Genomic DNA, 56888 nt, shown 5'->3' on the forward strand with positions numbered 1-56888 from the left:
GCCCTCGGCTCACCCGCTACAACGGCAAGCCGGTGGACCCGCAGCAATACCTGCCGGCACGCTGATCGTCGATTCGCCATCTGGGCGGATCCCCGGCCCGGCGCAGCGCGCCGGGCGTTCGCCAACGGTGCGGCCCATGGGCCGCAAACACCGCCGGCTCACCCGCTACAACGGCAAGCCGGTGGACCCGCAGCAGTACCTGTCGGCGCGTTGAGGCCGTGGGATCGGGTGGCGCCGGGCAATGCTCGGCGTTCCCGACCTGTAGCGTCGAGCCATGCTCGACTCGCTGTACGCTGGCTGCCGTGGGTGGCCATTTGCGACCTTGAGTGGCACATCTCAAGCTTCCCGGCGAGCCAGGGAAGCGGCATGCTTCAACGGCCCCCCAATCCGGTGCCGCATGTCTCGCCCAACAGCCCTTTTCGTGCTGCTCATCGTCGCGCCATTGGTGGCCGCCGCCAGCAGCGATCCACGTGACGTGGTCACCCGCCTCTACGACGCCATCCAGGCACCGACGTCGAACGAAACGACCGTTTCCCCGCTGCTGGGTGAGGCCCTCCGCTCAGCCATCGCTGGGCAGCGTGCATATGAACAGGCCTGCACCGCACTGGCGGCGCCTGATGAAAAGCCGCACATGCTGGACCAGAGCCCGTATCTGCTGGCGCCGGATCGACCGGAAACGATATCCGTGGGAATGCCCGGATCGAGCGGTGACGCCACTTGGATCCATGTCGACATGGCCGTGGGCGACTATCGCTGGACCGACCAGGTCCTGCTGCAGCGGCAGGGCCGGGACTGGAAGGTCATGGATATACGCTGGGGGCAGGGCGGCAACCTGATTGGCCGGCTCAAGGCGTTCTCGGCATTCCGCTGCACACCTTCGGGCAGCTAGCCGGGAGCCACCCGGCGACTCGACCTCAGCCTTCCAGAATGAAGGCGGCGGCGACCTTGCGGCCTTCGCCGGCCAGGATATTGAAGGTGCGCGCGGCGGCTGGATTGTTCATCACTTCCAGGCCGATGCCGCGTGACAGGCAGGCGGCCATCACTACCGCCGGCGGGAAGACCTGACGGTCACCCGTGCCGAGCACGATCAGCGCCGGATTCAGCGCCAGGATCGGCTCCAGGTCAGCCAGCTGCAGCGCAGTGGCGCTCACCACCGGCCATTGCGTGACCAGCTGGTCCGGGGTCAGGAAGAAACTGCTGCCCAGCGCCTGGTCATTCACCTTGGCCGAGCGGCCATCGGCGGCACGGAGGCTATAGGCGTAATCCGGCGGTTCGTGGTTCAGCTGCATGGCAGTAGGGCGATCAGCCGCGCGGCAGCACGATCTGGCGCTGTTCCTTGCTCGGGCGGTACAGCACGGCGACGTGACCGATGCGCTGCACCAGCGCGCTTTCGGTGGCTTCGACGATCTCGCCGATCATCACGTCACGGGCGTCGCGGTCTTCGGCAGCGACCTTCACCTTGACCAGCTCGTGGCGCTCCAGCACTTCGTTCAGCTCAGCGATGAAGGCCGGGGTCACACCCTTGCCGCCGGTCTGCAGCAGGGCCTTCAGGTCGTGGGCTTGGCCGCGCAGGAAACGGGTCTGGGAGGCGGTCAGGGCGATGGACATGCAGGAAAACACGGTTGAATGGGGCGATCAGGGTATCATGAGGACCCCATCAGCCCCTATTTTCAATGGCTACCCGCAGCAAAAGCAGCCAGCGCTGGCTCAAGGAACACTTCTCCGACCCCTTCGTGAAGAAGGCCCAGGCCGAAGGCATGCGCTCGCGCGCCGCCTACAAGCTCGAAGAGCTGCTGGAACGTGACCGGTTGCTGAAGCCGCACATGGTGGTGGTCGACCTCGGTGCCGCCCCGGGCGGCTGGTCTCAGCAGGTGCGGAGACAGATCGGCGACACCGGTCGCGTGCTGGCGCTGGACATCCTGGACATGCCGCCGCTGGCCGGCGTGGAGTTCCTTCATGGTGACTTCAGGGAAGAAGCCGTCCTATCGCAGTTTGAAGCCATGCTCGGGGATCAGCCGGTAGACCTTGTGCTGTCGGACATGGCCCCCAATAAGAGTGGTGTAGGCGCGGTCGACCAGCCGCGGATGATGCACCTGGCGGAGCTGGCCCTGGATTTTGCCGACAACCACCTGAAGACCGGTGGGGCGTTCCTGATCAAGCTGTTCCAGGGTGAAGGCTTTGACGACTACGTGCGCGACATGCGCCGCCGGTACGACAAGGTCTCCATCCGCAAGCCGGAAGCGTCGCGCAAGCGCTCTCCCGAGGTGTATGCCTTGGGTCAGGGAAAACGCGCCCACATGAAGTAAGCTCGCAACGTACGCAAGTTCGACCCCAACGCAACGCCAGCACTGAGAGGAACACCGGAGCCAATGAGGATGAACGACTTGACCAAGAACCTCCTGCTATGGGTGGTCGTCGCCGTCGTGCTGATGGTGGTCTTCCAGAGCTTCTCGCCGAAGTCCTCCGGGGCCGGCGCGCAGGGCGCGTCGTACTCGCAGTTCCTGGACCAGGTGGACAGCGGCAACGTGCAGAAGGTCGCCTTTGGCGGCGACATGCGCGGCGGCACCAGCCAGCTGACCTACACCACCCGCGGTGGGCAGTCGTCCACCATCACCGCGCCGTTCGATCGTGACCTGATCAACGTGCTGCGTACCAAGAACGTGGAGATCGTGCAGGAGGAGCCGTCCAGCGGCATTTCCCTCGGCGCGATCCTGATGAATTTCCTGCCGGTCATCCTGATCATCGGCTTCTGGTTGTTCATCATGCGCCAGATGCAGGGCGGTGGCGGCGGTGCCAAGGGCGCGATGTCCTTCGGCAAGTCGCGCGCCAAGCTGCAGGGCGAAGACCAGATCAAGGTCACCTTCGCCGACGTCGCCGGCTGCGACGAGGCCAAGGAAGAAGTGGGCGAACTGGTCGACTTCCTGCGCGACCCGTCCAAGTTCACCAAGCTGGGCGGCAAGATTCCGCGCGGCGTGCTGATGGTGGGCCCGCCGGGTACCGGCAAGACGCTTCTGGCCAAGGCCATCGCCGGCGAAGCCAAGGTGCCGTTCTTCTCGATCTCCGGTTCGGACTTCGTGGAAATGTTCGTCGGCGTCGGCGCCAGCCGCGTGCGTGACATGTTCGAGCAGGCCAAGAAGCACGCGCCGTGCATCATCTTCATCGACGAAATCGACGCCGTCGGCCGCCACCGTGGCGCCGGCCTGGGCGGCGGTCACGACGAGCGCGAGCAGACCCTGAACCAGCTGCTGGTCGAGATGGACGGTTTCGAGGGTGGCGAAGGCGTGATCGTGATCGCCGCGACCAACCGTCCGGACGTGCTGGACCCGGCGCTGCTGCGCCCGGGCCGTTTCGACCGCCAGGTCGTGGTCGGCCTGCCGGACGTGAAGGGCCGCGAGCACATCCTCAAGGTCCACATGCGCAAGCTGCCGCTGGCTGACGACGTCGAGCCGATGGTGATCGCGCGTGGTACCCCGGGCTTCTCCGGTGCGGACCTGGCCAACCTCTGCAACGAGGCGGCCCTGTTCGCCGCGCGCGGCAACGAGAAGGAAGTCCGCATGGACCACTTCGACCGTGCACGCGACAAGATCCTGATGGGTGCCGAGCGCCGCTCGATGGCCATGAGCGAGGACGAGAAGACCCTGACCGCGTACCACGAGGCCGGCCACGCCATCGTCGGCCGCCTGGTGCCCGAGCACGACCCGGTCTACAAGGTCACCATCATTCCGCGCGGCCGCGCGCTGGGTGTGACCATGTACCTGCCGGAAGGCGACAAGTACTCGATGAACCGCGTGGCGATCCAGTCGCAGCTGTGCTCGCTGTACGGCGGCCGCGTCGCTGAAGAGCTGATCTTCGGCGAGGACAAGGTCACCACCGGCGCCTCCAACGACATCGAGCGTGCCACCAAGATGGCCCGCAACATGGTCACCAAGTGGGGCCTGTCCGAGCAGCTCGGCCCGATCGCCTATGGCGAAGAGGACGACGAGGTGTTCCTGGGCCGTTCGGTCACCCAGCACAAGAGCGTGTCCAACGACACGGCGCGCCGGATCGACGAGGAAGTGCGCAACATCCTCGACAAGGCCTACGCCCGCACGACCCAGCTGCTGACCGAGAACATCGACAAGCTGCACGCGATGTCGCAGCTGCTGCTGCAGTACGAGACCATCGACGCGCCGCAGATCGACGCGATCATGGAAGGCCGCGATCCGCCGCCGCCGGCGGGCTGGAGCAAGTCGAACAAGGATGGCGGCAACGACAAGGGCGGCGACGCCCGTCCGCTGCCGCCGATCGCAGGCCCGGCCGAATCGCACTGACGGCCCGCTGCAGGTGACACCAGACGAGGCCGGGGCAACCCGGCTTCGTCGTTTCCGGGCCACTGGCCCATCCCGAAGAACCGATCTGACGCTGGAGCCCGCATGTCCGCCCCGAAACCCGAACCGATTTCCCACACTGCCGAAATGGTGATCGCCACCGTGGTCGGCGTGGGCGTGGGCCTGGGGGCCGACAACCTGCTGCTGGGCTGCGTGGTGGGTATCGGGGTCGGCATCGTGCTGAGCATCGCCAAGACCCTGTACGTGGACCGCAAGCGCCGCCGCCGTTGAGGGGGTGTCGGCAGGGCTGCGCCCTGCACCCGTGGTAGTGCCGGCCGCTGGCCGGCAACCTCAACAGCAACAGCAACAGCGGGCTTTCCGTAGGATGGCGGGGCGGTGTCGGAGTGCGGGGGCGCTGCAAGTACGTCCCTGTAAGCTTGGCAGCCGCATCCATGCGGCTGACACCCCGCCCTCCGACACCGCCCCACCTCTGACAGATTCCTGCTGCTGTTGGTAGGTGTCGACCTTGGTCGACACGGTAGATCCACGCCATGCGTGGATGCATTTCGATTCCAATTTGAAATATTCGATTCCGATGGAGATTCATCCACGCATGGCGTGGATCTACTGCAGATCGCGGAGATCTGTCGAAGGCGGGGTGGGTCCGGTTGCGGGGGCGTGAGCCGCATGGATGCGGCGACCGAGCCTACATGGACGTATTTACGGCGTCCCCCGCAACTGGACCCACCCCGCCATCCCACAGGAAACCCGCTGTTGCTGTTGCTCTGGCCTCTGCGGGTGCAGGGCGCCGCCCTGCCGAACTAAACTACCCGCCGTTGTCCCTGCAGGATTGCCCATGTTCGATACCTCGCCCCAGCTCGATTGCGCCGGCCGCATCCTGCGCCTCGACCGTGCCCGGGTCATGGGCATCGTCAACGTCACCCCGGACTCGTTCTCCGATGGCGGCGCGCACGACACCACCGAGGCTGCGGTCGCCCATGGCCTGAAGCTGGTCGAGGAGGGCGCGGACCTGCTGGACATCGGCGGCGAATCGACCCGGCCGGGCGCTGCGCCGGTATCGGTGGAGGAGGAACTGCGCCGGGTGATTCCGGTGATCGAGCAGCTGGCCGCACGCACCCGGGTGCCGATCAGCATCGACACCTTCAAGCCGGAAGTGATGCGCGCGGCCGTGGCGGCTGGCGCTGGCATGATCAATGACATCTACGGACTGCGTCAGGAAGGGGCGCTGGACGCCGCCGCTGCAACCGGCGTGCCGGTGGTGCTGATGCACATGCAGGGCGAGCCAGGCCACATGCAGGCCGATCCACATTACGACGACGTGGTCGCCGAGGTGCACGGCTTCCTGGTCCAGCGCCTGTTCGCTGCCGAGATGGCGGGCTTTGCGAAGAAGAACCTGTTGATCGATCTCGGTTTCGGTTTCGGCAAAACCACCGCCCACAACATGACCCTGCTGGCACGCTCCGAGCGGTTCCTGGAGCTGGGCGTGCCGATGCTGGCTGGCCTGTCGCGCAAGCGCAGCCTGGGCGAACTGACCGGTCGCGACACGCCGTCCGAGCGCGTGGCCGCCTCGGTGGCCGCGCACCTGATCGCGGTGCAGCGTGGCGCACGCATCGTGCGCGTGCATGACGTGGCCGCCACCGTTGATGCATTGAAGATCTGGCAGGCAGTCGAGGCCGTGCCAACGCCGCGCGCCGACGCCACGCCGACGATCCGCTGGCCGGACGAAGACTGATGGGCATCGACCGGCGGCCACTGGCGATCGCCGTGATGGGGCCGACCGCCAGTGGCAAGACCGCCACCGCGATCGCCCTGGCGAAGCAGCTGGATGGCGAGATCGTCAGCGTCGATTCGGCGCTGGTGTACCGCTACCTGGATATCGGTTCGGCCAAGCCGGATGCGGCCGAGCGGGCGCAGGCGCCGCACCATCTGCTGGACCTGCGCGATCCGTGGCAGACCTATTCGGCGGCCGAGTTCGCCGCCGATGCCGGCCGCGTCGTGGCCGACATCGTGGCACGCGGCAAAACGCCGATCCTGGCAGGTGGCACGGGGCTGTACTTCCGGGCCCTGCTGCAGGGCCTGTCGCCGATGCCGGAGGCCGACCCGGTGATGCGCGAAGCACTCAGCACCGAGGCGGCCGAGCGGGGCTGGGCGGCACTGCACGCAGAACTGGCCAAGGTCGATCCAGCCGCAGCCGCACGTATCCATGCCACCGACCCGCAACGCATCCAGCGGGCGCTGGAGGTCTATCGCCTCACCGGCACGCCGATCAGTGAATGGCAGCGCCGGCCGGGCGTCGCGCCATTGCCGGTGCGCACCCTCAAGCTGATCCTCGCCCCGCGTGACCGCGCGGTACTGCACCAGCGCATCGAGGCGCGCTTCGACGCCATGCTGGCGCAGGGCTTCCTGGACGAGGTGCGGGCACTGCGTGCAATGCCGGAAATGGCCGCCGTGACGGCGCCGCTGGACCTGCCGGCGGTGCGCGCGGTTGGCTATCGCCAGGCCTGGGAATACCTGGACGGGGAGGGTGATGCCGCCCGTTTCCGTGACAAGGCAATCTTCGCCACCCGGCAGCTGGCCAAGCGCCAGCTGACCTGGCTGCGCGGCGAGCTTGATGCGCGCTGGTTCGACCCCCATGTCGATGGGGAGCGCCTGGCCGGCGCGGTGTCGACCTTCGTCGCACGCTGAACCCCCGCCAGCCGTGTAACATCATCGGTCGGCGGGCGGCTCGGGGGCCGTGGCAACCGTCGGCAACCCAATAAGAACAATAATCAGGAGTGTGCAATGTCCAAGGGGCAATCGCTGCAGGATCCTTTCTTGAACGCACTGCGGCGCGAACGCGTGCCGGTTTCGGTGTACCTGGTCAACGGCATCAAGCTGCAGGGCACGATCGAGTCGTTCGACCAGTTCGTGGTCCTGCTGCGCAACACGGTCAGTCAGATGGTCTACAAGCACGCCATTTCCACGGTCGTTCCGGCACGCAACGTGAAGGTCGGTCCGGGCGGTGGTTACGTGCAGTCGGGTGAAGGTGGTCAGGCAGGTGATGAAGCAGACGAGTAATACCGGAGCGGTGAATGTTTGACCGCTCGAAAAAGGGCGAACACGCCCTGTTGATCCAGCCCCATTTCGGCAAGCTGGAAGACGATGTGCTGGAAGAATTCGGTGATCTGGCCCGCTCGGCTGGGGCCAGCATCGCCGCGACGATCACTGCGCGCCTGGACCGACCGAATCCGTCGACCCTGATCGGCAGCGGCAAGCTGGACGAGATCAAGGCTGCGGCCGACGCCAGCGGTGCCGACCTGATCCTGGTCAACCATGCGTTGAGCCCGGGCCAGGAGCGCAACCTGGAACGGTTCCTGGAGCGCCGGGTGATCGACCGTACCGGCCTGATCCTGGATATTTTCGCCCAGCGTGCGCACAGCCACGAGGGCAAGCTGCAGGTCGAGCTGGCGCAGCTGCGTCACCTGGCCACGCGGCTGGTGCGCGGCTGGACCCACCTGGAGCGCCAGCGCGGCGGTTCGATCGGCCTGCGCGGCCCGGGTGAAACCCAGCTGGAAACCGACCGCCGCCTGTTGCAGAAGCGCGTGGAGCAGCTGCAGAAACGCCTGGAAAAGGTCGAAGTGCAGCGCACCCAGATGCGCCGTGCGCGTGTGCGCAGCGAGCTGCCGCGCGTGGCCCTGGTGGGCTACACCAACGCAGGCAAGTCGACCCTGTTCAACGCCATGACCGGCGCCGAGGCTTATGCCGCCGACCAGCTGTTCGCGACGCTGGACCCAACCGTGCGCCGCATTGCGGTGCCGGGGGGCAACGTGGTGCTGGCCGACACCGTCGGTTTCGTACGCGACCTGCCACATGACCTGGTTGCGGCGTTCCGCTCGACCCTGTCCGAGGCGCGCGAGGCCGATTTCCTGCTGCACGTGGTCGACGCTGCCGATCCGCACCGCGAAGAGCGCATCGCCCAGGTCGACGAGGTGCTGACCGCGGTCGGTGCCGGCGACCTGCCGCAGCTGCTGGTGTTCAACAAGATCGACCGCATCGACGGTGCCGACGTCCGCCACGACGGCCAGGACGGTATCCCGGATGAGTCGCGTCGCGAGCGGGTGTGGATCTCCGCGCGTGACGGGCAGGGCCTGGAGCTGTTGCAGGCGGTACTGGGCAAGCGCCTGGGCCTGCAGCATGTCACCGGCGAACTGCGCCTGCCGCCGGATGCCGGCCGCCTGCGCGCGCGCCTGCACCAGCTGGAAGTGATCCGCAGCGAGCAGGCCGATGAAGACGGCTGGCTGCTGCAGGTCGACCTGCCGATCGCCGAAGCCGAAAAGCTGGCTGCCAGTGCCGACGGCGCGCCGATCCGGGCGCTGCTGCCGGAGAAGCTGCCGGAGTGGTGAGGTAGCGGCCAATCCCCGGTAGTGCCGGTCGCTGGCCGGCAGCGACCGTGCTGGAGGGGCGCGACATCCGCCTGTCATCTGCGGTACAACGTGCAGGTTCTTCACCCCACCGTCATGCCGATGTCCATTCCCACCGACGCCGACCTCAACGCCCAGTCCGCCGCGCTCGGGCAGCGCCTGCAGCAGGCTTCGCTGCAGCTGGTGACCGCTGAAAGCTGCAGTGGCGGCTGGATTGCCAAATGCATGACCGACATCGCCGGTTCCTCGGCGTTTTTCGACTGCGGCATGGTGGTCTACAGCTACGAAGCCAAGCAGCGCCTGCTGGGCGTGCGCGCGCAGACCCTGGAGCAGTTCGGCGCGGTCAGCCGCGAAACCGTGCTGGAAATGGTGTCCGGTGCGCTGGTCAATTCGGGTGCCGGCATCGCCGTCGCAGTGACGGGCATCGCCGGTCCCGGCGGTGGCAGCCCGGACAAACCGGTCGGCAGCGTCTGGATTGGCTGGAAGCGCCGGGGCGGCTATGCCCGCGCCGAGCTGTTCCAGTTCGATGGCGACCGCGAAGCCATCCGCCGGCAAACCGTGGCGGCGGCATTGCGCGGTATCGACGCCCAGCTGTGACATGCTGCTCCGGTAATCGTCCGGAGCACGCATGATGTGGGAAACGCTGGGCACGGTCCGTGACCTGGGCCGACTGCAGGAAATCGCCGTCGTCCTGATCCGCTATGGCTTCGGCGACGTGGTGCGGCGCATCGGCCTGGCCAGCACATTGGAGCGGGCAGGGCGCCTTCTGCACTGGAACGAGGAGCGGCAGGAACTGCTGCGGATGACCGCACCGGTGCGCGTGCGCAGCGCGATGCAGGATCTCGGTCCCACTTTCGTCAAGCTCGGGCAGGTGCTGGCGACGCGCGTTGACCTGCTGCCGCCGGAATGGATCGCTGAGCTGTCCGAACTGCAGAACGCGGTACCTGCGCTGCCGTATGCGGACATCCGTGAGCAGCTCGAGGCCGACCTTGGCGCACCGCCTGCAGAGGTGTTCGCGTTCCTCGATGAAACCCCGATGGCTGCCGCCTCGCTGGCGCAGGCCCATCGCGCGCGCCTGCATGATGGTCGCGAGGTGGTGCTGAAGGTGCGGCGCCCCGGCATCCGCGATGTGGTCGAGGCCGACCTGCGTCTGCTGGCCCGCCTGGCCGAGATCGTTGAAGCGCGACTGCCGGACCTGCGTCGTTACCGCCCGGCCGAGGTCGTGCAGCAGTTCACCGTGTCGCTGCGCCGCGAGCTGGATTTCGCTGCCGAATGCCGCAATGCCGAGCGCATCGCGCGCAACTTCAGCGGCCGTGACGACATACTGATTCCGAAGGTGCACTGGCAGTGGACCTGCGAGAGCCTGAACGTGCAGGACTTCGTCGACGGCATTCCTGGCCGAGACCTGGCCGGCGTCGATGCGGCGGGCCTGGACCGGCGCGAGCTGGCATGGCGTGGCGCCGGCATCGTGCTGAAGATGGTGCTGGAGGACGGCAGCTTCCACGCCGACCCGCACCCCGGCAACATCATCTACCTGCGTGACGGCCGCATCGGCGTGATCGATTTCGGCATGGTCGGCGCCTTGTCGGAAGTGCGGCGTTTCCAGGTGGCTCAGCTGCTGCACGGGCTGGTCGAGCAGGACCCGCAGGGCGTGGCCGACGTGCTGCTGGACTGGGCCGGCGGTGTTGAGGTGGACGAGAACCGGCTGCAGCACGACATCAGCCAGTTCGTAGATCAATACCGTGGCGTGCCGCTGAAGGACCTGCGCATCGGCCTGATGCTGGGCGACATCACCCAGCTGCTGCGCAGCTACAGCCTGACCCTGCCGGCTGACCTGGCGCTGATGATCAAGGCGTTCCTGACCCTGGAAGGCATGGGCCGGCAGCTGGACCCGGATTTCGACATGGCCAGTGCCGCGCGCCCGTTCCTGGAGCGGGTGGTGCTGCAGCGCTATGCGCCCAAGGCGCTGCTCAAGCGCGGCCGCCGCAGCCTGCTGGGCCTGGTCGACTTCGCCGGTGAGCTTCCCCGCGACCTGCGCAAGCTGGTGCAGGCGGCGCGCCGGGGACGCCTGCAGTTGAAGGTGGAAACCACGGCGCTGCAGGGCTTCGGCGAACAGGGGAACCGCGCAGCGAACCGGTTGGTGATGGGCATCGTCACTGCTGCGCTGATCATCGGTTCCTCGATCGTGATGCACAGCGTCGGCGGCGTCTCCAGCCGCTGGCTGCTGGCGTTGGGCGTGTGCGGCTTCATCGGCGCCGGCTTCTGCGGCGTGTGGATCCTGTTCTCGATATGGAGAAGCGGTAAACACACGTGAGTGTGTTTACCGCAGCGGTTCCCAACGGGAACCGCGGAATCGCTGCGCGATTCCTGTAGAGCCGACCGCTGGTCGGCTGCCTTTGCTCCTGGTGCCGGGCCATACCCGGCGACGCTTGCCGAGCATGCCTCGGCCCAACAGGCCCGCATCACTCCATGTCGTTTGCGGCACTTGCAGTCCCGGATATTAGTAGTAATACTACTAACCATGGACCTGACCGACACCCAGCAGGCGATCCTGCAGTTGATCGCCGAGCGTATCGAGAGCGAAGGCGCGCCGCCCTCGCAGACTGAAATCGCACGTGCGTTCGGCTTCAAGGGCGTGCGCGCGGCCCAGTACCACCTGGAAGCCCTGGAGCAGGCCGGTGCGATCCGTCGCATCCCGGGCCAGGCCCGCGGCATCCGCCTGGTGCAGGCGCCGCCGGTCGAGAAGCTGGTTGAGCCGGGCCTGCCCGACAGTGTGCTGCGCCTGCCGGTGCTGGGCCGGGTTGCGGCCGGCCTGCCGATCGGCGCCGACATCGGCTCGGACGATTTCGTGGTGCTGGACCGGGTGTTCTTCTCGCCAGCGCCGGACTACCTGCTGAAGGTGCAGGGCGATTCGATGATCGACGAGGGCATCTTCGACGGTGACCTGATCGGCGTGCATCGCACCCGCGACGCCCATTCCGGGCAGATCGTGGTGGCCCGCATCGATGACGAGATCACGGTCAAGCTGCTGAAGATCGCCAAGGATCGCATCCGCCTGCTGCCGCGCAATCCCGATTACAAGCCGATCGAGGTACTGCCGGATCAGGACTTCGCGATCGAGGGCCTCTATTGCGGCCTGCTGCGGCCCAACCGTTGACCCGTTCCATGGCGCATTACCCCGCGGTCTTTTGTGGCGATTCTCTGGTTCCACTGAGGTTGGTACGGATGTCCGATAATTCTTTTCAGACCGCCGGGCAGAATCTCAGCCTGTGCGATACGTCCGACTTAAAGTGAACCCATGGCAAAGAAGACCCCCAAAGACAGCACCTCCAACGACACGACCTCTGCAAGGACCAATCCGATGGACGAGAACAAGAAGCGCGCCCTCGCTGCAGCTCTGGGCCAGATCGAAAAGCAGTTCGGCAAGGGCTCGGTGATGCGCATGGGCGACCGCGTGGTCGAACCCGTCGAAGCCATCCCGACCGGTTCGCTGATGCTCGACATCGCGCTGGGCATTGGTGGTCTGCCGAAGGGCCGTGTCGTTGAGATCTACGGGCCGGAATCCTCCGGCAAGACCACCTTGACCCTGCAGGCCATCGCCGAATGCCAGAAGATGGGCGGTACCGCGGCCTTCATCGACGCCGAGCACGCGCTGGACCCGATCTACGCCGCCAAGCTGGGCGTGAACGTGGACGACCTGCTGCTGTCGCAGCCGGATACCGGTGAGCAGGCGCTGGAAATCGCCGACATGCTGGTCCGTTCGGGTTCGGTCGACATCCTGGTGATCGACTCGGTTGCCGCGCTGACCCCGAAGGCCGAAATCGAAGGCGAGATGGGCGACCAGCTGCCAGGCCTTCAGGCCCGCCTGATGAGCCAGGCGCTGCGCAAGCTGACCGGCAACATCAAGCGCTCCAACACCCTGGTGATCTTCATCAACCAGCTGCGCATGAAGATCGGCGTGATGATGCCGGGCCAGAGCCCGGAAACCACCACGGGTGGCAACGCGCTGAAGTTCTACGCCTCGGTCCGCCTGGACATCCGCCGTATCGGCGCGATCAAGAAGGGTGACGAGATCATCGGTAACCAGACCAAGATCAAGGTCGTCAAGAACAAGCTGGCACCTCCGTTCAAGCAGGTCATCACCGAGATCCTGTATGGCGAAGGCATCAGCCGTGAAGGCGAGCTGATCGACATGGGTGTGGATGCCAAGCTGGTCGAGAAGGCTGGCGCCTGGTACAGCTACGGTGAAGAACGCATTGGCCAGGGCAAGGACAACGCCCGCGGCTACCTGCGCGACAACCCGACTGTCGCCGCCAAGCTCGAGGCCGAGCTGCGCGAGAAATTCCAGCCGGCCGAAGCGGCCCGCGAGGAAGGCGACGACGAAGGCGAAGACGAATAAGGCTTGCTGTGGGGCAGGGTGGCGCCGTCAGTGACGTTGCCCTGTCCCGCAGGTTCGAATCGCCCAGGGATGGGCTGGGCGCCACGGATGGCGCCACCCTTGGAGTACCCATGTCCGACGCCGAAGACATTCCGACCGGCCGCAAGCGCCGGCCGCGTGAGCAGACCCCCGTGCAACGGGCACTGGGCCTGCTGGTCCGCCGCGAGCACTCGCGCAAGGAACTCACCCGCAAGCTGACCGCCCGTGGCATCGAAGACGAAGCCGCGCAGGCCGCTGTCGCCAAGTTGACCGAGGCCGGCTGGCAGGACGACACCCGTTTTGCCGAGAACCTGGTGAGGATGCGCGCCAACACCGGTTATGGGCCGATCCATGTCCGCGCCGAGCTGGGGACCCACGGCCTGGACAGTGCCGCGATTGCCGCAGCGATGGACAGCTACGAAGGCGACTGGCAGGAAAACGCCCGTGATCTGGTCCGCCGACGCTTTGGCGAGGCCGGCCCGCAGGACCTGACACAGCGGCGCAAGGCTGCCGATCTGCTGGCCCGGCGGGGCTTCGACGGCGACAGCATCCGCCGCGCGACCCGCTACGACCCGGATGACTGAGACTGGCGGCGCCGGGCCTGATACCCTTTAGGTTTTCGGCGGTCCCTCGCGACCCTGGCCAACGCGGCCGGTGGTCCGGGTCCGCCGGCCCGCAGACTGCCAGCCCCCAATGAACGCATCCGCCAAATTCACGACTTCCCAGATCCGCAGCGACTTCCTTGAATTCTTCAAGGGCAAAGGCCACACCATCGTGCCGTCGGCGCCGCTGGTGCCGGGCAATGATCCGACCCTGCTGTTCACCAACTCCGGCATGGTGCAGTTCAAGGACGTGTTCCTTGGCGCGGAAAAGCGCAGCTACGTGCGCGCGGCCGACGTCCAGCGCTGCCTGCGCGCGGGCGGCAAGCACAACGACCTCGACCAGGTCGGCTACACCGCGCGCCACCACACTTTCTTCGAAATGCTGGGCAACTGGTCGTTCGGCGACTACTTCAAGAAGGACGCGATCGCCTGGGCCTGGGAACTGCTGACCCAGGTCTGGAAGCTGCCGGCCGAACGCCTGCTGGTCACCGTCTACCAGACCGATGACGAAGCCTACGCGCTGTGGCGCGACATGGTCGGCGTGCCGGAAGAGCGCATCGTGCGCATCGGCGACAACAAGGGCGCACCGTTCGCCTCGGACAACTTCTGGCAGATGGCCGACACCGGCCCGTGCGGCCCGTGCACCGAAATCTTCTACGACCACGGTGACCATATCGCCGGTGGCCCCCCGGGTTCCCCGGATGAAGACGGCGACCGCTTCATCGAAATCTGGAACCTGGTGTTCATGCAGTTCGACCGCCAGCCCGACGGCACCCTGGTGCCACTGCCGGCGCCGTGCGTGGATACCGGCATGGGCCTGGAGCGCCTGGCGGCGATCCTGCAGCACGTGCACACCAACTATGAGATCGACCTGTTCCAGGCCCTGATCCGCAAGGCCTCCGAGCTGACCGGCACCGCCGACCTGGAAAACAAGTCGCTGCGCGTGATCGCCGACCACATCCGTGCCTGTTCGTTCCTGATCGTCGATGGTGTGCTGCCGTCCAACGAAGGCCGCGGTTACGTGCTGCGCCGTATCATCCGCCGCGCACTGCGCCACGGCTGGATGCTGGGCGTGCGCCAGCCGTTCTTCAGCAAGCTGGTGCCGACCCTGGTCGAGCAGATGGGCGAAGCCTATCCGGAACTGCCGGCTGCGGTGGACACCGTCACCCGTGCGCTGCAGGCCGAAGAAGAGCGTTTCGCCGAAACCCTCGACGCCGGCATGAAGATCTTCGAGGACGTCGCGGGCAAGGTCAGGAATGGCGTGATCCCGGGCGTTGACGCCTTCCGCCTGTACGACACCTATGGTTTCCCGCTCGACCTGACCCAGGACATCGCCCGCGAGCGCGACCTGACCGTCGACATTGCCGGCTTCGATGCCGCGATGGAGCAGCAGCGCGAGACCGCGCGCGCGGCAGGCAAGTTCGGTGGTGGCGTGACCCTGCCCGCCGAGCTGGTGGCGACCCTGAGCCCGACCCTGTTCCTGGGCTACGACCGCCTGCAGGCTGACGGCCTGACCGTGCTGGCCCTGCTCAAGGACGGCCGTCCGGTGCAGTCGGCCGATGCCGGTGACGCAGTCATCGTCATCACCAACCAGACCCCGTTCTACGCCGAGTCCGGCGGCCAGGTCGGTGACACCGGCGTACTGACCGGCAACGGCGTGCGCCTGGCGGTGGACGACACCCAGAAGTTCGCCGGCCAGTTCCATGGCCATGTCGGCACCCTGTCCGAAGGCGGCCTGAAGGTCGGCGACGTGCTCTCCGGCCAGGTCGATGGCGAGCGCCGTGGCGCCACCATCCTCAACCACTCGGCCACCCACCTGCTGCACGCCGCCCTGCGCGAAGTGCTGGGCAGCCACGTGCAGCAGAAGGGCTCGCTGGTCGCTCCGGACCGCCTGCGTTTCGACTTCTCGCACTTCCAGCCGATCAGCGCGGAAGAGCTTGCCGTGATCGAGCGCAAGGTCAACCAGCAGGTGCGCGCCAACAACGCCGCCGAAGTACACAACATGGGCATGCAGGAAGCGCTGGACTTCGGCGCGATGGCCCTGTTCGGCGAGAAGTACGGCGAGCACGTGCGCGTGTTGAAGATGGGTGACTACTCCACCGAGCTGTGCGGTGGTACCCACGTCAACCGTACCGGCGACATCGGCCTGTTCAAGATCACCTCCGAGGGCGGCGTCTCCGCGGGCGTGCGCCGCATCGAGGCTGTTACCGGCCAGGGTGCGCTGGATTACGTGGACGCCGAAGAGGCCCGCCTGGCCGAGGCCGCTGAACTGCTCGGTGGCAGCGCTGCCGACGTGGTCGAGAAGATCCGTGCCCTCGGCCAGCGCCAGAAGCAGCTGGAGCGCGAACTGGAGGCCGTGAAGGCCAAGGTCGCCGCCGGTGCCACGGCCGATCTGTCCGGCCAGGCCGTCGAGGTTGCTGGCGTGAAGGTACTGGCTGCCCGCCTGGAGGGCTTCGACGCCAAGGCCCTGCGTGACGCCATGGACCGCCTCAAGCAGCAGCTGGGCGACGCGGTGATCGTGCTGGCCGGCGCCCAGGACGGCAAGGCCGCCCTGGTCGCGGGTGTGAACGGCAGTGCAATGGGCAAGGTCAAGGCCGGGGAACTGTTGTCCCATATCGCCAGTCAGATCGGGGGCAAGGGCGGCGGACGCCCGGACCTCGCCCAGGGTGGTGGCGAGGACGGGCCCGCCCTTGCCACTGCGCTGGCTGCAGTCGTCGAATGGGTCAGCCCCCGCCTGTGATGAACCTGGCCGTCCCCCTCCTTGTAGGAGCGGGACGGCTGACGGTACCATTGCGAATCTTTTCCCTTTGTCGTGGTAGCGCTTCTTGACGGAGCGTCAAGCCGGTGGGGGATACCCTTCCACACGGTTCCATGGAGACTTACAAAAATGTTGATCCTGACTCGCCGCGTCGGCGAAACCCTGATGATCGGAGACTCGGTGAGCGTCACCGTGCTTGGCGTCAAGGGTAACCAGGTGCGTATCGGCATCACCGCGCCGAAGGACGTTGCTGTGCATCGCGAAGAGATCTATCAGCGCATCCAGCGCGGTGACGAAGCCGGTGGCACCGGTAGCGAAAATTCTGCCGAATAACGCTTTACCTTCGCACTCGATTAACGTTATGATTCACGCCCCGCTGAGGTGCAACGCACCAGACGCGGAGAAAACCCCGGAGTGATGCCCGAGTGGCCGAAGGGGCTCCCCTGCTAAGGGAGTATAGGGTCAAAAGCTCTATCGAGGGTTCGAATCCCTCTCACTCCGCCAGATACAAAGAAGCGCCTGCAGATCCTCGATCTGCAGGCGTTTTTCTTTATCCGACACTCGCAGCGTGGAGCTGACTATCCTGGCTGATTGGTGCGGGAGGCAGGCGTTGGCATGGGCGCGGGTGTCGTCGCCGGTGCCGGAGCGGGTGTACCCGGCAGCTGTGGCGGTTCAATGTGGCGAGGTGGAATTTCCCGCCACAGCAACGCAAGCGTGCAGTCGTTGGCACGTTCCCTGCACATTCTTTCGGCCTTCCGCTGCGCGGCGTCCGCCGTCTTCTCACCCAGTGCAAAGCCCAACGCGATCGTGCCGGTCGCTATGGCCGAATAGCCTTCGCTGGTGGTGCTGGCGGACTGACCGCAATTGCGCGATCGCGCTGCGCAGTAGTGCAGCGACTGCTGCATCGCAGTGGTGAGGGAAGACTGGTTCATCGAATAGCCGTAGCGGCCATCCTTGTCGTAGGTGATCGCAGACGCAGCACTTGCGGCTGATGAAACGGACAACAACAGCGCCAGTGAAACCGCATGCTTCCAGTTCATCACGCTCTCCTCTTTTGCCGATGGTGAATCAACCGGCGCGTGTGGCGCAACCACGCAGGGGGGGTGGGGGAGAACGCCTGCAGGCCATTTGCCCGCAGGCGCGTACCGACGCGTTCGATCCTCAGAGCTTCACCGTCACGCCCACCTGGAAACCGCGCCCGGGCAGCGGCGCGATGTACTTCAGCGGCGAGTTGTGCGGCCGTGCTTCTTGATTGAGCAGGTTGCTGCCGTTGACGAACACCTCCATGCCGGCGATGTAGCTGTTGCGTACCGGCAGCTCACGGCTGACCTGCAGGTCGACCAGGTTGAATGCATCCAGCGGCACTTCCTCGCTCACGTTGCGGCCGAGGTACTTCTGCGTGTCGTAGTAGGTGCTGGACAGCTGCGCCTTCCAGCCCTCGCGCTGCCACTGCAGGGTGGCACCGTAGCGGTTGGTCGGCATGTTCGGCAGGTACTCGCCGTCATTGTGGGCACGCAACGAATCGGGGCGGTCGGCCTTGTTCTTCACCAGGTCGGCGAAGGCGGACAGGTTCAACGTGCCGTAGCGGCCCAGGTCCAATGCCTGCGAGGCATCGATCTCGAAGCCCTTCACCGTGGTGTCGGTCTGCTTCCAGTACTTCAGCGGCAGGCGGTTGGCGGTCTGCATGCCCGAGTAACCCAGGTACAGATAGTTCTCGTACTTCATCCGGTACGCGGTGGCCGACAGTTCGAAACCACCAAGGTGGAACAGGCCGGTCAGTTCCAGGTTCTTCGCGCGTTCCGGCTCGAGGTTCTGGTTGCCTTCTTCCTGGGTCATCACCGAATAGTGGGCATTGCTCGCATACAACTCGTTGATCTCCGGTGCGCGCTGCGAGGACGAGTAGCGCACCTTGGCGGCGAACAACGGACCGAGCTCGACATACGATCCCAGGCTGTAGCTGTTGAGCCGGTAGTCGCGGTCCTGCAGTTTCGCGTTGGCGGCATTGCGCGCGGTCTTGAAGCGGCTTGGTTGCAGGTCATGGTCAACCCGCTCGTGGCGCATGCCAGCGTCGAAACTGGCCCAGCCGAAGTCCAGCGTCTCCTTCAGGAACACCGCGTTGCTGCGGGTGTCGACGTCAGGCAGGTAGCGCAGCGAGCCACTGCCGGTGACATCACGCGACTGGTGGCTGAAACCCAGCATGCCGCTGAGCGGACCGACGCGCTGATGGCTGAGCAGCAGATCGGCCTGGGTGCTCTCGAAATCGTAGTCGTTGGCGCGGGTGGCACCCAGCCGCTCGCCCGAGGTGTTGTCCAGCTTGGAAACGCGCAGTTCGGCGCGCTCGAACCACGGCAGCGGATCGCGCAGCAGGGCTTCCAGTGCATAGCGTTCCTGCTTGATCACCACCCCCACCGGCAGCCCGTTGGCATAGTTTGAACCGAACGACAGGTTCTGCATCGAGAACCCCGGCACGCCGTACTCGCTGTCCTTGGCATCGATGCTGATACCCACGTAACCACGGTCGAAAAACAGGGTCGACCCGAGCGCCACCTGCGAATTTCTCGCGTAGCTGTTGCCCAACCGGCGATGGTAATCGGGCGTCACGTCGTTGTTGATCTGCTTCTGCACGTACGAAGGCGTGCCGGGTACGTAGGCCGGGTTGACCGGATTGATGTAGGTGCGGCGCTGCCAGACCGAAGTCGGATTGTTGGTGTAGAAGGAGAAATCGCCGTCGGCCCAGTCCGGGTTTTCGGTCATGAACTGGTCGATGTAGGGCTGCGACGCCTTGTTGTAGATCTGCTGGACGCGCGCTTCTTTCTGGCAGCTGTCGGCGAGGGCCGAGTTGACACCACCGGAGGCCGGGAACAGCCCGCTGTTGCAGACGCCGGCCTTGCTGTTGCCGGGAATATCGTAGTGCGAGATGTGCTGGCGCGAGACCTGCAGGTTGGTTGAGATGTTGCGCTGGTTGTTGAAGTTCATGCGGAAGCCCTGCGCATCGGCGGCGTTGAAGCCCTTGCGCAGGACCAGCTCCATCGACTGGTCCTTGTCTTCCATGCGGCGCGAGATCAGGCCCGAATCGATCTCCACGCTGCCGCCGATCGCATTGCCGCCGTAGCGCACGGTGTCGGAAGACTTGTTGACGGTGACACTGCGTACGAACAGCGGATCGAACGGGATGTTGATGTCGCCGCTGATCGCGTTCATCCCGAGGATGGACTGGCCGTCCTGCAGGATCTGCACGCGGTTGCCGCTGAGGCTGCGGATGACCGGGGCACCCGCGTTCGGCCCGAAAGCACTGTTCTGCACGCCGGAGACGTGTTCGAGCAGGCCGCCCAGGGTGCGGTTCTGCGCCTGTGGGTTGTCGACGGTGACCCGGCTGTCGATACGGGAGGGCTGGCTGGCCTGGACCTGGAGGGTGGGGAGGGTGGGTTCGTCCGCGGCCTGGGCGCTGTGGACGGCGAACAGAAGGGCGGGAGCAAGGAGATGGCGACGCATGGCACGGTCCGTGAAATTGACGTGCAATGTTATAACGTAACTATTCAGGTCAACAAGAGCGGAAACCGCCTCGATTCAATGGGGCAGGGTGCTTTGGCCTCTCGGGATGGGACGGAGTCTCCCTCGTTCAGCGCACCGCCTTGCGCGTGCTGCTGGCGACCGGCACGATCTGGGCACTGCCCCGCAACGCCCCACGCAGAGCTTCCTCATTCAAACGGAGCCCCGTATGAAGCTGTTGTCCGCTGTGTTGTTGTCTGCGCTTTCGCTCTCCGCCGTTCCGGCGCTGGCGGTGGAAGCTTCGCCTTCACCGCTGCTGGGGCGCTGGTCGCTGGATGTCGCGACCTCTGCGCTACCCGAGGCGCAACGTCCGAAACAGGTGGTGCTGGAGTTCAAGGACGCCGGTGCGGGTCGGTGGAGTTCACACGTCGACATCGTCCTGCACGACGGCAAGACCATGAAATCCGACGGCACGTTGGCGCTGGACGGTACGCCGGGGCCCTTGTCCGGCACCTACGGCGCGGACAAGGCCAACCTGAAACTGCCGGCGCCGAATACCCTGGTGATGCAGCTGGTGGACCATGGCACGCCGGCCTCCACCCGCATCTATACCGTGGCGGCGGACCGTACGACGATGACCGAGACCAAGGCGTTCTACGGCCACGACGGTACGCCGATCCTGCAGACCAACCTGTTCAAGCGGATACCGTAGCGGCGCCGCTTGCGCCATGCCCACGGGGAGGGAATCCGCGGGCATGGCACCGGCAGCCTTACACCGAGGCCGGGTCGCGCTTGCCGGTGTCGATGCCGTACTTGTCGATGGCCTCCTGCATCCGCGAGCGCTCGATGCGGCCTTCGTCGGCCAGCGACTTCAGGGCGGCCAGCACGATGAAGTGGCGATCCACTTCGAAGAACGTGCGCAGCGACTCACGCGTGTCGGAACGGCCGAAGCCATCTGTACCGAGTGCGATGAAGCGGCGGTCGTTGATGAAGGGACGGATCTGGTCGCCGACGATCTTCATGTAGTCGGTGGCCACCACCACCGGGCCGTCATGGCCCTGCAGGCACTCCTGCACGTAGGGTACGCGCGGTTCCGCAGCCGGGTGCAGCAGGTTCCAGCGTTCGGCGGCCAGGCCGTCGCGGCGCAGTTCGGTCAGGCTGGTCGCGCTCCACACATCGCTGGCGATGCCGAAGTCCTGCTGCAGCAGTTCTGCCGCGGCTTCCACTTCGCGCAGGATCGAACCGCTGCCCATCAGCTGCACGCGTGGCTGTGAGTCGCTGTCGGCGGCCGCCGGGTGCAGCAGGTAGAGGCCCTTCAGGATGCCGGGCTCGGCGCCTTCGGGCAGTGCCGGCTGCGGGTAGTTCTCGTTGAGCACGGTGATGTAGTAGTAGATGTCTTCCTGGTCGACATACATGCGGCGCAGGCCGTCATGGATGATCACCGCCAGCTCGTAGTTGTAGGTCGGGTCGTAGGACACGCAGCTGGGAATCACCGACGACAGCACGTGGCTGTGGCCGTCATCGTGCTGCAGGCCTTCGCCCATCAGCGTGGTGCGGCCCGACGTGGCACCGAGCAGGAAGCCGCGGGTACGCGCATCGGCAGCGGCCCAGGCCAGGTCTCCGACGCGCTGCAGGCCGAACATCGAATAGAAGATGTAGAACGGGATCGTGGCCAGGCCGTGGTTGCTGTAGGCGGTACCGGCGGCGATCCACGAACAGATCGCACCGGATTCATTGATGCCTTCCTGCAGGATCTGGCCGTCCTTGGCTTCCTTGTAATAGCTCAGCTGGCCGGCGTCCTGCGGGGTGTACAGCTGGCCCAGGTAGGAGTGGATGCCGATCTGGCGGAACAGGCCTTCCATGCCGAAGGTGCGCGATTCATCGGGCACGATCGGAATCACCAGCTTGCCCAGTTCCGGGTCCTTCAGCAGGCTGGTGAGGATGCGCACGAAGCCCATGGTGGTGGACTGACCGCGATCGCCGCTGCCCTGCAGCTGGGTGTTGAAGATCGACAGCGGCGGCAGCGGCAGCGGATCGACCTTGGCCAGGCGCGCCGGCAGCTGCCCGCCCTGGATGCGGCGGCGCTCGGCGAAGTAGACTGCTTCGGCGCTGCCCGGTTCCGGGCGCAGATAGGGCATCTCCTCCAGCTGCTCGTCGCTGACCGGCAGGTTGAAGCGGTCGCGGAAAGCGCGCACCGCATCGGCGCTCATCTTCTTCAGCTGGTGGTTGATGTTCTGGCCTTCGCCGGCTTCGCCCATGCCGAAACCCTTGACCGTCTTGGCCAGGATCACCGTCGGCCGGCCGCTGGTGTTCACCGCCTGCTGGTAGGCGGCGTACACCTTCTGCGGATCGTGGCCACCACGTGCCAGCGCCCAGATGTCGTCGTCGCTCATGTGCGCGACCAGCTCCAGCAGCTCCGGGTAGCGGCCGAAGAAATGCTCGCGCACGTAGGCGCCGCTCTGCGACTTGAAGGTCTGGTAGTCGCCGTCCACGCATTCCATCATGCGCTGGCGCAGCAGGCCGCTGTGGTCGCGGGCCAGCAGGTCGTCCCAGCCACTGCCCCAGATCAGCTTGATCACGTTCCAACCGGCCGCGCGGAAGGTGCCTTCCAGTTCCTGGATGACCTTGGCGTTGCCGCGTACCGGACCGTCCAGGCGCTGCAGGTTGCAGTTGACCACGAACACGATGTTGTCCAGCCGCTCGCGGCCGGCCAGGGAAATTGCCGCCAGCGATTCGGGCTGGTCCATCTCGCCGTCGCCGAGGAAGGCCCAGACCTTGCGGCCCTGGTGTTCTTTCAGGCCGCGGTATTCCAGGTAGCGCATGTAGCGCGCCTGGTAGGCGGCGGTCAGCGGGCCCAACCCCATCGACACGGTGGGGAACTGCCAGAACTCCGGCATCAATCGCGGGTGCGGATACGAGGACAGGCCTTCGCGACCGGCTTCGCGGCGGAAGTTGTCCATCCGTGCTGGATCGATGCGGCCTTCCACGTACGCGCGGCCGTAGATCCCCGGCGCGGAGTGGCCCTGGATGTAGATCATGTCGCCGTCGAAGGTGTCAGTACGGCCACGGAAGAAATGATCGAAGCCCACGTCGTACAGCACAGCCGCCGACTGGTAGGTGGCGATGTGGCCGCCGACGTTGGAGTGCTTGCCCGCACGCAGCACCATCACCATCGCGTTCCAGCGGATCATCGCGTTCAGGCGGCGCTCGATGGCCAGGTCACCCGGGTAGGCCGGCTGGCGCTCGGGCGGGATGGTGTTGACGTAGGCGGTCCAGGCACGGGTATGCAGGTCGCCGTGCTGCCGGGCGTCCAGATCGCTCAGCTGGTCGATCAGGTAGTGCGCGCGCGGCCGGCCGCCGGCCTGCATCACCGCCTCCAGCGATTCACGCCACTCCTGGGTTTCCAGTGGATCGGTATCGAAGGGAATGAGGGCTTGGTTCATGGCTGTCTCCAGAGGGCGCCGGTCGGACGTCTGCCTGGGCGACAACACCGGCAGGGCGCACAGCACTGGAGCGGGGTCGCAACGGCGGGCGCCGTGACGCGAAGGGCGACCGTGGCGGCCACCGAGAAGACAAGCGTAGGCCTGCCCCCCACGCTTCGGTAGGCGGGCGGGGCTTGGGTCTCTGGCAAGCAAGGGTTGGTGCCGCGCGCCGTATCATGGGCCGATGCGCTGGGCGCGGCCGCTGATCAGGCCGGGGACAGCCCCGGCAGGAACACCGGGATGATCGCCACGCCGACGCCCAGCAGGCACCAGGCGACGATGGGCAACCAGCGCGCCAGGCGTTGGGCGGGTTCCGGTGCACGACGACCGCCGATCCACAACAGCAGCGTGAGCACACCCAGCGCATAGGCGAGGACGACGATCACCGGATGCACATGGATGACCCGGCTGGGCGGCCACATCTGCTGCTGGTAGGCGGTGGTGTGGGCGACCAGCAGCAGGAACAGCAGGCTGCTGAGGGTGTTGATGGCGGTGCGTGCGTTGATGGGAGCACTCCTTGTGCGGGCTGCCGGGACATTGCAGGGGCCGCATTCTAGCGGCTGCCTGCCGGTCGTTGAAACGCCACTGTCATCGATGGCGGTCACCCTGCGGGGCTTTCCAGCCTCGGGGTGGTTGGCCGGCCGTGAACAGCGTGAGGATCTGGGAGAAGAGCTACGCGCTGCGGCGCCGGCTGCTGCGTGGCTTCTTCCTGCGTCGCGGTTCGGCCAGCGAGGATGCCGAAGACCTGGCGCAGGAGGTCTACCTGCGCCTGCTGCGCAGCACCGGCGAGGATGCCGATGCGGTCGAGAACCCGGAAGCCTACCTGTTCACCGTGGCGGCCAACCTGGCGCGCGAGCATGCGCGCGCGCGGTCGTCGCTGCCGCCGCTGGAAGACGTCGACCTGCTGGCCGAAGTGCTGAAAAGCGAAGAAGACATCGAAGGTGAATTCGAGCGTGCGCAGCGCTGGAATGATATCCGCAGCACCATCGCACGACTGCCGGCGACCACGCGGCGGGTGATGGAACTGCACTACCGCGACGGGCTGGACTGCCCGCGAATCAGCCAGCAGCTGCAGGTGTCGGTGCACATGGTGCGCAAGCACATCGGCAAGGGGCTGGAGGCCTGCAGGAAGGCGCTGGGCGCCAGGGAGCTCACATGAACCGGACCTCATCGCCCGTGGCCGACGAAACGATCGCCTGCGAGGCCATGACCTGGTTCCTGCGCAATCGCGAGGGACCATTGGATGAGGCCGGGCGCCTCGCGTTCCTGGACTGGATGAAGCGCTCGCCGGAGCACGTGCGCGCCTACATGCACGCCCTTGCGTTGCACCGGCAGGTGGGCGAGGCGCTGCAATCGCCGTTGCCTGACGACGCGGCGGTTCCACCGCGGCAGGTCGCCGCCAAGGTGGTGCCGCTGTTCGGTAGCGTGCACGCGCCGCCGCGCGCTGTGCCGCGTCGCGGTCGTGCGCGCTGGTGGGTGGCGGCTGCCGCAGCCTGTATCACCCTGCTCGGCGTGGGCCTGGTTCCGCAGGTGATGCCCACCGAGCAGCTTTACAGTGCCGGACAGGGTGAACTTCGCGACCTGGTGCTGCCCGACCAGACCCAGGTGCGGCTCAACGCGGACAGCCGCCTGCGGGTACGCATGGGCTGGTTCAGCCGCAAGGTGGAGCTGCTGCAGGGTGAGGCAACGTTCGACATCGCCCGCGACCGCCGTCCGTTCGAGGTGGCGGTGAACGGCCTGGAGATCCGCGACATCGGCACGGTGTTCGATGTATCGCGACGGCTGCAGAGCACGCGCGTCGGCGTGGTCTCCGGCGAGGTGGAGGTATGGAGCCAGGGTGTGGACCCCCGGCGTCTTGCGCAACTGGGCGAAGGCCGGGTGGTGCAGGTCGACGCGCGCAGCCATGCGGTCGAGTCATTGGACCTGCCATTGTCGATGCTGCTGGACTGGCAGCAGCGCAAAGTGTCCTTCCTAGACGAGCGGCTGGACGAGGTGGCCGCTGCCTTCAACCGGCACAACCAGGTGCAGGTACGCGTGCTGGACGAAGGTGCGGCATCGGCACGGTTGTCCGGCAGCCTCGATGCGCATCGCATCGGTGCGCTGGAGGCCTTCCTCGAACGCGACCCGCGCTTCGTGGTGAGGCGCGAAGGCGACACCGTGCGGGTTGGCAGCCGCTGAGGCCCGTGCGGTCGTGGACTGTCAGAAAAAATTCATCGAATCCGCGTTCTCCACTTCGGTGGATGCCGGCTCTTACTTGGGAGAAGCCGCTGCCGATCCGCGCAGGGGCACCTGCTGCCTTCTCTCTTCCAAGGACCCGTGATGCGCAACACGCTCTACCTGTCGATCATCCTCGCCCTGTCCCCCTGCAGCGTGCCGCTGGCCTTCGCCGCCGGTGCCGATGGCCTGGAGGCGCGTGTATCCACGCCGATCGCGGCGCAGCCGTTGGCGCGTGCGCTGGAGCAGCTGTCGCGCGGTTCCGGGGTGCAGTTCCTGTACTCGGCCGGCGGTGATGCCCGCATGGCCGGTGCGGTGCCGCGCGGTGCCACCGTCAGGCAGGCGCTGGACGCGCTGCTGGCCGGTACCGGCCTGGGGTACACCGTGGTGGATGGCAATGTCATCGCCATCGATCCGGCGCCAGCTCGCAACCAACCGAAGCCGGCCGCGCCGAAGCCGCGCGAGGCCGAGGCAATGGTGGCGCCGACCCTGGACACGGTGAAGGTGATTGCCGCACATGAGGTCATCGACCAGAAGAAGTCGTCGCCGGTGATCAAGGATTCGGTGGTGTATGACGAGATGGACAGCTACGGCGACGAGACCCTGGCAGAGAGCCTGATGGCCGCTCCAGGGCTGAGTGCGGTGGAGGATGCCGGCGAGCCACGTTACGTGACCGTGCGCGGCGTGCAGGCCAACCTCAACTACACCACCATCGATGGCATCGCGATTGCCAGCGTGGGGGGCAGTGGCTCCGGCGAGCGCATGAACAACCTGCAGCTGATTCCCAGCGACATCGGCACCCGTACCGACATCTACAAGAGCTTCAGTGCCGAGCAGGCACCGGATGCGATCGGCGGCGTGATCGACATCATCAGCCGCAGTGCCTTCGACCGGTCAGGCAAGTACGTGTTTGCCGATGTGGCAGGCATCTATTCCACCGCCGAGACCAACGTCGAGCGCAGCGCTGGCGGCAACCACGAGACCCTGGGTCACTTCGGCAAGAGCGCCAAGATGGTGTTCTCCAACCAGTTTGGTGTCGACCAGGAGTTCGGCATCGTTGCGGTGGCACGCTACGAGCAGCGTTCGCGCAACAGCGTCAAGCGCTGGGTGGAGTCGAACTACTACTACAACGGCGCTGGCAAATACCTCACCGACGGTACCACGGGTCCGGACCAGGCCAAGGGCTGGAACGGGCTGCGTGCGCCTGGCAACTTCAGCACTGGCACCTATACCAACTTCATCACCAACTTCGGTGGCTCCGCCAAGCTTGAGTGGAAGCCCTCGGATGATCCGTTCTACGCATCGTTGCTGCTGTATTCGTACCGGTTCTACGAGAACTCGACGATGAACAAGACGGATCTGTACGGCAACGCCAAGTTTCCGGTCCGCAACCAGACCGAAGACAGCGGCACCACCCAGATCAACAGCATCTACATCAAGAACCGCCACGACCGCTGGGACCGCAGCAACCGTGGCGCCATCGCCAGCTTCAACTGGGACATGGGTGACCGTTCGCGGCTGACCCTGCGCGGTGGCCATACCGAAGAGACCTTCCACAACAGCCAGGTCTACTGGGGCGTGCGCGCCTATCCAAGCAATCTGTTCGTCGACTACGAGAACGACAGCCACGGATTCCCCAACGCGGTGGCCGTTTCCGATTCCAGCCTGCTGACCAGTTCCGCATTCAAGCTCAATCCGGCGCAGGCCTACGTCTCCCCGCGCGATGCCAAGGAGAGCATCGACAACCTGCGCGCCGACTTCAGCTACAACATCGACGCCGATGCGAGAGGTTTCGGCCTGGCCGCCGGCGCCGAGTACCGCCACCTGAAGATCTGGCAGGACATCGACTTCGACTATTTCAAGAGCAGTGCCACGCTCAACGACTACCTGTATCCGGGTTCGACGCTGCTGGGCAGCGTGCCGGGCTTCCCGCTGATCGACAACCGCAAGTGGAACGAGCAACTGCTGCCGAAACTGGGCAACAACAATGCGGCGTATCCGAATGCCAACTTCACCAGTGACTACAAGTACGTGGAGGACATCACCAATGCCTATGTGTCCGCGCACTACGCCTGGGACCGGCTGCTGCTGATCGGCGGCCTGCGCTACGACCACACCCGCTTCGATGCCTACAGTCCGTTCAGCGATGATGGCGGCACTACCTATACCTCCGCGTTCCGCAACACGAGCGGTGGCTACAACAATCTGCTGCCCTCGTTGAACGCAACCTTCAAGCTCACCGAGGACCAGCGCCTGCGCTTCTCCGCCAGCCGCACGCTGGGCCGGCCGACGCCGAGCAACATCGCCCAGGCCACCAGCACCAGCTGTGGCGATGACGAGGAGGGCAGGGGCTTCTGCAGCATCAAGCAGGGCAATGCCGACCTGCAGCCGCGCCGTTCCACCAACATCGACCTGGCGTGGGACCTGTATTTCAACGGCAACAACGGCCTGGTCTCGGTGGCGCTGTTCGACAAGGTGATCAAGGACGACATCTACACCCTGACCACCTTCGAGGACGTGGGTGATACCCGCTACCGGGTGACCCAGCCGATGAACACCGATGAGTCCAAGCTGCGCGGTGTCGAGTTCGCGGTGGCCAACCGCAACCTGCAGTGGGGCCGCCAGCACTTCGACATGTACTTCAACGCCACGCGGCTGGAAGGCCAGACCAACTACCGCATCAGTGATGGCACCGAGCGCCGCCTGGACCGGCTGCTGTACCAGCCGGACTGGTCGCTCAACGGTTCGGTGATCTGGCGCATGCCGTGGAAGAGCGCGCAGCTGCGCCTGTCCGGCACCTACCGCAGCCGGATGCTGGTCGACTTCGGCGACACCCAGTGGCTGGATTCGTACTACGACCCGTACATGACCTTCAACATGGGCTTCAGCCACAAGGTCAGCAAGCACGTGACGCTGAAGTACGAGGCCAAGAACCTGTTCAACACCCAGCCGACCTACAGCACCGGCCCGAACGGGCGCTTCCGTACCGAGATCGACGACTACGGCCGCTTCTTCTACTTCCACATCATCTACAACTGAGGGCACAGCCGTGGAGACGATCAATCGCAGGCGATTCCTGGCCCTGGCCGGCCTGTCCGCTGCCGGTGCCTGGATGGGCACAGCACACGCGCTGGCCGCGCAGGCCGATGCCACCGCGCTGAACCCGCGCAACCTGCTGGCCAAGCCGCGCTTTGCCAGCACACCCTTCACCCTGGGCGTGGCCTCGGGTGATCCCTCGGCCGATGGCATGGTGCTGTGGACGCGCCTGGCGACCGAACCGCTGGTGTTCGGCGGCGGCATGCCGACCCGGCCGATGCTGGTCGAGTGGCAACTGGCCGCAGACGAAGGCATGCGCAGGGTGGTACGCCAGGGGGCGGCGATGGCGCATCCCGAACTCGGCCACGCCGTGCACGTGGAGCTGGACGGGTTGGCGCCCGGACGGCCCTACTGGTACCGCTTCAGCGTCGGTGGCCACGCCAGTGCGGTTGGTTGCACCCGCACGCTGCCCGCAGCCACGGCCGCGGTGGATCGCGTGCGCTTTGCGGTGGCCGGTTGCCAGCACTACGAAGAAGGCCACTACACTGCGTGGCGGCGCATTGCCGAAGAACCGCTTGATTTCGTCTTCCACTATGGTGACTACATCTACGAAGGCGAAAGCCAGCCGGGTCTGCGGAAGATGAACGGCCAGCCGTTCACCAACCTGCGCAACCACGTCGGCCCGCAGATCTACACGCTGGATGATTACCGCCGCCGCTACGCCCAGTACAAGAGCGATGCCGACCTGCAGGCCGCGCATGCGGCGGCACCGTGGTTCGTCACCTTTGACGACCATGAAGTGGACAACAACTGGGCCGGCGCCGAAGACCAGGATGACACGCCCAGCGAAGTATTCCTGCTGCGCCGCGCACAGGCGTTCCAGGCCTACTACGAGAACATGCCACTGCGCCGTTCGGCATTCCCGCGCGATGGCCACATGCAGATGTACCGACGTGCACGCTACGGCACGCTGATGGACCTGCACCTGCTCGACACCCGCCAGTACCGCAGCAAGCAGGTGAACATGGCCCTGCGTGAGGAGGTGGAATCGCCGGAGCGCAGCATTGTGGGGGCGAAGCAGGAGCGCTGGCTGTTCGACGGCCTGGCCGATGCCGCACCGCGCTGGCACACCATCGCCCACCAGGTGGCGCTGGGGAACTACATGCGCGAGAAGGACGGGGTGGTGCAGTCGTCCGACGACCAGTGGTCGGGCTATCTGGACAGCCGCCGGCGCCTGCTCGACCACATCGAGAAGGTGGGCTTCGGCAACGTGGTGACCGCCTGCGGCGACGCGCATCGCCACTATGCCAGCGATCTGGTGCAGGACCACCGTGACTCGGGCGTGATCTCCAGCGAGTTCCTCGCCACGTCGATCACCTCCGGCGCCGATGGCCAGGGTGTGGACGCGTATGCCAGGAACCAGCTTGCGCACAGCCCCTATCTGAAGGCGACCACCGACAAGCGTGGCTATGTGCTGTGCGATGTCACCCGCGATGCGTGGATCGGCGACATGAAGACGCTGGATACCGTGATGCAGCCGAATGGCGCGGTGCAGAGCTGGAAGCGCTATGCGGTGGAGCACGGCCGGCCGGGGCTGCAGGAGGCCTGAATCTACCGCTCTACAGAGATCCTTCAATCCTGCTCGAACCGCAGTGGTTCGCTGCCCATCGCCGGGTCACTCGTGCCGGGGCGCCCATCCTCGGCGCGACCGGCCAGGCGCAGCATGCTCTCGCCCGCGCCGATCTGCAGGTCATACCAGCCCGCCGTGGGCGTTGCGTCCCACGCCAACGCGGTTTCTGCGTGTGCGGGTAGTACCAGCGCCTGATCGGGCATGTGCCCGGCATAGGCACCAGGCTGCACACGCACCTGCTGCGCGCCGTCACCCAGGTTGCGCAGCCGCAGCCGCAGTTGGCCATCCGTGCGATCAATTGAAGCCTGCAGCGCAGGATCCTTGGCCGCCCCCTGGAAGTGGCGGTGGAAGCCGTTCGGGCCCAGCAGCCACAGGTCATAGCGGCCCTGGGCATCAAGCGGCCAGCGCTCGCGCAGCGCCATGCCCGGGAGCAGCGTGTAGCGGCGCGGCACCGCATCCAGCCGCAGCCGGTCGTAGACATGCAGCACTGCCGCCGCGCCTTCGCAGGATAGCGCCAGATCCACGCCCGAGGCGTCCACCGCAACCATCGATGCCTGCGGCCGATAGGGCAGGGCGCGCGCCGGGCGTATGCCGACTTCCTGCTTCGCTGGTTTCAGCCCCTCCGGCAGCGCCGGCACGGTTCGCCCTGGCAACGCAGCGGCGCGTGCGGCCACCGCGCTCACGTCGGGCAGGCCGCGTACGAACGGGCGGGTATCGCGCTGGGCGAAGTCGAAGGCGTTGCTGAGGTCGCCGCAGACCGCGCGGCGCCACGGCGAGATATCCGGTGCGGGCACGCCAAAGCGGCGTTCGATCAGTCGAATGACCGAGGTGTGGTCGTAGACCTGCGAGTCGACCCAGCCACCCCGACTCCACGGCGAGATCACATACAGCGGCACGCGCGGGCCCAGTCCATACGGGCGGCCGCGCAGTTCGGCGGCATCGTACTTCTCGTCGCCCGGCGCGGGATGGCGGTGGTACTCGCCCTCGGTACTGACCGAGGACGCACCCGCCCAGCCGCCATCCACCGGCGAAGGCGGTGCCGGTGGCGGCATGTGGTCGAAGAAGCCGTCGTTCTCATCGAACATCAGCAGCAGGGCGGTGCGGCTCCAGACTTCCGGATCGGCAGTCAGCGCATCCAGCACGCGCGCGGTATAGGCCGCGCCCTGCGCCGGACTGGAGGGTCCGGGGTGCTCGCTGCCGGCCGCGTCGGCGATGATGAAGCTGACCTGCGGCAGGCGCCCGTCGAGTACGTCCTGGCGTAGCTGTGGCAGGCCACGGGTGCTGACCCCGCGTGCGCGCAGTTGCGGGTCATGCCCGGGTGCAGCACTGTACGCCCGACGGAACGCCTCGAAGCCGGCCAGCGGGTTGTCGGTGAAGTTGTCCGCCATGTCCTGGTAGATCTGCCAGGACACGCCGGCCTTCTGCAGGCGCTCGACATAGCTGGTCCAGCGGTAGGACGCCGGATGCCCGCCGTGTTCGGGGAAGTTGTCATGCGAGTTGGCGATCACCGGGCCGCCGGCGCGGGCCTGTGCATCGTTGTGGCCGGTCCACAGGAACACCCGGTTCGGGTTGGTGCCGGCCTGCATGGCGCAGTGGTAGGCGTCGCAGATCGTGAACGCATCGGCCAGCGCGAACTGGAACGGCATGTCGCTGCGCTGGAAGTAGCCCATGGAGTGGTTCTGCTTGGCCTTCGGCCAGTGCCCCATGCGCCCGTGGTCCCAGGCGCGCTGCGCATCGGGCCAGGTGTGCGGCGTGCCTTCCGCCCGCATGTAGCCGAAGTGCGCGGCGGTATCCAGCGGGAACGGTGCGATCGCCCGCGTGCCACTGGCATCGGGCTGCAGCCACAGGTTGCGCGCGCGGCCACCGGCCTGCAGCGCGGCGGCCGGGGCCACGAAGCGGTCACCGAAACCACGTACGCCCGGCAGCGTGCCGAAGTAGTGGTCGAACGAACGGTTCTCCTGCATGAACACCACGATGTGCTGCAGGTCTTCGAGGCTGCGCGTCTGCGCGGCGGGGGCGATCGCTGCGGCCCGTGCGATGCTGGGCAGCAGCGGGGCAAGGCCGGCGGCAACGCCGGCCTGCAACAACCGGCGTCGGCCGATATCGGTCACGGGCTCACTCACAGGTCCACGCGGAAGGAGATGCCGACGGTGCGCGGGGCGCCGATGAAGGCGTTGTCGCGGCCGTCCACCCCCGCAAGATACCGCTTATCGGTGAGGTTGCTCACCACCAGGTTGGCACCCATGCCCTTCAGGCGCGGCGACAGGCCCTGCAGGTCGAAGCCGATGTTGGCATTGAACACGGTGGCCGAGGGCAGCTTGTTGAAGTTGGCGGCGTCGAGGTAGCGGGTGCCCAGATAGCGGCCGGACAGGCCGAAGTTCCAGTTGGCGCCCTGCCAGTCGGCCGACAGCACCAGGGTGTTCTCCGGCTGGCCGATCACCTTGGCACCGTCGACGATGCCCAGCTGCGTATCGCGTGCGGCATTGCCACTGCCCAGGTATTTGGAGCGGTTGTAGGTGTAGGCCGCGTTGATCCGCCAGCCATTGTCCCAACCATAGCCGAACGCCGCTTCCAGGCCGTTGCTTTCCACGCCACCGAAGTTCTCGTAGACGCCGTCGGTCTCGCCCAGGTAGTCGATGCCGCTGACGAAGCCCGCCGGCAGGTAGACGATGCGGTTGTCGAACTTGATGTTGTACAGGGTCACCGAGGCGGTCAGCGGCCAGCGGCTGATGCGCATGCCCACTTCGATGTTGTCGGCGGTCTCCGGTTCGACATTGCGGAAGCGCTGCGGGTCGGTCTCGCCAAGTACGCCTGAAGGAATGGCGGCGAAATTCTGCGAGAAGCCGGCGAACAGCTCCATGCCTTCCACGCCCGGTGCCCAGGTGAAGCCGGTCGACAGCAGCGGATCGGACCTGGAATCGGATTTCACGTGCTCGCTGGCACCGATCACGCGGCGGCGCGACTGGTCGACGAAGAACTGCTTCACGCCCAGGCGGGCACTGAACGGCCCGAAGCGGGCCACGTCCTCGACGTAGTACATCTGCTCGTCAACCTTGTACTTGTCCTCGAACTGCACCCAGTACGGCTGATGGTCGAAGGCGATGTCCTGGCCGACATTGAGCAGGCGGTGCCAGTCACGGCGTGCCGAACGGTCCAGCTTTTCTACCCACAGGCCGCCACGGATCGTGTTGTCGATCGCACCGAAGGTCTGCCGCCATTCGACGTCGGCGGTCACGCCCATGCGGTCGTTGTCGTAGTGGGTGTGGCGGTAGGACTGCGCGCCCAGCACGTTGCCCGCGTAGCAGTTCGGATCGTACTCGGCGGTGAAGCCCAGGCGCGGGGTGCAGCTGGCCAGGCGCTGCGCGGCGCTGCCATCGGGATTGACGAAGAAGATCTGGCCGCGGTTGCTGCCGCCGTACACGGTCTTGCCACCGAGATATTCCGATTCGGGGCGGCCCGCACCCTCATCGCTGACCTGTGCCAGGTAAGGTGGAAGCCAGTCGCCACGACCTTGCATGCGGTGCCCGTAGGCGGCCACCGAGGCCTTGAACCCGTTGCCGCCGTCGAAGGCCGCACGCAGGTAACCAAAGGTGTTCTCGCGCAGCGCACGCGAGCCGGAACGGTAGTTCTGGTCCAGATACGGAATGCCGGTGAGGGTGCCGACCAGGTTGTCGCGATCCGGATTGGTGGCAAAGCCCTTCGGTGAGACGCTGGTGTATTCCGGCTCGTCGGCATCGTTGTAGGACAGGTAGCCGGTCAGGGTCCAGCGATCCAGTTCGGTGATGAACTTGCCGGCGATGTGGTCGTTGCTGGCGTGGCCGGTGCCGTCGATCCAGTCGTGCACCTTCGACGAGGAGGCGCTGATCCACGCGCGGGTGTGGCCGCCGAGCAGGCCGGTGTCGTAGCGCACGTAGTACTTGCGCGCCTCGTTGTCACCGGCACCGACCACGAAGCGCAGGCGGCTGTCCTGCAGCGGGTCGCTGGTGAGGAAGTTGAGCGTGCCGCCCAAGGCCTCGTTCGAGCGCGAGGAGATGTCAGCGGTGCCCTGGCTGACTTCCACCGTTTCCAGGTCCAGGGTGTCGATGTAGCGGTTGGCCAGCGAGCCGCCGCCGTAGCCGGAGCCGCCGTTGGGCAGGCCGTCGATGGTGGTGCCGATCTGCTGGGTGTCGCGGTTGGTGACGAAGCCACGCATGCTGATCTGCGTACCCCAAACCGACGAGCCGGTGGCATCGGCTTCGCTGACCACCACGCCAGGTACCTCGTTGAGCGCGTCGTTGACGCTGCTCATCACGGTCTGCCGGTTCAGCGTTTCCGCACGCACCGAAGTCTTCGCATAGCTGGTGGCCTGGCCGATCACCTGTACCTGGTCGAGGGTACGCGCATCGCTGCTGCGCGCTTCGCCCGTATCGCCCTGCGGTGCTTCTGCGAGGGCGTCCAGGGTGGGGGCGATCAGCAGGGCAAGCAGCGAAACACGGGGAAAGCGCGCAATCGTTCGCATTGATACCGGACCTTCAGAGGGAGGAAACCCCGGAGTGTCGGCAGCGCCAATGACATCGGCATGACGTGCCAGCGCAGGAACGATGGCACTGTGGGGGCGGTCACGACCTTCGGGTATGCTCGGCGCTTCAATGGACCTGAGGTGGTGGCGATGCAGAAGCGATCGACGATCTGGCTGGGCGGCGCAGCCCTGGTGCTGCTGGCAGGATGCAACCGGACGCCCTCGGACGGAGAGGTGGTACCGCCTGTGCCAGCTACGGCGGACGAGACCGCAGCACCGGCCGCCGCCCCAGCCGGTTCAACAGCCGCCGCCGATGGCGCCGCACTCACCGACCGCGAGGGCAAGGCTGTGCCGCTGGTGCCCTTCGACCCAGCCAGCGTGCCGCTGAGCGACGCCCCGCTGGGCAAACTGCCGTTCTTCAGCCTGCCGCCGGGCTATGCGTCGCAGAACGCCCACCCACGCGCCTGGGCGCGCTTCCCGTTCCGGATGGGCAACGGCGTGCATTGGGTGGAAGGCCCGAGCTGGTCGGCACGTATCGTGACCGACGGCGATGGCGCACCGGACAAAGCGTTTTCCGCACTGGAAGTACAGCGCAACTTCGACGGCGTGATCACCGCCGCCGGTGGCCGCAAGGTCTTCGAAGGCGCGCTGCTGCGCGACATCTACTACGGCCCGCAGCTGGAAGGTGAGATCGGAGGTGGTTTCATCGATGCGGTGAACGGCGAGCAGGAGGCTCCCACCACGGTGTACGTGCTGCGCCAGGCCAATCGCACCGTGTGGTTGCAGCTGGCAGTGGACAGCAATGGCGCTGGACTTGTGGTCGTGGACGAAGTGCCGTTCAAGGCCACCGCGCAGTGGTCGGACAGCTTCCCGCACCTGTCCCTGCCGGCCGGTTATCGTGACCGGAACAAGCCCGAGCAGCGTGATTTCGATGCCTTCCCGTTCTGGACCGGCGATCAGTTCGAACTGGTTGAGGGCCGCACCTTCGCTGCCGATTTCGACAAGGGCGAGCGCGAGTACTCGATGCAGGAAGTCCGTCGCAATCTTGAGGCGATGATGGCCCAGGTCAACGGCACCAAGGTGTTCGAGGGGCGCATCCCGCACGAAGCGGCCGAGGGCGTACCGAAGCAGGTGCAGTCGTCCTACGGCAATGCGGCCAGCTACAGCTGGGACAACTACGACACCGTGATCTACCGCGTGGATCTGGCTGATGGTCGCCAGGTGTGGGTGCACGCGCGCCTGGAATACCTCAGCGCAGGCTGGGTGGTGGCCGAGCGCAAGGGCTTCACCCAGACCGCGGCGCTGTTGCCGGCCGATGCGTTGAGGAAGAAGCTGGACAGCGATGGCCGCGTGGCGATCCAGGTCAACTTCGCCACCGACAAGGCGCAGATCCTGCCGACGTCCGAACCACAGCTGGCGCAGGTGCTGGACCTGCTGCGCGCCGACCCGTCGCTGAAACTGTCGATCGAAGGCCACACCGACAACAGCGGTGCGGCCGCGCACAACCGCAGCTTGTCCGAGGATCGGGCGCGGTCGGTGCTGGCCGCGCTCACCGCAAAGGGCATCGCCGCCGACCGCCTGCAGGCGGTCGGATTCGGCGCCGACAGGCCGGTGGCTGACAACGGCAGCGGAGAAGGCAAGGCACGCAACCGGCGGGTCGAGCTGGTCAAGCGCTGACCCACGGGGTGCTCAGTACCGCGCGTCCTTGGGTTTCGGGTCGCGCGGCCAGTCCTTGGCCTTGTTGGCGAAGTCCGGGCGTGGCTGGTTGATGAAGTAGCTGGCGATGTCCACCGCATCCTGGTCGGGCATCACCTGCTGCCCAAGCGGGGGCTCGCGGGTCACCGCCGGTGGCATGTTGTGCTTGACGAAGCCGGCGGCCTTGTACAGGCGCGCCATGCCGGCGCCGATGTTGAAGCTGTGGTCGCCCCATAGCGGCGGGAAGGCGATGTCACCGCTGGCGTCGCGCCGACCTTCGCCGTTGTCGCCATGGCAGGCGGCGCACTGCACGGCGTACAGCGCCTGGCCGCGGACCGGGTCCGGGGGCAGCGTGCTGTCGATCGGTCCCTCACTGGGGGCGGCTACCTTTGCACCTTCTGGCACAGGACTGCTCAACCACGTCATGTAATCGAGCATCGCGCGCATCTGCGGCGAGTCCTTCGGCAGCGGCTTGCCGTTCATCGAACGCTGCAGGCAGCCGTTGATGCGCTCGGTCAGCCCGATCACCTTGCCCGGACGCGGCATGTAGCGCGGATAGGCGCCGCCGCCGGTATTGAAGTAGTGATTGCCGAAAGGCCGCTTGCCCTCGGCCATGTGGCACGAGTTGCAGTTCAGATCGTTGCCGACATTGTCCGGCAGCAGCCGTGCGGTCTCGTTGAGGATACGGCGGCCGAGCATCACCGATTCGGCATTGCCGAGCCCGGCGATTTCTTCGGCGCTGGGCGCATGGTAGTGGCCGACCACCTTGCCCTGCGCATCGAGGATATCGATCGTGCTGGCCACGGCGGCATCCAGGTCCGGGAACAGATGACGGTAAGCGAGGGTGCCGGCCCCGGCCAGCATCACGAGGGTGATCGCACTGCCGATCAGCAGGCGGAAGCGTTTGCGCGAACGTTTCATCGTGCGGCCTCCTGCGGAACGTAGTGCACCGGCTTGTCGCGCACCACCCGGCGCATGCGCGCCACGTCGACCTCGCTCACGGCACTGGCCTGGTTGCCCCAGCTGCTGCGGATGAAGGTCAGGATCTGTGCCAGCTGCGCATTCGGCAGCTGCTCGAAGCCGGGCATGGTGAAGGCCATGCGGTCATGCGGGGTATGCGGCGTGCGGCCGCCGATCAGGGTCACCTGCACCAGCGAGCTGGGGTCATCGGCGAACACGATCGAGTTGCCGGCCAAGGCTGGATTGACGCGCGGCATGCCGCGCCCGTCGGCGCGGTGGCAGGCCTGGCAGTGCTCGGCATAGGCCAGCGAACCGGCCACGCGGTAGTCGCCGCTACGCAGTGCGGCGGTGGTGGTGTCGGTACCGGGCGACCACTGTGCGCTGCGTCCTTCGCGGGCGGGCAGCTGCTTCAGGTAGCGGGCCATCGCCAGCAGGTCGGCGTCGGACAGGTACTGCGTGCTGTGCTCGACCACGTCGGCCATGCCGCCGAAGGCTGCCGAGCGATCGGTGCGACCGGTGCGCAGGAAGTCGACGATCTCGCCCTCGCTCCAGCTGGCCAGGCCGGTCGACTCGTTGCGCAGGTTCTTCGCATACCAGCCTTCCAGTACCGAGCCGGACAGGAACTGGCGGCTGCCATCATCGGCCATGGCCTTTTCCTGGAACGCCAACCCGCGTGGCGTGTGGCAGGCACCGCAGTGGGCCAGGCCTTCCACCAGTTCGGCGCCGCGCTGCTGGCTGGCATCCAGCGACGGATCCGGGTTGAACGTGCGCGGGCGTGCGAACAGCAGCTGCCACCAGGCCAGTGGCCAGCGCATGTTGGCCGGCCACGGAATCGTGCTGTCGGCGTTGTCCTGCTTCACCGGTTGCACCGAGCCCATGAAGTAGGCGTACAGCGCCTTGATCTCGGCGTCGCTGGCGATCACGTACGAGGCGTACGGCATGGCCGGATACAGCGGCTGCCCATCGTGGCGGATGCCGCGACGTACCGCGCGCTCGAAGTCGGCGTAGTCGTAGGCGCCAATGCCGGTGTCCGGATCGGGCGTGATGTTGGTCGAGTAGATCGTGCCCATCGGCGTCTGCATGCCGAGGCCACCGGCGAACGGCTTGCCGCCGGGCGCGGTGTGGCAGGCCGCGCAGTCGGCCGCGTGCGACAGGTATTGTCCCTGCGCGATCAATGCCGGATCGTGGATGTCGACCTGCGCGGCCTGTCGCGGTGCGAACCAGTAGGGCGTGGTGCGGGCGACGCCGTAGGCGGCGGCCAGCGTGGCGGCCAGGGCAATGGCGAGCTTGAACGAGGTGCGCATGGCGGCACTGTGGGCAATCCCACGCGCGCGTTCATTGATCCGGATCAATGACTGAACAGATACAGCTTGTACACCAAGCTGAATCGTTCCTGCGTTGTCATCAAGCCGTCATCCATGCGCGATAGATGGCCCACGCGCGCGTCGCTAACCTGCCACGCTGTCGCACCTTTTCCCCGATTGCCCATGAAGCGCCTGCTGCTGTTGTTGCTGGCGTGCGCCGGCCTGTGGCTGGCTGCATGCTCGTCCTCGATCAATGCCTCGTCCACCTCGCTCGCCGATCGGCTGATCGCGCCGGGTGGCGTATCGACCCTGCTCGATCGTCCGCGCATTGCTGCGGCCATTGCCGAACTGCCCAATCGCCACGGCTTCGCGCCGGGCCGCGATGGCGTGCCGATCTTCTGGCGTGTGTTCGATCCTGGCGATTACGGCGCGCGTTACCACTACCTGCCGCAGCGCCACGAGAACGGCCTGCCGCTGGATACCGGCCTGAGCCTGGCAGTACCGCAGCCGTTCCGCGCGCAGGCACCGCGCGGCACCGTGGTGCTGCTGCACGGCTGGATGATGAATGGTGATTCGATGCTGCCGTGGTCGTTGCAATTGGCCGAATCCGGCTACCGCGTGGTCACGCTTGATCTGCGCAACCATGGACAGTCCGGTACCGGGCCGTCGGGCTATGGCACCTATGAATCCGACGATGTGGTGGATGTGATCGGCGAGCTGCGCGCCCGTGGTGAAGTGACCGGCCCGCTGTACCTGTTCGGCGTGTCCTATGGCGCCGCCACAGCGGTATTCACCGCCGACAAGCTCGGCGACCAGGTGGAAGGGGTGGTGGCGATGGAATCGTTCGCCAATGCCGGTGTGGCGATCCGCACGATGATTCCGCACCTGATGGGACTGCAGCCGGAAGGCCTGAAGGCGCAGGCGATGGCGTCGTACGCGCGCTGGCGCTACGGCGGCCAGGACATCAACCAGGTGATCGCCGCCGCCAGCCGCCGTATCGACGTCGATCTGGACCGCGTGGATGTAGCGCGCGCGCTGGCCGATACCCGCGCCTGCGTGCTGCTGCTGCACGGGCAGGGCGACCAGCACATTCCGGTCAGCCAGGGCCGCGAACTGGCCCAGGCCAATCCGCGCGCGCATTACATCGAGATGCGCGGCGAGGACCACATCACCCTGCCGCTGCGGCTGGACCTGCTGGCCGGCGTGGTCGACGACTGGATGGCGCGCGATGAGCGCCACCCGAAGAGCGCCTGTCCGGCCCCACAGCTGCCGGCCCAGGCCGAGTGGCTGGCCCACCGCTGAAAAAAGGGGACGGAGGGGATTAAGTCGTTTCCCGCACAGCTGGGCCATAAACGACTTAATCCCCTCCGTCCCCTTTTTCTGTCAGGCCACCCGTCGTGCCAGCGAGCGGGCAGACGCCGCGACGCCCAGCAGCAGCGCGGCCACGCACAGGAAGGCGAAGCCGAGGCTGGTGCCGTGTGCCAGTGCACCGATCGCTGCCGGGCCGGCGAGGATGCCGGCGTAACCCAGCGTGGTGACTGCGGTGATTGCGATGCTCTCCGGCATCACCCGCTGCTGGCCGGCCATTGAGAACAGTGCCGGCACGATGTTGGCGCAGCCCAGCCCGACCAGCACATAGCCCGCCAGCGCCACCGGGAACGAGGGTACCAGCGTGGCCAGGGTGAAACCTGCTGCGGCGGTGATGCCGCCGAAGACCAGGGTGCGGGTGCGGCCGAGGCGCTCGACGATGCCGTCGCCGAACAGGCGCATCGCGGTCATTGCCAGGGTGAACAGCGCGAAGCCGGCGCCAGCCTGGTCACGCGGCACCTGCCGCACTTCGGCCAGGAACACCGCGCTCCAGTCCAGCATCGAGCCCTCGGCGAGGAACACCACGAAGGCCAGCACGCCGATGAACAGCACCACGCCGTGCGGCAGCGCCAGCAGTGGGCCGTCGTGCAGGATCCGTTGCGGGCGCCAGTGCGGCGCCGACAGCACCGCGACCAGCAGCAGTGCCGCCACCGAAACCAGCGCGGCCAGCCACAGCGGTGTACCCAGGATCAGCAGGCCGGTCATGCAGCCGGCGCCGACGAAGCCACCGATGCTGTAGAAGGCGTGGAAGCCGGACATCATCGCGCGCCCGGCGTCGCGCTCGACCGCGACCGCCTGCATGTTCATCGCACAATCCAGCGCACCGACGCCGGCGCCGAACACGAACAGCGCCGCACCCAGCGCCACCGGCGAGGGCGCCAGCACCAGCAAGGGCAGGGCGCACAGCATCATCGCGCAGGTGATCACCATCACCCGGCGGCAGCCCAGCCGCCCGGTCAGCGCGCCCGCCAACGGCATCGCCAGCAGCGAGCCGAGCCCAAGGCACAGCAGCACGGCGCCGAGGCTGGCGTCGGACAGCCCGGCCTTGGCCTTGGCGTAGGGCACCATCGGCGCCCATGCGGCGGTGGCGAATCCGGGAATGAAGAAGGCGGCGCGGGTGGCGTGCTGCTGGGCACGGGGGGATGAAGGCGTCATGCGCGATGCGAAGCTCCAGGGAACAGTCATGAAAACGATTTCAGACTGACTCGGCAAGTGCCATGCGCGACATCGGGCGACGCATACGATTGCAGTGACCCGATTGCGTCACCAGCGATTAACGCCACGCGCGGACAGTGGCTGCACGGTCTGCATTCCGCCGGCCGCTGCCGGAGACCTGTACATGAGCACGACACCGACCATCCTCCTCGTCCATGGCTTCTGGGGCGGGGCCGCACACTGGGCCAAGGTGATCCTGGAACTGCATCGCAACGGCCACGACCGTGTGCAGGCGGTGGAACTGCCGCTGACCTCGCTGGCCGACGACGCAGGGCGCACCCGGAAAATGATCCGGCAGATCGACGGGCCGGTGCTGCTGGTCGGCCACTCCTATGGTGGCGCGGTGATCAGCCAGGCCGGTAACGAACCCAACGTGAAGGGCCTGGTCTACATCGCCGCGTTCGCGCCCGATGCCGGCGAGAGTCCCGGTGGCATCACCCAGCAGCACCTGCCGGAGGCGGCGCCGAACCTTGCGCCGGACAGCGATGGCTACCTGTGGCTGCGTGCGGACAAGTTCCATGAGAGCTTCTGCCAGGATCTGAGCGAGGACGAAGGCCGGGTGATGGCCGTTACCCAGAAGGCACCGCTGGCCAGCACCTTCGGTGATGCGGTCAGCGACCCGGCGTGGAAGCACATGCCGAGCTGGTACCAGCTGTCCCGCCACGACCGCATGATCGCGCCGGAAAACCAGAAGGCCATGGCCGCAAGGATGCAGCCCAGGCGCCTGCTGGAGCTGGATGCGAGCCATGCCTCGCTGGCTTCGCAGCCGAAGGAAGTGACCGCGCTGATCCTGGAGGCCTGCGCCGCCATCGCCGGCTGATTCCGCGCCAGCGCTCCGCACGACAGCCGCGGCGCAGGGGAGTACACTCCTGCGCCGCGGCTGTCCGGCCGCGTCCCTCTCTTCCCTCCAGCCGCCGCCAGAGGATCCCACCCTATCGTGGAGGTCCCGCCGTGCTGTCTGTGCCTGTTGTCCATACGCCGTCCCCCTTGCCGCGTCGCCGCGCGTTGCCGCAGGCGCTGGCCCGGGGTTTGCTGATCGCTGCTCTGGGCAGCAGCGGTATTGCTGTTGCGCAGTCCAGTACGGATCCAGCCAAGGATTCGCAGGCGCCTGCATCACAGACCCTGCAGACCGTGCAGGTCACGGCCAACCTGCTCGGTACCATCACCGAGGGCAGCGGCGCCTATACGCCCGGCACCATTGCCACCGCGACCCGCCTGGTGCTGACGCCACGGCAGACCCCGCAGACCGTCAGCGTGATCACCCGCGCCCAGATGGATGACTTCGGCCTGCACGGCATCGATGACGTGATGCGGGTGACCCCCGGCGTCAGCATCGTCACCTACGACAGCGAACGCACCGAGTACTACGCGCGCGGCTTCGCGATCCAGAACTTCCAGTACGACGGCATTCCGATGTCGCGCAATTCGGCGTACTCCGCCGGCAACACGCTCAGCGATACCGCCATCTACGACCGCATCGAAGTGCTCAAGGGCGCGACCGGCCTGCTGACCGGCATGGGCGATCCGGGTGCGACCATCAACCTGGTGCGCAAGAGGCCGGGCAAGGACTTCGCCGGCAGTGCTTCACTGGGTGTCGGCCGCTGGGACGACTACCGCGCCGAGCTCGATGTCGGTGGTCCGCTGACTGCCGATGGCCGCCTGCGTGGCCGTGCCGTGGGGGCCTGGGAAGACAAGCACTCCAACCTGGACAACTACCAGCGCACCAGCAAGGTCGGCTATGCCGTGCTGGAAGCCGATCTGGGCGAACGCACGCTGTTGTCGATCGGTGGCGACGTGATGGACAGCGACCCGAAGGGGTCGACGTGGGGCGGCATTCCGCTGCTGGACAGCGCCGGCAACTTCAACCGCATGCCGCGCTCGTTCAACAATGGTGCGCAATGGGCCGGCTGGCGCCAGTACGTGCGTACCGGTTTCACCACGTTGGAGCACACGTTCGCCAACGATTGGATCGCCAAACTGCAGCTCAACCACCAGGTCAACGGCTATGACGCCGCACTGGCCGGTGCCGCCGCCGGCAATCCTGATCCGTTGACCGGCGAGGGCGTCAGCCTGTGGCTCGGCAAGTACGTCGGCAAGACCGTCAGCAATGCCGCCGACTTCTATGTGAGCGGGCATTTCGGTCTGTTCGGGCGAGAGCATGAGCTGGTGGTCGGTGGCAGTGCCTCGCGCAAGCGCTGGACCAATACCGGCTACGGCCCGCAGGCGGGGTTCCCGGATACCGTGCCGGACTACAGAAGCTGGAATGGCGACATTGCCGAACCGCAGTGGCAGCGCACCTATGACAACAATGAAGTGACCCGCGAGAATGGGCTGTACGTGGTTGGCCGCTTCGACGTGGCCGATCCGTTGAAGCTGATCGTCGGCAGCCGCCTGGCCAGTTACCGCTCGCCGGACACGCGCGAGACCGGCGTCCATGTGCCCTATGCCGGCGTGGTCTACGACCTCGGCGAGCATTACTCGGTGTATGCCAGCTACAGCACCATCTTCAAGCCGCAGGGCGAGCGTGACGAGCAGGGCAAGGCACTGGATCCACTGGAGGGCCGCAGCTACGAGGTTGGCCTGAAGGCTGAGTTCTTCGATGGGCGCCTCAATGCCAGTGCGGCGCTGTTCCAGCTTGATCAGGACAACTTCGCCCAGCCCACCGGTGGCAAGACACCGGATGGCCAGGATGCCTACCGCGCCTTGATGGGCGTGCGCACCAAGGGTTACGAGCTTGAAATGTCGGGTCAGCTGGCCGAGGGCTGGCAGGTGCAGGGTGGGTTCTCCCACAAGATCGCCCGCCAGGCGGGCACCAAGGTGACCACGCTGGAACCGGAGAGCCAGTTCAGTCTGCACACCCGCTACCGCCTGCGTGGCGCTTGGCAGGGGCTGACGCTGGGTGGTGGCGCACGCTGGCAGGATTCGACTTTCGGCGAGATCACCAACCCGGCCACGCGGGCCAAGGTGGTGCATCGCACGCAGCCGTACTGGTTGCTTGATGCGATGGCGCGCTACCAGTTCAACGATCGCCTGTCGGCCACGGTCAACGTCAACAACCTGCTCGACAAGCGTTACTACACGATCTTCAACTGGTACAGCACCTACACCTGGGGTGAGCCGCGCAACGTGCGGTTGAGCTTGAATTACAGGTTCTGACGCAGATGCGCCCGCGATGCTCTGCAGCATCACGGGCGATGTGGTTACAGCGGCAGGTCGAACACCAGCACTTCGGCATCGTTGCCGTTTTCCAGCGTCAGCTGGGCTTCGTCGCTGACCTGCAGCGCATCACCGGCTTCCAGGGTGATGCCGTTGACCTGCAGCTGCCCACGGGCCACCTGCACATAGGCGCCACGACCGTGGCCAAGCGCATGGTGCAGCTTCAGGCCGCCATCGAGGATGGTGGCGAAGATGCGGGCATCCTGGTGGATGCGCAGCGAACCATCGGCACCGTCCGGCGAGGCGATCAGGCGCAGCTGGCCGCGCTTGGTTTCCGGGGCGAAGTGGGTCTCCTCGTACGACGGCGTGATGTTCTCGGTGTCCGGGAAGATCCAGATCTGCAGGAAGTGCACGGTCTCGTCGGCCGAGTGGTTGAACTCGCTGTGGGTGACGCCGCTGCCGGCGCTCATGCGCTGCACGTCGCCGTAGCGCAGCACTGAGCCGGTGCCCATCGAGTCCTTGTGTTCCAGCGCACCGCCCAGCACGTAGGAGATGATTTCCATGTTGCTGTGGCCGTGGGTGCCGAAGCCCTGGCCGCCGATCACCTTGTCTTCGTTGATCACCCGCAGCGGGCCGAAGCTGACGTAGCGCGGGTCGTAGTAGTTGGCGAAGGAGAAGGTATGGCGCGAGGACAGCCAGCCATGCTCGGCCAGGCCACGGGTAGCGCTCTTGCGGATCTGCAGCATGATGGAATCTCCTTGTTCGATGGTTTCGATGGGGCGGGGTGGGCTGGTAGCCGCTGTGTTTCCCCGTTGGAGAGAAGTATCCGCTTGCGCCTTGGGTTTGAAAAACGGATAGTTTTGACAGCCATCATCGAAAAATTCGAATGCTCAAGCTCAGCCTCGATGCCCTGCAGATCCTGGATGCCATCGACCGCCGCGGCTCCTTTGCCGGCGCCGGCAAAGCCCTGCACAAGGTGCCCTCGACCATCTCCTACACCGTGGCCAAGCTGGAGGAGGACTTGGGCGTTCAGCTGTTCGACCGGGTCGGTCCGCGCGCCGAGCCGACCGAGGCTGGCCGCGCGCTGCTGGACGAAGGCCGGCACCTGCTGCGCGCCGCCCGCGAGCTGGAACTGCGGGTGCGCCGGGTGGCGTCGGGCTGGGAGACCGAACTGACGCTGGCGGTGGATTCGGTGTTCCCGACCTGGCTGCTCGGCCCGGATATCGCCGCGTTTCGCGAGGCCGAGGCACCGACCCGGCTGCGATTGATCGGCGAGGCCCTGTCCGGCACCTGGGAGGCCCTGCTGGACCGCCGTGCCGACCTGCTGGTCGGCGCGCCGGGTGAGGGCCCCAGTGGCGGTGGTTACGTGGTCGAGCCGCTGGGCACGGTGGAGTTCGTGTTCGCGGTCGCGCCCGGTCATCCGTTGGCCGCAGTGCCGGGTGTGCTGGGTCGCGAGCAGCTGGTCGAGCACTGCGCGATCGCGGTCTCTGATTCCGCGCGCAGGCTGCTGCCGCGCACGGTCGGCTTGTTGATGGGGCAGGAGATGCTGACGGTGCCGGACATGGCCAGCAAATTGAAGTTGCAGTGCGAAGGCGTGGGCTTCGGTTTCCTGCCCGAACCGTGCGCGCGCGCTGCGGTGGCGCGCGGCCAGCTGGTGATCCGCGAGGTGGAGGAACACAAGCCGGAGGAGACCTTCTGGCTGGCCTGGCGCACCGGCGAGGATGGCGCCGCATTGCGCTGGTGGCGCGAGCGCCTGCGCAGGCCGGAGCTGTTGTCGCAGTGGTGGCAGGCAATGGCCAGGGGGTAGGTGTACAGCAGGGCTGCGCCCTGCACCCGCTACGATCCAGAGCAACAGCAACAGCAACAGCAACTGCAACAGCAGAAGCTGGTTTCCTGAGGGATGGCGGGGTGGGTCCGGTTGCGGGAGACGCCGTAAACCCGTCCTTGGGGGCTTGGCCGCGGCATCTATGCCGCGGACACTCCCGCAACCGGACCCACCCCGCCTTCGACAGTTTTCCGCGATCTGTCGGAACGGCGTACTGCTCTGGTAGGTGTCGACCTTGGTCGACACGGTAGATCCACGCCATGCGTGGATGCTCTTCGATCAATTGTCGAAATGTTCGAACTCGATGGAGATTCATCCACGCATGGCGTGGATCCATCAGATCGCGGAAATCTGTCAGAGGTGGGGCGGCATGGGCAGGCAGGACCGTTGGCGGCATGGATGCCGCCATCGAGCCCCCATGGGTGAGGGCGCTTTGCTTGCGAAGCATTGCTTCGCAAGCGCCCGAACGCACAGCCGCCAGCGGCTGGGCCGGACCGCGGAGCGGGGTTTACGGCGTGTCCTGCCTGTCCATGCCGCCCCGCCAGCCCACGGAATGCCAGCTTTTGCCGTTGCCGTTGAGGTTGCCGGCCAGCGGCCGGCACTACCAGGGTGCAGGGCACAGCCCTGCCGAAAAACACACATAAAAAAACAGCAGGCCGAGGCCTGCTGTTTCGGTGTAATGGTGCGCCCGGAGAGATTCGAACTCCCGACCGCCTGGTTCGTAGCCAGGTACTCTATCCAACTGAGCTACGGGCGCCAATTACATGAACTTGTTGTGCTGACTGTGTATGGTGCGCCCGGAGAGATTCGAACTCCCGACCGCCTGGTTCGTAGCCAGGTACTCTATCCAACTGAGCTACGGGCGCGCGGTACACAATCAAATTTTACTGCATTTCCAGCGGCGGATGCTGGAAACCTGTCGAGTGGTGCGCCCGGAGAGATTCGAACTCCCGACCGCCTGGTTCGTAGCCAGGTACTCTATCCAACTGAGCTACGGGCGCCCTGCGACAGGAGCGGAATTATGCGGATGTCGGCGCGTACCGTCAACAGTTTTGTGAAAATTTTCATCCAACTGAATGAAAAAGCTGTCAGCCACAGCATCAGGGGCCTTCAGCCACGCGAAATGATCGGCGCGCGTGCCCAGTTCCTGCGTGGACAGCACGCGCAGCTGCGCGTCCACATTCGGCAGCTTCGCCAGCAGCGTCTGCATCGATCCGGTGGGGGCCAACCAGTCGTGCTCCATCAGCACCGCCTGTGCGCTGCCATGCACACGCGCCATCTGCGCATCGAGGTCTTCGTCCATGCCGACGGCGGCGTAATGGTTGTTCAGGCCGACGCGTGCCCAGTCGGCAATCAGTCCGCGCGCTTCGGTGCCACCAAAGCCGAGGCGACGGCCATGCAGCACGCCCTGGCGCTGTGCGATCCACGGCAGGAAGCGGTAGACCAGCGGCAGCAGCCAGCCACGCGGTGGTGGGAATCCGCGCCAGAACGGTGAGCCGCTGGCGGCCAGCCACAGCCGGTTGAAGTGCTGCGGGTTGCGGCCGGCATGCACGCAGGCCAGCTGCCCGCCCAGGCTATGGCCGCCGATGATCCAGGGCAGGGCGTCGCCTTCGTCATCCGCTGCGGCCAGGACGGCCTGGCTGGTCGGCAGATCCTGTTCGAGTACCTCGCGATAGCCCCAGTCCTGCGTGCGCGATGGGCGCAGCGAACTGCTGCCGTTGCCGCGCCACTCGTGCAGGTAGACCGCCACGCCCTTCGCCACCAGCGCCAAAGCCAGTGGCAGGTAGTGGCGCGCGGCCACGCCCAGTGCCGGCAGCCACAGCAGGCGTGCGATGGGCTGTGCGGGCACGCAGGCGATCACCTCGAAGCGATGGCCGTCGTCGCACTGCACGGCAAGGACGCTCGGCGTCGGGCTCATGCGTGGGGTGCCGCGCCGAAGTGGTCGAGCACCAGCACCTCGCTGCGGCCGGGGGCATAGCCCTGCTGCAGGCCGCGTGCAACGTAGTCGATACCGGCTTCGCAGGCGTTGGCCAGGCTCAGGCCATTGCACAGCTGCGCGGCGATGGCCGAGGCCAGCGTGCAGCCGGTGCCATGTGCGTCCAGCGGCAGGCGCGCGTGGATGAATTCTTCGCTGCTGACGCCGTCGAAGTAGCGATCGATCACGCGATTGCCCTCATGCAGGTGGCCACCCTTGAGCAGCACTGCGCCGGCACCGAGGTCGAGCAGGGCCGAGGCGGCCTGTTCTGCGTCTTCGCCGTTGCTGATCTTCCGGCCGACCAGCAGTTCTGCTTCCGGCGTATTGGGGGTGATCAGCGTGGCCAGCGGGATCAGGCGCTCACGCATGGCCTGCAATGCGCTGTCTTCCAGCAGGCGTGCCCCACTGGTGGCGACCATCACCGGGTCCAGTACCACGTGTGGCGGGCGGTGCTTTTCGAGTGCATCAGCGACGGCATGGATCACTTCGGCGTTGGCCAGCATCCCCAGCTTCACCGCGTGGATGTCGAAGTCGTCGAAGCAGGCATCCAGCTGCGCGCGCAGGAACTCGATGGGTGGCACGTGCACGGCGATGACGCCGCGGGTGTTCTGCGCGGTCAGTGCAGCAATCGCGGAAAGGCCATGCACGCGGTGTGCGGCGAAGGCCTTGAGGTCAGCCTGGATGCCGGCGCCACCGCCGGAGTCGGAGCCGGCGATGGTGAGGGCGGAAACGGGAGTGGTCGGGCTCATCGGTTGATTGTGCCGTGGTCCCGCAGGGGAAGGTAGATCCACGCCATGCGTGGATGTCCTTGATTCAATACCGCCAACGCGCCCATTGCTGGTACAGCACATAACCCAGCCCGGTCAGGCCAGTCAGCAGGGCGGGGGCGAGCAGGGCGTCGTACTGCCAGCGCATGAACAGCCAGGCGCCGAGGACGCCGCCGGCGAGGAAGCCGCTGATGATCAGGCCGCTGAGGGTCAGCCGCCGTACCTGCAGCGGCAGCCCACGCAGCAGGTGGCCGAGGCCGATGCCGAGGTCGGTGAACATGCCGCTGAGGTGGGTGGTGCGCACCACTGCGCCACTGAAGGTGGTGGCCATCGCGTTCTGCAGGCCGCAGGCCATGGCGGCGGCCAGCGCGCCCCAGATCTGGTGTTGTTCAAAGAGCGGAATGGCCACCAGCAGCAGCGCCGATTCCAGCGCCAGTGCCACGCCATAGCGCCGGCCCAGCTGCAGGGCGCTGTCCTGGATCAGCAGGCCGCTGAGCATCGCGCCCAGCGAGAACGCGATCAGCAGCCCCCACAGGTGCCCGACGGCGCGCCAATCCCCCTGCGCCAGCGCCATGCCCAACTGGCTGGTACTGCCGGTCATGTGGCTGACCGCCTGGTGCTCGAAACCGAGGAAGCCGACCACGTTGACCATGCCGGCCACGCACGAGAGCGCGACCGCGCCGATCCAGACCCAGGTGGGCAGGCGTATTCCCATCGGCGGGGCCCCTCAGGGCCCGCCGAAGCCGCCGTTGAACTGCAGCTCGCTGAAGGTGTTGCTGGCCGGGTCGAACACCGCGCCCCAGAACTGCGCGCCGCCATCGCAGACGCGGATCGCTTCGCGGGCCGGATTGATGCCGCTGTCGTCGGGCAGGTGGAAGGCGTTGATGTAGATCAGCCGCTTGCCGGTGCTTTCGATGCCGACGTACTGGCGGTCGAAGTCCAGCACCTTCGGCACCTGCGCTTCCAGCGACGACAGCTTCGCCTCCAGCTGGTCGATCTGCTGCCGGCTGGGCGCCCAGTACCCCGACACCCGCCCGGCCTCGCGGCCGGGGCTGGTGCGCGAGCAGGTGTCGAGCACCTGCGCGGCGATGATCGGGCGGGTGACCACCCAGGACTGTCCGGTGCGCTCGGCGGTCGGCACGCTGGTCGGGCCGCGAATGGTGGTGCAGGCGCCCAGGGTGGCTGCGAGGGTGATCGCAGCCGTGGGCAGCAGCAGGCGGGTGCAGCGGTTCACAACACCTCCGAAGCGTAATCGGCCAGGCGCGAGCGTTCGCCTCGGCGCAGGGTGATGTGCGCACTATGCGGCCAGTTCTTGAAACGATCCACCGCGTAGGTCAGGCCCGAAGTGGTCTCGGTCAGGTACGGGGTGTCGATCTGCTCGACGTTGCCCAGGCAGACGATCTTGGTGCCGGGGCCGGCACGGGTGATCAGCGTCTTCATCTGCTTCGGGGTGAGGTTCTGCGCCTCGTCCAGGATCAGGTAGCGCGACAGGAAGGTACGGCCGCGCATGAAGTTCATCGAGCGGATCTTGATGCGGCTGGCCAGCAGGTCGTTGGTGGCCTGGCGACCCCAGGTGCCGCCTTCCTGGTTGTGCGTGAGCACTTCCAGGTTGTCGGTCAGCGCGCCCATCCACGGCGTCATCTTCTCCTCCTCGGTACCCGGCAGGAAGCCGATGTCCTCGCCGACGCTGACCGTGGCGCGGGTCATGATGATCTCGCGGTAGCGCTGCTGGTCCATCGTCTGCGCCAGGCCGGCGGCCAGCGCCAGCAGGGTCTTGCCGGTACCGGCGGTGCCCAGCAGGGTGACGAAGTCGATCTCCGGATCCATCAGTGCGTTGAGCGCGAAGTTCTGCTCGCGGTTGCGCGCACTGATACCCCAGACGGCGTGGCTGCCGTGGCGGAAATCATCGACCAGCGACAGCACTACCTTGCCGTCGCCGACCACGCGGCTGACGCGCAGTTCGACTTCGTCTTCGCCGGGCAGGTAGACGTACTGGTTCGGGTACCACTCCTCGCCGTCCTGCGCCTGGATTTCGTAATGGCTGCGGCCCTTGTCGCTCCAGCTGCGCAGGTCGTCACCGTGGCGCTTCCAGAAGTCTTCCGGCAGCTCGGTGGCGCCGGTGTAGAGCAGGCTGAAATCGTCCAGCGCGCGGTCGTTTTCGTAGTCCTCGGACACGATGCCGGCGATGGCGGCCTTGATCCGCAGGTTGATGTCCTTGGAAACGAACACCACCGGCAGGTCCGGCGTTTCTTCCTTCAGCGCCAGGATCGCGCCAAGGATGGCATTGTCGGGAATGACCTTTCCAAAGCTCTTGCCCGCGTCGAAGTGGCTGGTCTGGAAGCGCAGCTTGCCGGCGCTCTGCTTGCCGCGCAGCTGCAGGCCGTTGGGGCGCTGCAGCGGAATGCCGTCGGCCAGGTTGTCCAGGCCGGATTCCTGCACCAGCTCGTTGAGGAAGCGGCTCACCTGGCGGGCGTTGCGGCTCGCTTCGGAGGTGCCCTTCTTGCCGTTGTCCAGCTCCTCGATCACCTGCATGGGCAGGTAGATGTCGTGCTCCTCGAATTTGAACAGCGCGGTCGGATCGTGCATCAGCACGTTGGTATCCAGCACGTAGATGCGCTTGCCTCGGGTCATCGTCGATTCCTGGTTACGGACAGGGAAAAACCACCACGGCCTGCTGCGGGGCAGGGTGATGGCAGACACAGTAGGCAGTGGGACTCACTTGGACTGGGAGGCCTTCAGTTCGGCGAGAACGGCATCGGCATGGCCGGCAACCTTGACCTTGCGCCAGGACTGCACGATGCGGCTGTCGGGGGAAATCAGGAAGGTACTGCGTTCGATGCCACGTACCTGCTTGCCGTACATGTTCTTCATCTTGATCACGTCGAAGGCGCTGCACAGCGCTTCGTCGCCATCGCTGACCAGCGGGAAGTTGAAGCCCTGCTTGGCACAGAAGTTGTCGTGCGACTTCACCGAGTCGCGAGAGACGCCGAGCACGACCGCGCCGGCCTTCTTGAACTTCGGCAGCAGGGCGTTGAAGTCGATGCCTTCGGTGGTACAGCCGGGAGTGCTGTCCTTGGGGTAGAAGTACAGCACCAGCCACTGGCCGGCATAGTCGCCGAGAGTGGCCTGGTCGCCACCGGACAGCGCCAGCGGCAGGGAAAGGGTGGTGCTGTCCAGGGTATCGCCGTTGTTCATGAGGTCCTTCTGTCGAGCCTGGGTTGTTTCTACGACAATTGCATGAAACGCCACGCGCCCGTGAGAGGCGCGCGAAAAATCCGCACTCCCAATCAGAATTTCATCGGGTCCATGATCGCGTCCAGGTTCAGGTGGTCGCAGAACTCAAGGAAATCGTCGCGCAGCGCGGCGATGTGCATGTTGGCCGGCACGCCGATGGTGACCTGAGCACTGAACATTTCCGCACCGGTCTGCATGGCGCGGTAGCGCGTGCTCTGCAGGTTCTCGATGGTGATGCCCTGGCGGTCGAAGAAATCGGCCAGCTGGAACAGGATGCCCGGCTTGTCGGCGGCGATCACTTCGACAATGTACGGCAGCAGGTTGGACTGCGCCTGCTTGGCCGCGGTGCGGTACCAGACCAGCTTCAGGCCTTCCTCGCGCTCCAGCCGGGTCAGCATCGCCTCCAGCTTGGCCACCGAGTCCCAGGAGCCGGTGGCCAGGGCGGTGACCGAGACATCGCGGCCGACCGTGGCCAGGCGTGCGTCCACCAGATTGCAGCCGCTGTCGGCGATGCGGCGGGTGACGGACAGCAGGGGGGACTCCGGATGCGTCGTATAGGCGTTGATCAGGAGGTGGTTTTCGCTCGGCGCGGGGCGCGGGGTGGTGTCGGTCAAGGCGATTCCGGGTAATGCATGCGTTAGTCTGAATGCCCGCCAGAGGCGGGGATCCACCGGTGTCCAGCATACTTGCCCGTGCTTTCGCGCCGCAAGTAACATTCAGGTCGCCCCCGGCCTTTTGTGGCGGGCGTTTTCCCTTTCCAGCCAAGAGCAGCACGTCCTTGTCCCTTTCCGGCCTCATCACCGCGCTGGCGACCCCGTTCCGGGCCGACGGCGCCCTCGATCCCGACGGTTGGCAGCGCCTGCTGCACCTGCAACTGGAAGGTGGCGTCCATGGCGTTGTCGTTGCCGGCTCGACCGGCGAAGCGGCAACCCTCACCGATGCCGAGTACGGCCTGCTGCTGGTCAGCGCGGTCGAACGCATTGGCGGCCGCATCCCGGTCATGGCCGGCACCGGCCTGTCCGGTACCGCCAAAACCATCGAACAGACCCGTCGTGCGGCCGCGCTTGGCGCCAGCCATGCACTGGTGGTCACCCCGCCTTACGTGAGGCCGACCCAGGCCGGCCTGATTGCCCATTATCGTGCGGTCGCCGACCAGGGTGGGTTGCCGGTCGTGCTGTACAACGTGCCCGGCCGTACCGGTTGCGACATGCAGCCGGAGACCGTGGCCGAACTGGCCAGCCACCCCAACATCGTCGGCATCAAGGAGGCGGTGGGCGACACCGGCCGGGTGCAGGCGCTGCTCGCACTGCGCAGCCCGCAGTTCGCCGTGCTCAGCGGCGACGACGGTACGGCCGCGCGTTCGATCCGGGCCGGTATCGACGGCCTGATCTCGGTCGGCTCCAACGTGCTGCCCGGCGCCTACCGCCGCATGTGTGAGCTGGCCGCCGCCCATGACCACGAAGCCACCGAGTCCTGGGATGCGCGCCTGCAGCCGTTCCATGATTTCTGCGGTGTTGAACCGAACCCGATTCCGGTCAAGGCGCTGCTGCGCCGTATCGGCATCGGCCATGACCTGCGCCTGCCGCTGCTGCCGCTGTCGGCGCCGCACCACGCGGCCGCCGACCATCTTGCCGGCGACATCGCCGCCCTTGAAGCCCTTTCCAGCCACTGACCTTTCGTCTTGGTCTGACCCAGGAGATTCACATGCGTCAATCCGTTTCCACTGTCCGCGTGCTGTCCTACGCCCTGCTTGCGGTGGCCGTTGCCGCCGGCACCACCGGCTGCTTCAAGCGTGGCGTCAAGGGCGACTATGCCCTGGCCCCGGAAATGCGTCCGCTGGAAGTGCCGCCGGACCTCAACCTGCCGGCCACCACCGGTGACAACAAGGTGCCGGCGCTGGTGTCGGCCACCAAGCCGGCAGCACCGGCGGCCGCGGCTCCGGCCGTTGGCAATACCGGTTTCACCATTGCTGGTGGCAAGGATGAAGCCTTCGCCAAGGTCGGCACCGCGCTGGAAGGCGTGGAGGGCGTGACCATCGCCAGCCGCGCCCAGTTGCTCGGCTCGTATGACGTGGCCTACGAAGGCAGCAACTTCCTGGTCCGCGTGGTCGCCGTCGATGCCGGCGCCTACATCTCCGCGGTCGACCCGCGTGGCCTGCCGGCCACCGCCGAAGCGCCGGTGAAGCTGATCGCCGCGCTGAAGGCGAAGCTGGCCCAGTAAGGGCTGCCTCTGGTAGAAACTGACCTTGGTCGGCGCTTCTGTGCCAACCAAGGTTGGCACCTACCGGATCGCAAGGTTGGCATGCCGTATCGCGAGGTTGGCATGCCGGTTCTTGCGGTTGGCGTTCACCGGGAAACAGAAAAGGGCGCCCGTGGGCGCCCTTTTCGTTGCCGCCGTGGGCGCTTCTCAGCGCTCCAGCAGCTTCAGCTTGTCCGGCTTGCCATCCCATTCGCCGGCGTCGGCGGGGGGGTCCTTGCGCACGGTCAGCACCGGCCACTCCTTCGCCAGCTCGGCGTTGAGGGCGACGAAGCCTTCCTGGCCGGCGGGGACATCGTCCTCCGGGAAGATCGCATTGACCGGGCACTCCGGCTCGCAGAGGGTGCAGTCGATGCACTCATCCGGGTCGATCACCAGGAAGTTCGGGCCTTCGTGGAAGCAATCCACGGGGCACACTTCCACGCAATCGGTGTGTTTGCACTTGATGCAGTTTTCGGTGACGACAAAGGGCATGGGCTGGGGGTGGATCGATTCCTGAACCCGCCAATTCTAGAACAGGTTGGCCCCCGCTGTCGGCGCGGGGCGGAAATCGGGCGTCTGGCAGGCGCGGCCGTGGCAGTCATTGGCGGCAGGGCGGGGCCTGTGCGACGCTGCGGGTCAGCCGGCTGCGTCGGGTGGCCGGCCCCCTTCCCAGCAGGAGCGTCAATGTCACCAGCCCAGCCCAGCATCGCACCCCATGGCGGTGAGAACACTGCATTCATCGTCCTGATCAGCTGCGTGGCCACGCTCGGTGGATTCCTGTTCGGCTTCGACAGTGGTGTCATCAATGGCACGGTCGATGGCCTGCGCCAGGCCTTCAACTCCAGCGAGGCGGCGCTCGGTTTCGAAGTCGCCTCGATGCTGCTGGGCTGCGCGATCGGTGCGTTCCTGGCCGGCTGGCTGGGCGACCGCCTGGGACGCCGCGGCGTCCTGATCGTGTCGGCGCTGATGTTCCTGGTTTCGGCGCTGGGCGCCGGCGCAGCCCACGCCTCGTGGCTGTTCATCGCGGCCCGCGTGCTGGGCGGCTTTGCAGTAGGGGCGGCCAGCGTGATGTCGCCGGCCTACATCGCCGAGGTGGCCTCGGCGCGCTATCGCGGGCGCCTGGCCACAGTGCAGCAGATGGCGATCATCTGCGGCCTGTTCGCGGCGTTCCTCAGCAACTACCTGCTGGCCCGCGCCGCCGGGGCGTCGACCGAGCCGTTGTGGCTGGGTCATGAGGCCTGGCGCTGGATGTTCTGGATGCAGGCGCTGCCGTCGGGGCTGTTCCTGCTGTTGTTGCTGGTGATTCCGGAAAGCCCGCGCTTCCTGGTCCTGAAGGGGCGCCAGCAGCAGGCGAGGGCGGTGCTCGCGCGGCTGTACGGCGATACCGTGGCGGCGGCCAAGCAGGCCGAGATCGAAACCAGCCTGGCCCAGGACCAGCACAAGCCGCGCTTCGGCGACCTGCGCAACAAGGCCACCGGCAAGCTGCGCCCGATCCTCTGGGTGGGTATCGGCCTGGCCATGTTCCAGCAGCTGGTCGGCATCAACGTGGTGTTCTACTACGGCGCAGTGCTGTGGCAGGCGGTCGGCTTTTCGGAAAGCGACGCGCTGTTGATCAACGTGCTGTCCGGTGGGCTGAGCATCGGTGCCTGCCTGCTGACGGTGCTGTTGATCGACCGCATCGGGCGCAAGCCGCTGCTGTGGATCGGCTCGGTCGGCATGTCGGTGGCGCTGGTGCTGATGGTGGTCGCGTTCGCCAGTGGCAGCCTGGCCGACGGTCGCCTGCAGCTGTCCGACGGCATGGGCCGGCTGGCGCTGGTCGCGGCCAACGTCTACGTGGTGTTCTTCAACATGTCCTGGGGCCCGGTGATGTGGGTGATGCTGGGCGAGATGTTCCCCAACCAGATCCGCGGCCCGGCGCTGGCGGTGGCGGGTGCGGCGCAATGGACCTCGAACTTCGCGATCACCGTGACCTTCCCGATGCTGCTGGCCGGCATCGGCCTGGCCGGCGCCTATGGCATCTACGCGGTCGCGGCGATCCTCTCGATCGTCTTCGTGGTCCGCTACGTACGCGAGACCAAGGGCAAGGAGCTGGAGCAGATGGAAGGCTGACGGCGACTGGCTTCGGTTGCGTTCCGTTGGCGCCTGCTTGTCCAGAGTGTGAGAGGGCGGCCTGCCCCCTCCTGACAGTTCATGGTGCGTGCGGATGCGGCGAAGCGCTGGTCGGTTGTTGCCGCAGCTCGCGGGAAACCGTCCAGAGCCGGTGGGGTCACCCAGGGCAGGACCGTTGGCGCCATGGA

Annotated in this window: 49 protein-coding genes and 4 tRNA genes; 30 read left to right on the plus strand and 23 right to left on the minus strand. The window is 66.3% G+C overall.

Annotated elements, in window-relative coordinates; all coding sequences use genetic code 11:
- Positions 1–214, plus strand: a 214-nt coding sequence (locus AC5P5X_RS09580) for a hypothetical protein (protein ID WP_495205407.1), incomplete at its 5' end; no start/stop codon positions are given.
- A 183-nt stretch (positions 215–397) separates the two neighbouring features.
- Positions 398–889, plus strand: coding sequence for a YqhG/Tai3 family protein (locus tag AC5P5X_RS09585; RefSeq protein ID WP_329762643.1), 492 nt, complete (start codon positions 398–400; stop codon positions 887–889).
- Positions 890–914: 25 nt separating this feature from the next.
- Here the strand turns inward: AC5P5X_RS09585 and AC5P5X_RS09590 are convergent, their stop codons facing one another.
- The gene (locus tag AC5P5X_RS09590) at positions 915–1289 is read right to left on the minus strand and encodes an Mth938-like domain-containing protein (protein ID WP_005412930.1); all 375 of its coding nucleotides are present in this window, start codon (positions 1287–1289) and stop codon (positions 915–917) included.
- Positions 1290–1302: 13 nt separating this feature from the next.
- Positions 1303–1608 carry a ribosome assembly RNA-binding protein YhbY gene (gene yhbY / locus AC5P5X_RS09595; RefSeq protein WP_004152868.1) on the minus strand — a complete coding sequence of 102 codons (306 nt, stop codon included), beginning with the start codon at positions 1606–1608 and terminating at the stop codon, positions 1303–1305.
- Between the two features lie 65 nt (positions 1609–1673).
- Here yhbY and rlmE point away from each other — a divergent pair, with 65 nt between their 5' ends.
- The 15 genes from rlmE to AC5P5X_RS09670 all read left to right on the plus strand — a co-directional run bounded on the left by rlmE (position 1674) and on the right by AC5P5X_RS09670 (position 17009).
- Positions 1674–2306 carry a 23S rRNA (uridine(2552)-2'-O)-methyltransferase RlmE gene (gene rlmE / locus AC5P5X_RS09600; RefSeq protein ID WP_005409014.1) on the plus strand — a complete coding sequence of 211 codons (633 nt, stop codon included), beginning with the start codon at positions 1674–1676 and terminating at the stop codon, positions 2304–2306.
- 69 nt (positions 2307–2375) lie between these two features.
- Positions 2376–4310, plus strand: coding sequence for an ATP-dependent zinc metalloprotease FtsH (gene ftsH, locus AC5P5X_RS09605; protein WP_005409015.1), 1935 nt, complete (start codon positions 2376–2378; stop codon positions 4308–4310).
- Positions 4311–4412: 102 nt separating this feature from the next.
- A complete protein-coding gene (locus AC5P5X_RS09610) occupies positions 4413–4598 on the plus strand; it encodes a hypothetical protein (RefSeq protein WP_005409016.1) in 186 nt (61 codons plus the stop codon).
- A 565-nt stretch (positions 4599–5163) separates the two neighbouring features.
- Entirely contained in the window at positions 5164–6060 is an 897-nt protein-coding gene (gene folP / locus AC5P5X_RS09615; RefSeq protein WP_012479732.1) for a dihydropteroate synthase, read from the plus strand.
- Positions 6060–7013 (plus strand): tRNA (adenosine(37)-N6)-dimethylallyltransferase MiaA, encoded by a 954-nt coding sequence (miaA, locus tag AC5P5X_RS09620; protein ID WP_111189654.1) that lies wholly within the window; start codon positions 6060–6062, stop codon positions 7011–7013. Before folP ends, miaA begins: the two co-directional genes overlap by 1 nt.
- A 96-nt stretch (positions 7014–7109) precedes the next feature.
- Positions 7110–7385 carry an RNA chaperone Hfq gene (hfq, locus tag AC5P5X_RS09625; RefSeq protein WP_004152891.1) on the plus strand — a complete coding sequence of 92 codons (276 nt, stop codon included), beginning with the start codon at positions 7110–7112 and terminating at the stop codon, positions 7383–7385.
- Between the two features lie 14 nt (positions 7386–7399).
- Positions 7400–8710, plus strand: a complete 1311-nt coding sequence (gene hflX / locus AC5P5X_RS09630; RefSeq protein WP_005412934.1) for a ribosome rescue GTPase HflX — start codon at positions 7400–7402, stop codon at positions 8708–8710.
- Between the two features lie 120 nt (positions 8711–8830).
- Entirely contained in the window at positions 8831–9325 is a 495-nt protein-coding gene (locus AC5P5X_RS09635) for a CinA family protein (RefSeq protein ID WP_005409020.1), read from the plus strand.
- Positions 9326–9359: 34 nt separating this feature from the next.
- Positions 9360–11042, plus strand: a complete 1683-nt coding sequence (ubiB, locus tag AC5P5X_RS09640) for a 2-polyprenylphenol 6-hydroxylase (RefSeq protein WP_111189655.1) — start codon at positions 9360–9362, stop codon at positions 11040–11042.
- 207 nt (positions 11043–11249) lie between these two features.
- Positions 11250–11885: a transcriptional repressor LexA gene (gene lexA / locus AC5P5X_RS09645; RefSeq protein ID WP_062607600.1), complete on the plus strand. Its 636-nt coding sequence runs from the start codon at positions 11250–11252 to the stop codon at positions 11883–11885.
- A gap of 204 nt (positions 11886–12089) precedes the next feature.
- Complete coding sequence (gene recA, locus AC5P5X_RS09650; protein WP_005412937.1) at positions 12090–13127, plus strand: recombinase RecA; 1038 nt, start codon at positions 12090–12092, stop codon at positions 13125–13127.
- Positions 13128–13237: 110 nt separating this feature from the next.
- On the plus strand, positions 13238–13729 hold the full coding sequence (gene recX / locus AC5P5X_RS09655; protein WP_005409024.1) for a recombination regulator RecX: 492 nt from the start codon (positions 13238–13240) through the stop codon (positions 13727–13729).
- A 109-nt stretch (positions 13730–13838) separates the two neighbouring features.
- Positions 13839–16487, plus strand: a complete 2649-nt coding sequence (gene alaS, locus AC5P5X_RS09660; RefSeq protein WP_062607602.1) for an alanine--tRNA ligase — start codon at positions 13839–13841, stop codon at positions 16485–16487.
- Positions 16488–16634: 147 nt separating this feature from the next.
- Entirely contained in the window at positions 16635–16838 is a 204-nt protein-coding gene (gene csrA / locus AC5P5X_RS09665; RefSeq protein ID WP_004152909.1) for a carbon storage regulator CsrA, read from the plus strand.
- 78 nt (positions 16839–16916) lie between these two features.
- Positions 16917–17009: transfer RNA gene (locus AC5P5X_RS09670), tRNA-Ser, on the plus strand.
- A 74-nt stretch (positions 17010–17083) separates the two neighbouring features.
- Here AC5P5X_RS09670 and AC5P5X_RS09675 read toward each other — a convergent pair.
- Positions 17084–17545 (minus strand): DUF4189 domain-containing protein, encoded by a 462-nt coding sequence (locus AC5P5X_RS09675; RefSeq protein WP_088436846.1) that lies wholly within the window; start codon positions 17543–17545, stop codon positions 17084–17086.
- 121 nt (positions 17546–17666) lie between these two features.
- The gene (locus tag AC5P5X_RS09680; protein ID WP_495215971.1) at positions 17667–19997 is read right to left on the minus strand and encodes a TonB-dependent receptor; all 2331 of its coding nucleotides are present in this window, start codon (positions 19995–19997) and stop codon (positions 17667–17669) included.
- Between the two features lie 226 nt (positions 19998–20223).
- On the opposite strand from AC5P5X_RS09680, the gene AC5P5X_RS09685 reads away from it, so the two are divergent.
- Positions 20224–20706 carry a LuxR family transcriptional regulator gene (locus tag AC5P5X_RS09685; RefSeq protein ID WP_100438071.1) on the plus strand — a complete coding sequence of 161 codons (483 nt, stop codon included), beginning with the start codon at positions 20224–20226 and terminating at the stop codon, positions 20704–20706.
- 58 nt (positions 20707–20764) lie between these two features.
- On the opposite strand, the gene aceE is transcribed toward AC5P5X_RS09685, so the two are convergent.
- Positions 20765–23437 carry a pyruvate dehydrogenase (acetyl-transferring), homodimeric type gene (aceE, locus tag AC5P5X_RS09690; RefSeq protein WP_111188935.1) on the minus strand — a complete coding sequence of 891 codons (2673 nt, stop codon included), beginning with the start codon at positions 23435–23437 and terminating at the stop codon, positions 20765–20767.
- A gap of 245 nt (positions 23438–23682) precedes the next feature.
- Positions 23683–24081: a hypothetical protein gene (locus AC5P5X_RS09695; protein ID WP_043035001.1), complete on the minus strand. Its 399-nt coding sequence runs from the start codon at positions 24079–24081 to the stop codon at positions 23683–23685.
- Between the two features lie 38 nt (positions 24082–24119).
- Between AC5P5X_RS09695 and AC5P5X_RS09700 the strand changes: the two genes are divergently transcribed.
- The 4 genes from AC5P5X_RS09700 to AC5P5X_RS09715 all read left to right on the plus strand — a co-directional run bounded on the left by AC5P5X_RS09700 (position 24120) and on the right by AC5P5X_RS09715 (position 30335).
- Complete coding sequence (locus AC5P5X_RS09700; RefSeq protein WP_005412945.1) at positions 24120–24635, plus strand: RNA polymerase sigma factor; 516 nt, start codon at positions 24120–24122, stop codon at positions 24633–24635.
- Positions 24632–25654, plus strand: coding sequence for a FecR family protein (locus AC5P5X_RS09705; protein ID WP_111188934.1), 1023 nt, complete (start codon positions 24632–24634; stop codon positions 25652–25654). Before AC5P5X_RS09700 ends, AC5P5X_RS09705 begins: the two co-directional genes overlap by 4 nt.
- A 141-nt stretch (positions 25655–25795) precedes the next feature.
- Positions 25796–28729 carry a TonB-dependent receptor gene (locus tag AC5P5X_RS09710; protein ID WP_099472919.1) on the plus strand — a complete coding sequence of 978 codons (2934 nt, stop codon included), beginning with the start codon at positions 25796–25798 and terminating at the stop codon, positions 28727–28729.
- A 10-nt stretch (positions 28730–28739) separates the two neighbouring features.
- The gene (locus AC5P5X_RS09715; protein WP_043035007.1) at positions 28740–30335 is read left to right on the plus strand and encodes an alkaline phosphatase D family protein; all 1596 of its coding nucleotides are present in this window, start codon (positions 28740–28742) and stop codon (positions 30333–30335) included.
- A 23-nt stretch (positions 30336–30358) separates the two neighbouring features.
- On the opposite strand, the gene AC5P5X_RS09720 is transcribed toward AC5P5X_RS09715, so the two are convergent.
- On the minus strand, positions 30359–32467 hold the full coding sequence (locus tag AC5P5X_RS09720) for a phosphocholine-specific phospholipase C (protein WP_111188933.1): 2109 nt from the start codon (positions 32465–32467) through the stop codon (positions 30359–30361).
- An 8-nt stretch (positions 32468–32475) separates the two neighbouring features.
- Positions 32476–34854: a TonB-dependent receptor domain-containing protein gene (locus AC5P5X_RS09725; RefSeq protein WP_111188932.1), complete on the minus strand. Its 2379-nt coding sequence runs from the start codon at positions 34852–34854 to the stop codon at positions 32476–32478.
- Between the two features lie 150 nt (positions 34855–35004).
- On the opposite strand from AC5P5X_RS09725, the gene AC5P5X_RS09730 reads away from it, so the two are divergent.
- Complete coding sequence (locus AC5P5X_RS09730; protein WP_111188931.1) at positions 35005–36531, plus strand: OmpA family protein; 1527 nt, start codon at positions 35005–35007, stop codon at positions 36529–36531.
- Between the two features lie 12 nt (positions 36532–36543).
- Here the strand turns inward: AC5P5X_RS09730 and AC5P5X_RS09735 are convergent, their stop codons facing one another.
- Both AC5P5X_RS09735 and AC5P5X_RS09740 read right to left on the minus strand, forming a co-directional pair.
- The gene (locus tag AC5P5X_RS09735) at positions 36544–37470 is read right to left on the minus strand and encodes a c-type cytochrome (RefSeq protein ID WP_111174226.1); all 927 of its coding nucleotides are present in this window, start codon (positions 37468–37470) and stop codon (positions 36544–36546) included.
- Complete coding sequence (locus tag AC5P5X_RS09740) at positions 37467–38813, minus strand: c-type cytochrome (protein ID WP_111188930.1); 1347 nt, start codon at positions 38811–38813, stop codon at positions 37467–37469. The genes AC5P5X_RS09735 and AC5P5X_RS09740 overlap by 4 nt, the downstream gene beginning before the upstream one ends.
- Positions 38814–38996: 183 nt before the next feature.
- On the opposite strand from AC5P5X_RS09740, the gene AC5P5X_RS09745 reads away from it, so the two are divergent.
- On the plus strand, positions 38997–40115 hold the full coding sequence (locus tag AC5P5X_RS09745; protein WP_049459638.1) for an alpha/beta fold hydrolase: 1119 nt from the start codon (positions 38997–38999) through the stop codon (positions 40113–40115).
- Positions 40116–40196: 81 nt separating this feature from the next.
- Here the strand turns inward: AC5P5X_RS09745 and AC5P5X_RS09750 are convergent, their stop codons facing one another.
- The gene (locus AC5P5X_RS09750; RefSeq protein WP_012479749.1) at positions 40197–41336 is read right to left on the minus strand and encodes an MFS transporter; all 1140 of its coding nucleotides are present in this window, start codon (positions 41334–41336) and stop codon (positions 40197–40199) included.
- Between the two features lie 184 nt (positions 41337–41520).
- Here AC5P5X_RS09750 and AC5P5X_RS09755 point away from each other — a divergent pair, with 184 nt between their 5' ends.
- Entirely contained in the window at positions 41521–42216 is a 696-nt protein-coding gene (locus tag AC5P5X_RS09755) for an alpha/beta hydrolase (RefSeq protein WP_043035013.1), read from the plus strand.
- Positions 42217–42347: 131 nt separating this feature from the next.
- On the plus strand, positions 42348–44552 hold the full coding sequence (locus tag AC5P5X_RS09760; RefSeq protein WP_111189195.1) for a TonB-dependent siderophore receptor: 2205 nt from the start codon (positions 42348–42350) through the stop codon (positions 44550–44552).
- Between the two features lie 44 nt (positions 44553–44596).
- On the opposite strand, the gene AC5P5X_RS09765 is transcribed toward AC5P5X_RS09760, so the two are convergent.
- Positions 44597–45298, minus strand: a complete 702-nt coding sequence (locus AC5P5X_RS09765) for a pirin family protein (protein WP_329762640.1) — start codon at positions 45296–45298, stop codon at positions 44597–44599.
- A gap of 140 nt (positions 45299–45438) precedes the next feature.
- On the opposite strand from AC5P5X_RS09765, the gene AC5P5X_RS09770 reads away from it, so the two are divergent.
- Positions 45439–46359 (plus strand): LysR family transcriptional regulator, encoded by a 921-nt coding sequence (locus AC5P5X_RS09770; RefSeq protein ID WP_005409044.1) that lies wholly within the window; start codon positions 45439–45441, stop codon positions 46357–46359.
- 698 nt (positions 46360–47057) lie between these two features.
- Here AC5P5X_RS09770 and AC5P5X_RS09775 read toward each other — a convergent pair.
- The 10 genes from AC5P5X_RS09775 to AC5P5X_RS09820 form a co-directional block, all read right to left on the minus strand.
- Positions 47058–47134 (minus strand) — tRNA-Arg (locus AC5P5X_RS09775).
- Between the two features lie 32 nt (positions 47135–47166).
- Positions 47167–47243: transfer RNA gene (locus AC5P5X_RS09780), tRNA-Arg, on the minus strand.
- A gap of 58 nt (positions 47244–47301) precedes the next feature.
- A tRNA-Arg gene (locus AC5P5X_RS09785) sits at positions 47302–47378 on the minus strand.
- The gene (locus tag AC5P5X_RS09790) at positions 47369–48295 is read right to left on the minus strand and encodes an alpha/beta hydrolase family protein (protein WP_111189193.1); all 927 of its coding nucleotides are present in this window, start codon (positions 48293–48295) and stop codon (positions 47369–47371) included. The genes AC5P5X_RS09785 and AC5P5X_RS09790 overlap by 10 nt, the downstream gene beginning before the upstream one ends.
- Positions 48292–49101: a bifunctional hydroxymethylpyrimidine kinase/phosphomethylpyrimidine kinase gene (gene thiD, locus AC5P5X_RS09795; RefSeq protein WP_005409046.1), complete on the minus strand. Its 810-nt coding sequence runs from the start codon at positions 49099–49101 to the stop codon at positions 48292–48294. The genes AC5P5X_RS09790 and thiD overlap by 4 nt, the downstream gene beginning before the upstream one ends.
- A gap of 64 nt (positions 49102–49165) precedes the next feature.
- Entirely contained in the window at positions 49166–49834 is a 669-nt protein-coding gene (locus AC5P5X_RS09800) for a YoaK family protein (RefSeq protein ID WP_005409047.1), read from the minus strand.
- A gap of 12 nt (positions 49835–49846) precedes the next feature.
- Positions 49847–50353 (minus strand): hypothetical protein, encoded by a 507-nt coding sequence (locus tag AC5P5X_RS09805; protein ID WP_100438391.1) that lies wholly within the window; start codon positions 50351–50353, stop codon positions 49847–49849.
- Positions 50350–51750 carry a PhoH family protein gene (locus tag AC5P5X_RS09810; RefSeq protein ID WP_005409049.1) on the minus strand — a complete coding sequence of 467 codons (1401 nt, stop codon included), beginning with the start codon at positions 51748–51750 and terminating at the stop codon, positions 50350–50352. The genes AC5P5X_RS09805 and AC5P5X_RS09810 overlap by 4 nt, the downstream gene beginning before the upstream one ends.
- 84 nt (positions 51751–51834) lie before the next feature.
- The gene (locus tag AC5P5X_RS09815; protein WP_111174230.1) at positions 51835–52314 is read right to left on the minus strand and encodes a peroxiredoxin; all 480 of its coding nucleotides are present in this window, start codon (positions 52312–52314) and stop codon (positions 51835–51837) included.
- Positions 52315–52406: 92 nt separating this feature from the next.
- Positions 52407–52967, minus strand: a complete 561-nt coding sequence (locus AC5P5X_RS09820) for a glycine cleavage system transcriptional repressor (RefSeq protein WP_005409051.1) — start codon at positions 52965–52967, stop codon at positions 52407–52409.
- A gap of 164 nt (positions 52968–53131) precedes the next feature.
- Between AC5P5X_RS09820 and dapA the strand changes: the two genes are divergently transcribed.
- Positions 53132–54025: a 4-hydroxy-tetrahydrodipicolinate synthase gene (gene dapA, locus AC5P5X_RS09825; protein WP_111174231.1), complete on the plus strand. Its 894-nt coding sequence runs from the start codon at positions 53132–53134 to the stop codon at positions 54023–54025.
- A gap of 32 nt (positions 54026–54057) precedes the next feature.
- Entirely contained in the window at positions 54058–54573 is a 516-nt protein-coding gene (locus tag AC5P5X_RS09830) for a hypothetical protein (RefSeq protein ID WP_005409053.1), read from the plus strand.
- Between the two features lie 186 nt (positions 54574–54759).
- Here the strand turns inward: AC5P5X_RS09830 and fdxA are convergent, their stop codons facing one another.
- Positions 54760–55083 (minus strand): ferredoxin FdxA, encoded by a 324-nt coding sequence (gene fdxA / locus AC5P5X_RS09835; protein WP_005409054.1) that lies wholly within the window; start codon positions 55081–55083, stop codon positions 54760–54762.
- A 192-nt stretch (positions 55084–55275) separates the two neighbouring features.
- On the opposite strand from fdxA, the gene AC5P5X_RS09840 reads away from it, so the two are divergent.
- Positions 55276–56700, plus strand: coding sequence for a sugar porter family MFS transporter (locus AC5P5X_RS09840; protein ID WP_111174232.1), 1425 nt, complete (start codon positions 55276–55278; stop codon positions 56698–56700).
- Positions 56701–56888 lie beyond the last annotated feature (188 nt).

The sequence above is a fragment of the Stenotrophomonas sp. YJH_SMC_91 genome, from assembly GCF_059368495.1.

What these genes read in the sequence shown, in the direction of transcription:
- AC5P5X_RS09735 (WP_111174226.1), bottom strand. Translation starts at nt 37,470, where the DNA reads ATGAAACGTTCGCGCAAACGCTTCCGCCTGCTGATCGGCAGTGCGATC.
- AC5P5X_RS09725 (WP_111188932.1), bottom strand. Translation starts at nt 34,854, where the DNA reads ATGCGAACGATTGCGCGCTTTCCCCGTGTTTCGCTGCTTGCCCTGCTG.
- AC5P5X_RS09635 (WP_005409020.1), top strand. Translation starts at nt 8,831, where the DNA reads ATGTCCATTCCCACCGACGCCGACCTCAACGCCCAGTCCGCCGCGCTC.
- AC5P5X_RS09585 (WP_329762643.1), top strand. Translation starts at nt 398, where the DNA reads ATGTCTCGCCCAACAGCCCTTTTCGTGCTGCTCATCGTCGCGCCATTG.
- AC5P5X_RS09815 (WP_111174230.1), bottom strand. Translation starts at nt 52,314, where the DNA reads ATGAACAACGGCGATACCCTGGACAGCACCACCCTTTCCCTGCCGCTG.
- AC5P5X_RS09810 (WP_005409049.1), bottom strand. Translation starts at nt 51,750, where the DNA reads ATGACCCGAGGCAAGCGCATCTACGTGCTGGATACCAACGTGCTGATG.
- AC5P5X_RS09770 (WP_005409044.1), top strand. Translation starts at nt 45,439, where the DNA reads ATGCTCAAGCTCAGCCTCGATGCCCTGCAGATCCTGGATGCCATCGAC.
- AC5P5X_RS09840 (WP_111174232.1), top strand. Translation starts at nt 55,276, where the DNA reads ATGTCACCAGCCCAGCCCAGCATCGCACCCCATGGCGGTGAGAACACT.
- folP (WP_012479732.1), top strand. Translation starts at nt 5,164, where the DNA reads ATGTTCGATACCTCGCCCCAGCTCGATTGCGCCGGCCGCATCCTGCGC.
- yhbY (WP_004152868.1), bottom strand. Translation starts at nt 1,608, where the DNA reads ATGTCCATCGCCCTGACCGCCTCCCAGACCCGTTTCCTGCGCGGCCAA.
- aceE (WP_111188935.1), bottom strand. Translation starts at nt 23,437, where the DNA reads ATGAACCAAGCCCTCATTCCCTTCGATACCGATCCACTGGAAACCCAG.
- fdxA (WP_005409054.1), bottom strand. Translation starts at nt 55,083, where the DNA reads ATGCCCTTTGTCGTCACCGAAAACTGCATCAAGTGCAAACACACCGAT.
- recX (WP_005409024.1), top strand. Translation starts at nt 13,238, where the DNA reads ATGTCCGACGCCGAAGACATTCCGACCGGCCGCAAGCGCCGGCCGCGT.
- AC5P5X_RS09750 (WP_012479749.1), bottom strand. Translation starts at nt 41,336, where the DNA reads ATGACGCCTTCATCCCCCCGTGCCCAGCAGCACGCCACCCGCGCCGCC.
- AC5P5X_RS09685 (WP_100438071.1), top strand. Translation starts at nt 20,224, where the DNA reads ATGAAGCTGTTGTCCGCTGTGTTGTTGTCTGCGCTTTCGCTCTCCGCC.
- AC5P5X_RS09790 (WP_111189193.1), bottom strand. Translation starts at nt 48,295, where the DNA reads ATGAGCCCGACGCCGAGCGTCCTTGCCGTGCAGTGCGACGACGGCCAT.
- AC5P5X_RS09680 (WP_495215971.1), bottom strand. Translation starts at nt 19,997, where the DNA reads ATGCGTCGCCATCTCCTTGCTCCCGCCCTTCTGTTCGCCGTCCACAGC.
- AC5P5X_RS09800 (WP_005409047.1), bottom strand. Translation starts at nt 49,834, where the DNA reads ATGGGAATACGCCTGCCCACCTGGGTCTGGATCGGCGCGGTCGCGCTC.
- AC5P5X_RS09745 (WP_049459638.1), top strand. Translation starts at nt 38,997, where the DNA reads ATGAAGCGCCTGCTGCTGTTGTTGCTGGCGTGCGCCGGCCTGTGGCTG.
- hfq (WP_004152891.1), top strand. Translation starts at nt 7,110, where the DNA reads ATGTCCAAGGGGCAATCGCTGCAGGATCCTTTCTTGAACGCACTGCGG.
- ftsH (WP_005409015.1), top strand. Translation starts at nt 2,376, where the DNA reads ATGAACGACTTGACCAAGAACCTCCTGCTATGGGTGGTCGTCGCCGTC.
- ubiB (WP_111189655.1), top strand. Translation starts at nt 9,360, where the DNA reads ATGTGGGAAACGCTGGGCACGGTCCGTGACCTGGGCCGACTGCAGGAA.
- AC5P5X_RS09610 (WP_005409016.1), top strand. Translation starts at nt 4,413, where the DNA reads ATGTCCGCCCCGAAACCCGAACCGATTTCCCACACTGCCGAAATGGTG.
- AC5P5X_RS09705 (WP_111188934.1), top strand. Translation starts at nt 24,632, where the DNA reads ATGAACCGGACCTCATCGCCCGTGGCCGACGAAACGATCGCCTGCGAG.
- alaS (WP_062607602.1), top strand. Translation starts at nt 13,839, where the DNA reads ATGAACGCATCCGCCAAATTCACGACTTCCCAGATCCGCAGCGACTTC.
- AC5P5X_RS09830 (WP_005409053.1), top strand. Translation starts at nt 54,058, where the DNA reads ATGCGTCAATCCGTTTCCACTGTCCGCGTGCTGTCCTACGCCCTGCTT.
- AC5P5X_RS09590 (WP_005412930.1), bottom strand. Translation starts at nt 1,289, where the DNA reads ATGCAGCTGAACCACGAACCGCCGGATTACGCCTATAGCCTCCGTGCC.
- csrA (WP_004152909.1), top strand. Translation starts at nt 16,635, where the DNA reads ATGTTGATCCTGACTCGCCGCGTCGGCGAAACCCTGATGATCGGAGAC.
- AC5P5X_RS09675 (WP_088436846.1), bottom strand. Translation starts at nt 17,545, where the DNA reads ATGAACTGGAAGCATGCGGTTTCACTGGCGCTGTTGTTGTCCGTTTCA.
- lexA (WP_062607600.1), top strand. Translation starts at nt 11,250, where the DNA reads ATGGACCTGACCGACACCCAGCAGGCGATCCTGCAGTTGATCGCCGAG.
- AC5P5X_RS09730 (WP_111188931.1), top strand. Translation starts at nt 35,005, where the DNA reads ATGCAGAAGCGATCGACGATCTGGCTGGGCGGCGCAGCCCTGGTGCTG.
- AC5P5X_RS09740 (WP_111188930.1), bottom strand. Translation starts at nt 38,813, where the DNA reads ATGCGCACCTCGTTCAAGCTCGCCATTGCCCTGGCCGCCACGCTGGCC.
- AC5P5X_RS09765 (WP_329762640.1), bottom strand. Translation starts at nt 45,298, where the DNA reads ATGCTGCAGATCCGCAAGAGCGCTACCCGTGGCCTGGCCGAGCATGGC.
- AC5P5X_RS09710 (WP_099472919.1), top strand. Translation starts at nt 25,796, where the DNA reads ATGCGCAACACGCTCTACCTGTCGATCATCCTCGCCCTGTCCCCCTGC.
- rlmE (WP_005409014.1), top strand. Translation starts at nt 1,674, where the DNA reads ATGGCTACCCGCAGCAAAAGCAGCCAGCGCTGGCTCAAGGAACACTTC.
- thiD (WP_005409046.1), bottom strand. Translation starts at nt 49,101, where the DNA reads ATGAGCCCGACCACTCCCGTTTCCGCCCTCACCATCGCCGGCTCCGAC.
- AC5P5X_RS09755 (WP_043035013.1), top strand. Translation starts at nt 41,521, where the DNA reads ATGAGCACGACACCGACCATCCTCCTCGTCCATGGCTTCTGGGGCGGG.
- hflX (WP_005412934.1), top strand. Translation starts at nt 7,400, where the DNA reads ATGTTTGACCGCTCGAAAAAGGGCGAACACGCCCTGTTGATCCAGCCC.
- recA (WP_005412937.1), top strand. Translation starts at nt 12,090, where the DNA reads ATGGACGAGAACAAGAAGCGCGCCCTCGCTGCAGCTCTGGGCCAGATC.
- miaA (WP_111189654.1), top strand. Translation starts at nt 6,060, where the DNA reads ATGGGCATCGACCGGCGGCCACTGGCGATCGCCGTGATGGGGCCGACC.